41 protein-coding genes (2 of these 41 only partly in view) are annotated in these 57,671 nt (G+C 71.5%); 23 read left to right on the top strand and 18 right to left on the bottom strand.

Annotated elements, in window-relative coordinates; genetic code table 11:
* From ilvD to WMF12_RS28130, 3 genes are all read right to left on the bottom strand, one after another.
* A protein-coding gene (gene ilvD / locus WMF12_RS28140; RefSeq protein ID WP_437850319.1) for a dihydroxy-acid dehydratase crosses the window boundary here: on the bottom strand, nucleotides 1–59 show its beginning. Its footprint begins 1,858 nt before the window's first position; 59 of the gene's 1,917 nt are visible here — the first part of the coding sequence; its start codon is at nucleotides 57–59; its stop codon lies off the left edge, out of view.
* Between the two features lie 215 nt (nucleotides 60–274).
* Complete coding sequence (locus WMF12_RS28135; protein WP_012237958.1) at nucleotides 275–511, bottom strand: hypothetical protein; 237 nt, start codon at nucleotides 509–511, stop codon at nucleotides 275–277.
* A 100-nt stretch (nucleotides 512–611) separates the two neighbouring features.
* Entirely contained in the window at nucleotides 612–1,355 is a 744-nt protein-coding gene (locus tag WMF12_RS28130; RefSeq protein ID WP_437850318.1) for a class I SAM-dependent DNA methyltransferase, read from the bottom strand.
* 1,016 nt (nucleotides 1,356–2,371) lie between these two features.
* Here WMF12_RS28130 and WMF12_RS28125 point away from each other — a divergent pair.
* From WMF12_RS28125 to WMF12_RS28115, 3 genes are all read left to right on the top strand, one after another.
* A complete protein-coding gene (locus WMF12_RS28125; protein WP_437850316.1) occupies nucleotides 2,372–2,887 on the top strand; it encodes a hypothetical protein in 516 nt (171 codons plus the stop codon).
* Between the two features lie 203 nt (nucleotides 2,888–3,090).
* Complete coding sequence (locus WMF12_RS28120; RefSeq protein WP_437850314.1) at nucleotides 3,091–4,935, top strand: type IV pilus twitching motility protein PilT; 1,845 nt, start codon at nucleotides 3,091–3,093, stop codon at nucleotides 4,933–4,935.
* 1 nt (nucleotide 4,936) lies between these two features.
* Nucleotides 4,937–6,007 carry a type IV pilus twitching motility protein PilT gene (locus WMF12_RS28115; RefSeq protein ID WP_437850312.1) on the top strand — a complete coding sequence of 357 codons (1,071 nt, stop codon included), beginning with the start codon at nucleotides 4,937–4,939 and terminating at the stop codon, nucleotides 6,005–6,007.
* Between the two features lie 80 nt (nucleotides 6,008–6,087).
* Here the strand turns inward: WMF12_RS28115 and WMF12_RS28110 are convergent, their stop codons facing one another.
* Nucleotides 6,088–12,108: an AAA family ATPase gene (locus tag WMF12_RS28110; protein ID WP_437850310.1), complete on the bottom strand. Its 6,021-nt coding sequence runs from the start codon at nucleotides 12,106–12,108 to the stop codon at nucleotides 6,088–6,090.
* A 252-nt stretch (nucleotides 12,109–12,360) separates the two neighbouring features.
* Here WMF12_RS28110 and WMF12_RS28105 point away from each other — a divergent pair, with 252 nt between their 5' ends.
* The gene (locus WMF12_RS28105) at nucleotides 12,361–13,176 is read left to right on the top strand and encodes an arylamine N-acetyltransferase family protein (protein WP_437850308.1); all 816 of its coding nucleotides are present in this window, start codon (nucleotides 12,361–12,363) and stop codon (nucleotides 13,174–13,176) included.
* 96 nt (nucleotides 13,177–13,272) lie between these two features.
* Here the strand turns inward: WMF12_RS28105 and WMF12_RS28100 are convergent, their stop codons facing one another.
* Together WMF12_RS28100 and cysS are read right to left on the bottom strand one after the other, a co-directional pair.
* Nucleotides 13,273–15,897 carry a LamG-like jellyroll fold domain-containing protein gene (locus WMF12_RS28100; protein WP_437850307.1) on the bottom strand — a complete coding sequence of 875 codons (2,625 nt, stop codon included), beginning with the start codon at nucleotides 15,895–15,897 and terminating at the stop codon, nucleotides 13,273–13,275.
* An 864-nt stretch (nucleotides 15,898–16,761) separates the two neighbouring features.
* The gene (cysS, locus tag WMF12_RS28095) at nucleotides 16,762–18,300 is read right to left on the bottom strand and encodes a cysteine--tRNA ligase (RefSeq protein WP_437850305.1); all 1,539 of its coding nucleotides are present in this window, start codon (nucleotides 18,298–18,300) and stop codon (nucleotides 16,762–16,764) included.
* Nucleotides 18,301–18,498: 198 nt separating this feature from the next.
* Here cysS and WMF12_RS28090 point away from each other — a divergent pair, with 198 nt between their 5' ends.
* On the top strand, nucleotides 18,499–19,566 hold the full coding sequence (locus tag WMF12_RS28090) for a class I SAM-dependent methyltransferase (protein WP_437850303.1): 1,068 nt from the start codon (nucleotides 18,499–18,501) through the stop codon (nucleotides 19,564–19,566).
* Between the two features lie 44 nt (nucleotides 19,567–19,610).
* On the opposite strand, the gene WMF12_RS28085 is transcribed toward WMF12_RS28090, so the two are convergent.
* The gene (locus WMF12_RS28085) at nucleotides 19,611–21,161 is read right to left on the bottom strand and encodes a serine/threonine-protein kinase (RefSeq protein ID WP_437850301.1); all 1,551 of its coding nucleotides are present in this window, start codon (nucleotides 21,159–21,161) and stop codon (nucleotides 19,611–19,613) included.
* Nucleotides 21,162–21,362: 201 nt separating this feature from the next.
* On the opposite strand from WMF12_RS28085, the gene WMF12_RS28080 reads away from it, so the two are divergent.
* Both WMF12_RS28080 and WMF12_RS28075 read left to right on the top strand, forming a co-directional pair.
* Complete coding sequence (locus WMF12_RS28080) at nucleotides 21,363–25,241, top strand: protein kinase domain-containing protein (RefSeq protein ID WP_437850299.1); 3,879 nt, start codon at nucleotides 21,363–21,365, stop codon at nucleotides 25,239–25,241.
* A 202-nt stretch (nucleotides 25,242–25,443) separates the two neighbouring features.
* Nucleotides 25,444–26,367, top strand: a complete 924-nt coding sequence (locus WMF12_RS28075) for a hypothetical protein (RefSeq protein WP_437850297.1) — start codon at nucleotides 25,444–25,446, stop codon at nucleotides 26,365–26,367.
* A gap of 51 nt (nucleotides 26,368–26,418) precedes the next feature.
* On the opposite strand, the gene WMF12_RS28070 is transcribed toward WMF12_RS28075, so the two are convergent.
* From WMF12_RS28070 to WMF12_RS28050, 5 genes are all read right to left on the bottom strand, one after another.
* The gene (locus WMF12_RS28070) at nucleotides 26,419–28,503 is read right to left on the bottom strand and encodes a protein kinase domain-containing protein (RefSeq protein ID WP_437850295.1); all 2,085 of its coding nucleotides are present in this window, start codon (nucleotides 28,501–28,503) and stop codon (nucleotides 26,419–26,421) included.
* A 111-nt stretch (nucleotides 28,504–28,614) separates the two neighbouring features.
* Entirely contained in the window at nucleotides 28,615–29,253 is a 639-nt protein-coding gene (locus tag WMF12_RS28065) for a hypothetical protein (protein ID WP_437739768.1), read from the bottom strand.
* 26 nt (nucleotides 29,254–29,279) lie between these two features.
* Nucleotides 29,280–29,801 carry a hypothetical protein gene (locus WMF12_RS28060; protein ID WP_437739767.1) on the bottom strand — a complete coding sequence of 174 codons (522 nt, stop codon included), beginning with the start codon at nucleotides 29,799–29,801 and terminating at the stop codon, nucleotides 29,280–29,282.
* 82 nt (nucleotides 29,802–29,883) lie between these two features.
* On the bottom strand, nucleotides 29,884–30,972 hold the full coding sequence (locus tag WMF12_RS28055; protein ID WP_437850294.1) for a fibrinogen-like YCDxxxxGGGW domain-containing protein: 1,089 nt from the start codon (nucleotides 30,970–30,972) through the stop codon (nucleotides 29,884–29,886).
* Between the two features lie 120 nt (nucleotides 30,973–31,092).
* Nucleotides 31,093–32,271, bottom strand: a complete 1,179-nt coding sequence (locus tag WMF12_RS28050; RefSeq protein ID WP_437850293.1) for a PAS domain-containing protein — start codon at nucleotides 32,269–32,271, stop codon at nucleotides 31,093–31,095.
* 357 nt (nucleotides 32,272–32,628) lie between these two features.
* Here WMF12_RS28050 and WMF12_RS28045 point away from each other — a divergent pair, with 357 nt between their 5' ends.
* The 8 genes from WMF12_RS28045 to WMF12_RS28010 all read left to right on the top strand — a co-directional run bounded on the left by WMF12_RS28045 (nucleotide 32,629) and on the right by WMF12_RS28010 (nucleotide 42,364).
* A complete protein-coding gene (locus tag WMF12_RS28045; protein WP_437850292.1) occupies nucleotides 32,629–33,528 on the top strand; it encodes a 1,4-dihydroxy-2-naphthoyl-CoA synthase in 900 nt (299 codons plus the stop codon).
* A gap of 196 nt (nucleotides 33,529–33,724) precedes the next feature.
* On the top strand, nucleotides 33,725–35,671 hold the full coding sequence (locus tag WMF12_RS28040) for a glycoside hydrolase family 9 protein (RefSeq protein ID WP_437850291.1): 1,947 nt from the start codon (nucleotides 33,725–33,727) through the stop codon (nucleotides 35,669–35,671).
* A 243-nt stretch (nucleotides 35,672–35,914) separates the two neighbouring features.
* Nucleotides 35,915–37,828 (top strand): DEAD/DEAH box helicase, encoded by a 1,914-nt coding sequence (locus tag WMF12_RS28035; RefSeq protein ID WP_437850290.1) that lies wholly within the window; start codon nucleotides 35,915–35,917, stop codon nucleotides 37,826–37,828.
* A 102-nt stretch (nucleotides 37,829–37,930) separates the two neighbouring features.
* Nucleotides 37,931–38,332 carry a DUF4398 domain-containing protein gene (locus WMF12_RS28030; RefSeq protein ID WP_437739762.1) on the top strand — a complete coding sequence of 134 codons (402 nt, stop codon included), beginning with the start codon at nucleotides 37,931–37,933 and terminating at the stop codon, nucleotides 38,330–38,332.
* Between the two features lie 17 nt (nucleotides 38,333–38,349).
* Nucleotides 38,350–39,321 (top strand): OmpA family protein, encoded by a 972-nt coding sequence (locus WMF12_RS28025; RefSeq protein ID WP_437850289.1) that lies wholly within the window; start codon nucleotides 38,350–38,352, stop codon nucleotides 39,319–39,321.
* Nucleotides 39,322–39,374: 53 nt separating this feature from the next.
* Nucleotides 39,375–40,217, top strand: a complete 843-nt coding sequence (locus WMF12_RS28020; RefSeq protein WP_437850288.1) for a CPBP family glutamic-type intramembrane protease — start codon at nucleotides 39,375–39,377, stop codon at nucleotides 40,215–40,217.
* A gap of 103 nt (nucleotides 40,218–40,320) precedes the next feature.
* A complete protein-coding gene (locus tag WMF12_RS28015) occupies nucleotides 40,321–41,655 on the top strand; it encodes a B12-binding domain-containing radical SAM protein (protein WP_437850287.1) in 1,335 nt (444 codons plus the stop codon).
* On the top strand, nucleotides 41,642–42,364 hold the full coding sequence (locus WMF12_RS28010) for a hypothetical protein (protein WP_437850286.1): 723 nt from the start codon (nucleotides 41,642–41,644) through the stop codon (nucleotides 42,362–42,364). The genes WMF12_RS28015 and WMF12_RS28010 overlap by 14 nt, the downstream gene beginning before the upstream one ends.
* 54 nt (nucleotides 42,365–42,418) lie before the next feature.
* Here the strand turns inward: WMF12_RS28010 and WMF12_RS28005 are convergent, their stop codons facing one another.
* Nucleotides 42,419–42,955: an SDR family oxidoreductase gene (locus tag WMF12_RS28005; protein ID WP_437850285.1), complete on the bottom strand. Its 537-nt coding sequence runs from the start codon at nucleotides 42,953–42,955 to the stop codon at nucleotides 42,419–42,421.
* 9 nt (nucleotides 42,956–42,964) lie between these two features.
* On the opposite strand from WMF12_RS28005, the gene WMF12_RS28000 reads away from it, so the two are divergent.
* Complete coding sequence (locus WMF12_RS28000; protein ID WP_437850284.1) at nucleotides 42,965–43,450, top strand: CPBP family glutamic-type intramembrane protease; 486 nt, start codon at nucleotides 42,965–42,967, stop codon at nucleotides 43,448–43,450.
* 249 nt (nucleotides 43,451–43,699) lie between these two features.
* Nucleotides 43,700–46,102: a PAS domain S-box protein gene (locus WMF12_RS27995; protein ID WP_437850283.1), complete on the top strand. Its 2,403-nt coding sequence runs from the start codon at nucleotides 43,700–43,702 to the stop codon at nucleotides 46,100–46,102.
* A gap of 37 nt (nucleotides 46,103–46,139) precedes the next feature.
* Here WMF12_RS27995 and WMF12_RS27990 read toward each other — a convergent pair whose 3' ends face one another.
* A complete protein-coding gene (locus WMF12_RS27990) occupies nucleotides 46,140–46,901 on the bottom strand; it encodes an SDR family oxidoreductase (RefSeq protein WP_437850282.1) in 762 nt (253 codons plus the stop codon).
* A 291-nt stretch (nucleotides 46,902–47,192) separates the two neighbouring features.
* Between WMF12_RS27990 and WMF12_RS27985 the strand changes: the two genes are divergently transcribed.
* Nucleotides 47,193–47,390: a hypothetical protein gene (locus tag WMF12_RS27985; RefSeq protein WP_437739757.1), complete on the top strand. Its 198-nt coding sequence runs from the start codon at nucleotides 47,193–47,195 to the stop codon at nucleotides 47,388–47,390.
* A gap of 58 nt (nucleotides 47,391–47,448) precedes the next feature.
* Here the strand turns inward: WMF12_RS27985 and WMF12_RS27980 are convergent, their stop codons facing one another.
* Nucleotides 47,449–48,699 (bottom strand): SLC13 family permease, encoded by a 1,251-nt coding sequence (locus WMF12_RS27980; RefSeq protein ID WP_437850281.1) that lies wholly within the window; start codon nucleotides 48,697–48,699, stop codon nucleotides 47,449–47,451.
* A gap of 54 nt (nucleotides 48,700–48,753) precedes the next feature.
* Here WMF12_RS27980 and WMF12_RS27975 point away from each other — a divergent pair, with 54 nt between their 5' ends.
* Both WMF12_RS27975 and holA read left to right on the top strand, forming a co-directional pair.
* A complete protein-coding gene (locus WMF12_RS27975) occupies nucleotides 48,754–49,296 on the top strand; it encodes a hypothetical protein (protein WP_437850280.1) in 543 nt (180 codons plus the stop codon).
* Between the two features lie 91 nt (nucleotides 49,297–49,387).
* Entirely contained in the window at nucleotides 49,388–50,464 is a 1,077-nt protein-coding gene (holA, locus tag WMF12_RS27970; RefSeq protein WP_437850279.1) for a DNA polymerase III subunit delta, read from the top strand.
* Nucleotides 50,465–50,705: 241 nt separating this feature from the next.
* On the opposite strand, the gene WMF12_RS27965 is transcribed toward holA, so the two are convergent.
* From WMF12_RS27965 to WMF12_RS27955, 3 genes are all read right to left on the bottom strand, one after another.
* Nucleotides 50,706–51,473 carry a hypothetical protein gene (locus WMF12_RS27965; protein WP_437850278.1) on the bottom strand — a complete coding sequence of 256 codons (768 nt, stop codon included), beginning with the start codon at nucleotides 51,471–51,473 and terminating at the stop codon, nucleotides 50,706–50,708.
* Nucleotides 51,474–51,731: 258 nt separating this feature from the next.
* On the bottom strand, nucleotides 51,732–52,715 hold the full coding sequence (locus tag WMF12_RS27960; protein WP_437850277.1) for a hypothetical protein: 984 nt from the start codon (nucleotides 52,713–52,715) through the stop codon (nucleotides 51,732–51,734).
* A 1-nt stretch (nucleotide 52,716) separates the two neighbouring features.
* On the bottom strand, nucleotides 52,717–54,477 hold the full coding sequence (locus WMF12_RS27955) for a MutS-related protein (RefSeq protein WP_437850276.1): 1,761 nt from the start codon (nucleotides 54,475–54,477) through the stop codon (nucleotides 52,717–52,719).
* Between the two features lie 121 nt (nucleotides 54,478–54,598).
* Between WMF12_RS27955 and WMF12_RS27950 the strand changes: the two genes are divergently transcribed.
* From WMF12_RS27950 to WMF12_RS27940, 3 genes are all read left to right on the top strand, one after another.
* A complete protein-coding gene (locus tag WMF12_RS27950) occupies nucleotides 54,599–55,990 on the top strand; it encodes a cytochrome P450 (protein WP_437850275.1) in 1,392 nt (463 codons plus the stop codon).
* A gap of 213 nt (nucleotides 55,991–56,203) precedes the next feature.
* Complete coding sequence (locus WMF12_RS27945) at nucleotides 56,204–56,689, top strand: sugar dehydrogenase complex small subunit (RefSeq protein WP_437850274.1); 486 nt, start codon at nucleotides 56,204–56,206, stop codon at nucleotides 56,687–56,689.
* Between the two features lie 40 nt (nucleotides 56,690–56,729).
* On the top strand, nucleotides 56,730–57,671 hold the 5' portion of the coding sequence (locus tag WMF12_RS27940; RefSeq protein WP_437850273.1) for a GMC family oxidoreductase. The gene runs 672 nt beyond the window's last position; 942 of the gene's 1,614 nt are visible here — the first part of the coding sequence; its start codon is at nucleotides 56,730–56,732; its stop codon lies beyond the right edge, outside the window.

Here is a 57,671-nt window from a genome sequence, read left to right as displayed (position 1 = left end):
GCGCGCGCCCCTGCCATGTTGCGCCCCTGGGTGGATGTACGACTGCGGTATCCGGCCATGCCAGGAACCTACTCCGTTCCGGCCTTCGCGCCTAGCCGGCAGGCGGGGCCGGCGCCAGGGTACCGCCGCGCCCGCTGCGTCCACCGCCGCGCGCTGCGTGCGCTGCGTCCACAGCCGGCGAGGTCGTTCGAGCGGCCAAGGCGGCGCGCACCAGGTCTCTCGGGGCCTGGGCCGCGACTCAGGGCGTCACCGCAGCCCGGGGCCGGCCCTTCGATCATCGGCCTCGTGGCTTGGACCACCGATCCACGGCGACCATCGCGGCGCCCAGCCCGTCGATGTAGGTGCCGTGCCGGAACGTCGCGCGCTTGAGCGCCACGACCAGCGTGGCCAGGAGCTGGCGCGCCTCGTCTCGTTCTCGCCGCAGGTCCTGGACCTCATCCCGCGACGGCCGGTTGACGACCGCAGCTTGCCCGGCGTCGTTCGTGCCTGTCTGACTCGCTCTCTCGGACATGGGTCTCATCCTCCCATATCAAGTTAGCGCCGCGTCGCCCGCGCCATCAACCTCCATAGGAGGTATTTGAATCGGTGTTCGTATCCCGGCCCACGTCAGCTCAGGAGCGCGCGACGAGGGTGACGAGGCCGCGCGCGATCTCGCGATGGATGACGCGGAGTCCGGCCGCGTCGAGCCTGTCGCAGACCCAATCGGGGGCGAGGCGCAGCTTGCGATAGAAGCTCGCTGACAGCGTCCACCGGCCGTCCTCTCGGCCGCGCGTGTGAACGAGGTCGTGCACCTTGACGGTCTCGGGTTCGTACTCGAGGAAACAGGTCATGATCACATCCGCGGAGTCGTGGACTGGGATGAACCGGTCGGCGCCTCCGAGCTCGCGGGTGAGGTCACGGAACGTGAGCGCGAGATGGCCGCCGGGCGCGAGTCGCCGGGCGCAGCCGGCGAACATCCGCTCCACGTCCGACTTGCTGCCGAGGTGGGGGAGCGTGTCGCCCATGCACACGGCGAGCGCGCAGGGGGGCCCCGAGCGCTCCAGCGCGTCGAGGAGATCCCCTCTCACGATCTCGACGGCGAGCGGCCCGCGGCGCGCCTCGAGCTCGGCGAGCAGCCTGTCCGACGTGTCCACGGCGGTTACCCTGAACCCGAGCTGGGCCAGCGCGAGGGACTGAAAGCCGGAGCCGCACCCGAGGTCGATGGCCTCGGGCGAGCCGCCGGACGAGCCTTCAGGGCGCAGGCCGAGGCGCTCGAACAGCGCCCGCTGCTCGGCGACCTTGGCGTCGTACTCCCCGAACATCCTTGAATAGTGCTCGGCGAGGAGCTTGTCGTAGTGATCGGCGACCGTGGGCATGGGCTCTGTTCCTCCGCGGCCATCCTACAGCGGCAGGTCCCGCCGGCGCACGCCTGCGCCGGCACGCATCACGCATCACGCATCACGCATCACGCATGGGACGCACGGGCGCACGCCTGCGCCGGCACGCGTCACACATGCACGCACGGGGGCTCACCAGAATCGACTGCGTCCGAAAATTTCTGCTCTGCTTTGACGAAGACATGATATCTTGGTTGAAACGCGACTCTTACTCCGACATCGATTTTCGGGTCGGCGGTGTTGGAAGGCACCGGGAAGATTCCCGGAGCGAGGTTGGAGAGGGAGAGATCGCGTTGCTGTGCGCAGCTGGTTTCGTCGGACGGGTGGGAATGAGGTACGGCGGGCTTGGACCGAGCCAGCCTGTCGCTCGCGCGGGTGTTTCGCTCTTCGAGAGCGCGCCTCGCGAAGCGCGCTGATGGACCCGTCGGAGAACCAGCGAGGCGAGCCGGAGAGCCCAGGCAGGCGGTCACGCCGGGCGACCAGGCAGCCGGAACGACGGGCGAGCCAGAACGACAGGCAAGCCAGATGACCAGGTGAGCTCGGGCGAGCCGCGCCGCACTCCTCGTGCGCCGCGCAGCCGGAGCCCGGTCGGCCTCGCCGACGCGGCCAGCACCTGAATCTGAGCGAGGCGCGCCCAAGCGCTCAGGGCGGAGAGAAGCTGACGAGCGGCTGACGAGCTGCCGACGATGAAGGTGAAGCTGCGCGGCGCGCGGGAGAGAGCACAGCCGGGCGCCGGTGATACGGGCCGCGCCGGGGTCACCCGCGATGATGACGGATGTGAACGTGAGTGTGAATGAGCGTGAATGAGCGTGAATGAGCGTGAATGAGCGTGTGACGAACGGCTCATGACCGCAAACCCCGTCGAGATCGAGAAATGAGTTGCGGAAGGTGTCAGTCTGCGTCACGATGAGAAGTTTTGTGACTGCGGTGTTTGCGATCTTGCGGAGTTCACGCGGGTCGTGGGATCACGTCGAAGTAGCGAAGGAGCGTGGTGCATGAAGACGGTTGGTGATTGGCTCTCCAGGTGCTCGCGATCGCTCGTCGCCGCGGGCGCGGCCGCGCTCCTCTCCGCCACGCCGACCGCGGCCTCGGCAGAGCACCCCGCCACGCCGCGGCAGGCTGCACCGACGGTAGCCGGCGCGGAGAGCGCGCCTACGGCAGAGCCCGCCTCGGCCCCCGGCGCGGGCGAGTGGGACACCTTCTCCGTGGAGGTCTATGGCAGGCTGGTCTCGCGCGCGGGAAAGGTCGCGACGCTGCTGCCGCTCGTCTCCACGACCGAGAAGCCGGTCGCCGCGGGGACCAAGGCGGTGCTCTTCCGCAAGGTCGAGGACCCCGACGGGCCGAGATCCACGAAATGGGTCGAGATCGCCAGGGTGACCATGAAGAAGATCGAGTCGACCGGCAACATGCAGCTCACCATCGACTCGGAGCCGCAGGCGCCGCCCGGCGAGAAGGGCAAGACGCCTGGCCACTTCGTGAAGGGCGCTCGGCTCAAGCTCGCGATCCAGTAGCCCGGCGCCGCGCGCGGCGGAGCACGCCGCGGGCGTGAGCCGGGTCGCACCGCTCCGAGGAGGACCGCGCGGTCGCCGCGAGCGGGGACGGTGGGAGGGAGTCCGCGCGGGGGCCGCGGCCGAATGTCGCCGCCGTCGCACGACATTTTGGAACGCGGCGCCTCATCGTTGATAGAGTCGGCTTGCAGAGACGAGCGACGACGATGAACGCCCTTCGATCCTGGCTCTCGCAACTGAACCGCCCCGAGGTGACGGAGTTCGCCGTGGCCACCGGGCGCATGCCCAGCGTCAAGGTCTCGGGCGCCTTCCAGGCCGTCGATCCCGGCGCCCTCACCACGGAGGACATCCTCATGCTCCTCAGCGCGCTCGGCGGCGGCCGCCACATCGAGGCCCTCGGCGCGAAGCCGTCGCAGTGGCACATCCGCATCGAGGGCATCGGCGCCATCTCGGTCGTCGCCGCGCGCCAGGGCGACCTCGTGCACGCCCGCATGACGCGGATGCAGTCGTCCGGCGCGTCGGGGACCGCGGCCGCCGCGCCTCCCGCGCGCCCTTCGCAGCAGCTCTCCATGCGGGAGCACCTCACGCCCGAGGAGGGGCAGCGCCCACCGCCGCGCGAGCAGGACGCGAAGCGCACGAGCTCCTCGGAGGTCGCGCTCGACCTCCGCTCTCCGCCGCCGCCTGCAGAGCCCCGCGCCAGCCGGCCCTCGGTGGCCCGCTTCGAGGCGCGCGCCGACGATGCGCCGGCCGCCGAGCGCGCCGCGCCGGCCGCCCGCCCGTCGGCGCCGTCCCCGGAGCCCCGCGCCGCCGGGCGCGCGGCCGCGGCGGGGGGGCGCGCGCGGCCCTCCTCCGCCGAGGTGCCGGCCGCCGCCCTCGACGGGCTGCTCGCCATGGCGCGCGATCAGGGCGCGAGCGATCTGCACCTCGTCGCCGGCCGCCCGCCGCTCCTGCGCGTGGCGGGCGAGCTGATGCCGCACGGCGAGCCGCTCGACCCGGCGGCCGTCGAGTCCCTCCTCTTGCCGCGCGTCCCGGCGCGCCTCTCGCAGGTGCTCGAGGTCGAGGGCTCCTGCGATTTCGCCCTGGAGCTCGGCGCGCTCGGCCGCTTCCGGGTGAACATCTCGCGCCACCGGCAGGGGTACAAGGGCTCGTTCCGGCTGATAGCGCGCACCATCCCGACCCTCGCGTCGCTCGGCCTGCCCGACGCCATCGGGCTCGCCACCCGCCACCACCAGGGCCTCATCGTGATCACCGGGCCGACGGGCCACGGCAAGACCACGACGCTCACCGCGATCGTCGACATCCTGAACCGCGAGACCAGCCATCACATCATCACGGTCGAGGATCCCGTCGAGTTCGTCCATGCGCGCGGCAAGGCGATGATCAGCCAGCGCGAGGTCGGCACGCACACCCGCTCCTTCGAGAACGCCCTCAAGGCCTCGCTGCGCGAGGATCCCGACGTCATCGTCGTCGGCGAGCTCAGGGACACGGCGACGGTCCGCATGGCGCTGGCCGCGAGCGAGACTGGCCACCTCGTCCTCGGCACCATGAACACCCCGAGCGCGGCGAAGACCATCGATCGGCTGATAGATCTCTTCCCGCCCGGCGATCAGCAGCAGGTGCGCGTCACCCTCGCGGGCGGCCTCCGGCTCATCGTCAGCCAGCGGCTCCTGCCGAGCGAGGGCGGCAGGCGCATGGTCGCCGCCGCCGAGGTCCTGCCCGGCTCCGTCCCGCTCTGGAACCTCATCCGCGACTCCAAGACGTTCCAGATACCGAGCCTCCAGCAGCGAGGGAAGGGCCTCGGGATCATCCGCCTGGACGACTCGCTGGCCGAGCTCGTCCGCGCCGGCAAGACCACGCTCGAGGCCGCGCTCAAGGTGGCGGAGGCCCCCGACGAGCTCGAGGCCGTCCTCGCCGGCAGGCGGCAGCCCATGCTCACGCCGGACAGGAGGCCGCCCGCCCCCGCGCCCGACGCGTCCAAGTCCGCGCCCATCGAGGCGGGCAAGGGCCTCTTCGAGCGCGCGGGCGCGCTCTTCGGAAAGAAGGGAGCGTAACGTGGCCCGGATCGACCGCCTCTTCGACGAGCTGCTCTCGAGGAAGGGCAGCGACCTGCACCTCGGCATCGGCTATCCGCCGCTCGTGCGCACCCGAGGCGAGCTCATCGCCCTGCGCGACACGCCCCTCGACACGGCCGAGATGGAGGCGCTCCTCTTCGAGATCACGACCCCCGAGGAGACGCGGCGGATCGTCGACGAGCTCGATCTCGACTTCGCCTATTCCTACGCGGACAGGGCCCGTTTCCGCGCGAACTACTTCTACAAGACCACCGGGCTCGCGGCCGTCTTCCGCACCATCCCGAGCAAGATCCTCTCGCTCGACGATCTCGGCTGCCCCGAGATCGCCCGCCGGCTGTCCGAGCGGACGAGCGGGCTCATCTTGATCACCGGGCCGACCGGCTCCGGTAAGTCCACGACGCTCGCGGCGATGATCGATCACATCAACCGCTCGCGCGCCTGCCATGTCCTCACGATCGAGGATCCGGTCGAGTTCGTGCACAGCCCCATCAAGGCCCAGATCACGCACCGCGAGGTCGGCCCCGACGCGGGCAGCTTCGCGAGCGCGATCCGCAGCGCCGGGCGCGAGGACGCCGACGTGATCCTGATCGGCGAGCTCCGGACCAACGAGACCATGAAGCTCGCCTTGCAGCTCGCGAGCTTCGGTGTCCTCGTCTTCGGCACCGTCCACACGAACAGCGCCGCCGCGACGATCGACCGTATCATCAACGCGTTTCCCGCCGACGAGCAGCTCCAGGTCCGCGGCATGCTCGCCGAGAGCCTCGCCGCGATCATCGCCCAGCAGCTGCTCCGCACGAAGGACGGCACGAGCCGCGTCGCCGCCCACGAGATCCTCGTCGGCTCGAGCGCGCTCTCCGCGATGATCCGCGAGGGCAAGACGTTCCAGATCACGAACCTGATGCAGGCGGGCCGCTCCGCCGGCATGCAGACGATGGACATGGCGCTGGAGCGGCTCGTCAAGAAGGACACCATCTCGGTCCAGGCGGCGCTGGAGAAGGCGATCGACAAGGACAGCTTCCAGAAGCTCTTCCCCGACGCGCAGGGGGCGTGACGCAGAATCGAGCCGCGGAGGCGGAAGGGGGAGAGCGAATCGCTCGTCGTCTTCTCTGGGCGTCCTGGCGCTCTGTCTCGCTAGGACGCGACACCCCCGCTCCTCGGCGGGCCTCCCGAGGCAGATGACGGTGCGACGTTCCGCGGCAGATCCACGGTGAAGCAGGCGCCCTTGCCCTTCTCGCTCGACACCTGGAGCGTGCCCCCGTGGGCCCGGACGATCTCGTTCGCGATGTAGAGCCCGAGCCCGAGCCCGCCGTAGGACCTCGACGAGACCGCCCGCTCGAACCGCTTGAAGATGCGCTCCATGTCCTCCGGCGCGATGCCGGGCCCGTGATCGCGCACGACGACCCGCGCCGTGTCGCCGCGCTCGGCGACGGTCACCTCGATGGGCCCGCCCTTGCCGAACTTGATCGCGTTGTTGAGCAGGCTCCTCAGGACCTGCGCGACGCGGAGCCGATCGAAGCGGCCGAGCACCGGGCGCCCCGCCGCGATCTCGATCCGGCAGCCCGCACGCGACGAGGGCTCGCGGAGCTCGCTCACGACGTCGCAGGTCAGCGCGGAGAGGTCGACCTCCGAGAGATCGAGGTCGAGCTCATGGCGCGCAATCTGGTTCACGTCGAGGAGGCTCTCGATGAGCCGCTCGATCCGCTCGACCTGCCCGAGGCTCACCGCGACCATGCGCTCGAGCGAGGGGTTCACGATCTCGGTCGTCAGCTTCTTCTGCATCAGCGCGAGCTTCAGCCTGAGCGGCGTGAGCGGCGTGCGGAGCTCGTGGGACGCGACGGCGAGGAACTCCTCGCGGATCTGGACGGCCTGCTGCGCCTCGCGGTAAAGGCGCGCGTTGTCGAGCGCCATCGCGGCCCTGCGCGCGAGCTCCTCGACGAGCGGCGCGTCGGCCCCGGTATAACGCGGCGTCGCTCCGGTCCGCATCAGCGAGAGCACGCCGAGGCAGCGGCCGCGCGTCACGAGCGGCGCGTTCATGTACGCCGCGGGCGCGAGCTCGAAGAGCGCCTCGGGGCGCGCTGCGCCCGCGGCCCAGCGCCGCATCAGGCCGTCGCTCACGCGGCAGAGCTCGGCACGATCCGCGCCGAGGACACGGTGGGGATCCCCGGGCGCGCCCGGGGACGCGGCGGCGTCCCCGGAGGGCGCGGTGAGCTCGCGCAGGCGCGCGGCCTTGGCCGGGGAGTCCGCCGCGACGGCCGCCTGCTGGAGCGCGCCCGCGTCGTCGAGCACGTAGAGCGCTGCGCCCTCGGCGAGCTCGGGCACCGCGACCCCCGCGATCGCGTCCAGCGTCGCCTCGTAGCCGAGATCGGCCGCGAGCCGCCTGCTCGCCTCCGCCAGGAAGCGCTCGGCCATCTCCGCCCGCTTGCGCTCGGTGATGTCCGTCGAGATGCCGCAGACGGCATAGATGGCTCCAGCAGCGTCGTGCAGGGTGAACTTGAGGGACAGGTACGTGCGCGGCTCGTCGTCCACGAGCACGACCTCTTCCAGGTCCAGCGGGCTGTCCGCCTCGATCACCTTGCGGTCGTAGGCGGCGAACGCGTCCGCCATCTCCGGCGGGAAGAGCTCGTGATCTCTCTTGCCGATCACCTGCTCTCTCGACAGATGGACGAACTGCTCGTACCGCCGGTTGATCAGGAGCAGTCGGCCCTCCAGATCCTTGACGTAGATGGCGGCCGGCGAGCTGTCGACGATGCTCTGGAGCAACGCCTCGCTCTTCTTCAGCGCCGCGTAGAGCGACGCGTTCTCGAGCGAGATGGCGGCCTGCGACGCGAGCAGATCGAGCACCGCGAGCGTGTCCTCGGTGAACGCGCCGCGCATCGCGGCGTTCTCCAGGTAGAGGATCGCGTCGACCCCGGGGCGCCGCGCGATCGGCATGCACAGGACCGATCTCGGCCGGGCCAGCGCGATGTACTCGTCCGCCGAGAACCGCGTCTCCGCCGCGTCGTCGAGGATAACCGGCTCGCCCGTCCGGACGACGTAGTTGACGACCGACAGCGGCAGCGCGGCGGAGGACGCGGGCGCGCGCGCCTCGCCGGCGAGCGACTCCACGAACGGCTTTCCTCCCTCGATCCTCGCCCTCGCCCGGATCGACGCGGCGCCGCGGCGAGCCTCCAGCAGGTAGCCCTTCTGCGCGCCCGCGTGCGCAAGGACGACCCTCAGCAGCGCCTCTTCGAGCCGGGGCATCAGGATCTCGCCCGAGAGGCTCTGAGACGCCCTCACGATCGCCAGCCGATCGAGCTCCTCGACCGGCATCGTGACCGTGCTCGTCGCGGCGAGCGGGCGCGCCGCGAGGTGCGGAAAGAGCCTGTCGAGCTGCTTCACCTTCCCGTCGGCGCCCCAGCGGGCGTAGCTGCCGCGGGCCGCGCGGAGGTAGGCGTCGGCGATCAGGTCGAAGCCGCGATCGCGGTAAAAGGCGGCGGCGAGCTCCTGGGCCAGCGCCTCGCCATGGACGAATCCGCTCGCGCGCGCGGCCCGGATGGCCTGCTCGTAGAGGCGCATCGCGGAGAGCTCGTCGCCCGCGATGCGCGCGATCTCGGCCGACACGAGCGCGTGGCGGTCTGCCTGGTTCGCGGGCTGGACCTCCGCCCAGCGGCGGAGATCCGCCTCGTGTGCCCTCAGGGCAGGGAGGAGGTCTCTTCGCTGCTCCTCTGGCAGGGCGCGGGCATGGCACGAGAGCGCGAGCGCGGCGACGTAGGCTTGAGTGCTGATGTGGAACTGGTCTGTCACGGCGCCGAGCAGCTCGCCCGCCTCGCGCGCCGCGGCCACAGCCTCGCCATGGCGACCGAACAGGAGCGCCGCATGGGCGCTGCAGAGGCGGTCGTGGAAGCGCGTGATCCGCGCCGCAGCCTCGCGCGGCGGTTCCACGGCGTTCCCGGCGTCCTCGCGCGCCCGGCCCGGATCGCGCCCGCGCAGGTGCTGCACGAACCGGTGCACGACGGCCAGGGAGTCGTGGACGACGTCGTACCGGGCCCGGCCCGTGAAGTCCATGCGCCGCTCGGCTTCGGCGGCGACGTCCGCCAGGGGATCGCCCGAGGCGAGGCGCAGCGTCAGCATCTGAAAGGAGCAGTACGCCGCGTAGATCAGCGCGCCAGTCTCGATGGCCTCGTCAAAGGCTTTGTGAAAGAGGCCGACCACGTCCCGCAGGGGGCGGATCCATGGGTCGATGAAGGTGGTGATCATGTGGAGGATCTGCGCCCGGCTCCCGGTCCGGCAGCAGATCTCGAGCAGCGCGCGGGCGAGCTCCCCGAACCGGTAGCTCTCCCGGTAAAGGTCGAGGACGCGGCCGATGGTCCCGCCGAACGCGACGTATCCAGGCGGAGAAGCGTCCGAGTTGCCCGCGCGGAGGCTGAGCCGGACCATGTGGCACGCGATGAGGCTGTAGAGGCGCGGGTCCGTGAAATAGGCTGACGGGAGCGCCGTCGATAGGGTCGTCATCACGGCCAGCATGTCCGGATCGACCATGCGCGGCAGGCTGACGAGCTCCTCGATGCGGCGGTCGCACACCTCGTCCCAGACCTCGCGCGCCGCGCGCTCCACCGCGTCGCGCGTCGGGTGGAGCGGGATGTCGACGTCGAAGCGGCGCACGCAGGAGAGGGCGCTCTGCGCCGCTCGCTCGAAATCGGCGCGGGTCGTGTGGAGAACGATCTCGATGCCGTGGACCTCCGCAAGCTCGAGCCGGCCCCGAGCGCGCTGCAGGAGCACGTCGACGAGCCGTTCGGAGGCGGCGAAGTCGCCGCTCAGGAAGGCGCAGCGCGCGCCCTCGCAGTGGAGATCGAACGCGAGCGCGCGCTCCTTGTCCCAGGCGTCGTCCCCGAGCAGCGCCATGCCCGCCGCGAGGTAGCTGGCCGCGGCTGCGTAGGCTGCAGAGGCCTTGGCTCGCCGGCCCGCCATCAGGTTGAGCCAGGCGATCCGGTCCTTCTCGTGCCGGTCGGTCACGAGGGCAGCGCCCAGGTTGAGGTGGCCGGCGATCTCGAAGACGCGCGCCTCGGCCGCGTCCGAAGGCGCGTGGGCGGCGAGCAGCCGCCCGATGCGGAGGTGCACCGCCCCCAGCTCCGCCTCCGGAATGAGCGCGTGAGCCGCCTGCTGGACACGGTCGTGGAGGAACCGGTACGTATCGCCGGACCTGAGGAGCAGCCCCTCGCGCACGAGCTCCCGGTGGTCCTCGTGAATGGCGTCCTCGGACCGATCGCGGATGACGGCGAGGGTGCCGGCATCGACGGTATTCCCCACGCAGGCGGCCAGCGTGAGCGCCTTCTGGGCCGACGGGGAGAGGCGCTTGATCTTCGCGATCATGAGATCGACCACGTTGTCGGCGAGGCCCTTGCCGTGGATCGCGTCGATGTCCCACCTGAAGGCGCCTGCGCGCAGATCGACCTCGAACAGGCCCTCTTTGTGGAGCATGGTCAAGAACTGGGTGGCGAAGAACGGATTGCCGGCGGTCTTCTCGTAGACGAGGCGCGCGAGCGGGGCGGCGTGCTCTCCGCTCGTATGGACCGTATCGGCGACGAGCCGCTGCACATCCCCCTCGGACAGCCGAGCGAGCTCGATCTCGAGGAGCCTGATGCCGGCGCCCCGCGCGCGCTCGAGCATGCACGTCAGCGGGTGGAGCGGGCTCACCTCTTCATCACGGTAGGCGCCGATCGCGAGCAGGCGCTGCGTCTCGGGGTGGGTGGCGAGGTGCTCGAGGAGCGCGAGGCTCGCCGGGTCTGCCCACTGGAGGTCGTCGAGGAAGAGGCAGAGTGGGCGCTCCTCGCGGCAGAAGGCGCCGACGAAGCGCCGGAACACCATCGCGAACCGGTTCTCTGTCTCGGTCAGCGGCAGCTCGGGGACGGGCGGCTGCTTGCCGAGGATGAGCTCCACCTCCGGCAGGACGTCGACGATGAGCTGCGCGTTCTTGCCGAGGGCCGCGGAGAGCCGCCTCCGCCACGCGTCCATGACGGGCTCGCTCCCGCTCAGGATCTCGCGCACGAGCTCGCGGAGCGCCTGGACGATCGTGGCGTAGGGCGCGTGTCGGCGCTGCTGGTCGAATTTGCCCGTCGCGAAGAGGCCCCGCTCCCGGACCGCCTTCCGGCAGAGCTCCTGCACCAGCGACGTCTTGCCGACCCCGGCGTTGCCGGAGATGAGGAGGAGCTCGGGGGCTCCGCGCAGCGCCACGCGCTCGAAGGCGGCGACGAGGGCGCCGAACTCGCGCCCGCGGCCGTAGAGCTCCTTCGGGATCTGGAAGAGACCAGAGAAATCGTGCTCTCCGAGCGGGAATGGGTCGATGCGCGCGCGCGTCGTGAGCCCCTCGAGACATCGCTCGAGATCGAGCGTGAGGCCGCGCGCGCTCTGGTACCGATCCTCGGGGGCCTTGGCGAGGAGCTTCATGACGAGATCGGACACCGGCGAAGGGAGACCCGGGACGAGCTCCGACGGAGGCCTGGGGAGCACCGCGGCGTGACGGTGGACCCACTCCAGGGCATCGCCGGCCGAGAAGGGCAGGACGCCCGTGAGCATCTCGTAGAGCGTGACGCCCAGCGAATAGAGGTCGGTACGGAGATCGACCGCCCGGCTCGTGCGCCCGGTCTGCTCGGGCGCCATGTAGGCGAGGGTCCCCTCGATGACGCTCGGGCTCCGCGCGTCGCCGTGGTCCTCGGGGAGGAGGGAGGCAAGATCGAAGTCCGCGATCTTCACCTCTCCAGACATGGAATCGACGAGGATGTTCTGCGGCTTGATGTCCTTGTGGACGACCCCCTTTGCGTGGATGTCCGCGAGGGCTGTCGAGATGCTGGCGGCGATCGTCAAGAAACGTTTGAGATCCATCGGCGCCCCGAGCTCCCGATCGAGCGAGCGACCCCTGAAGTCTTCCAGGACGAGCGCCGGCCGGCTCCGGTAGGTGGTGAGCTCACAGGGCCTGATCGCGGACCGGCCGCTGAGCCTTCGCCCGATCTCGAGCTCGTGGCGCAGCCGCGCGGCGTCCCGGCCGTCGAGGGGCTCTGCCCGGGGGATCTTGAGCAGGACCGGACAACCGTCCTCGTTCCGGAGGCCGCGATGGACGACGAACCTGGTCCCCTCGCGGAGGATCTCCGTCACGGTATAGCGGTCGGGCGCGGGCATGTCGTTCGACCGGCGGCGACCAGGCCGCGCCGGGCGTGCTGCCCAGTCCGCCGCCGCTCGGGGTTGTGATCATCCCGGCGCTCCACGGACCGACCTTGCGCAGAGAGCCATCGAGCGCTCTCCGCAGCGAAGCCACGGAGCGGCCCAGCGCAGCCTGCATGGGTTCGATGGTCCTGCTCCACCGCCGTCAATGTGCTGACCGGTGCGTTGACGGTCAAGCGAGGGGCCGCGTATCCTCGCTGCACCGATCCAATGCAACCTTCCACACAGGACAGCGCATCGCTCGACCTCGACGCCTATCTCGCCCGCATCGGCTACCGCGGCGCGCTCGCCGCCACGCGGGAGGTCCTCGATGCGCTTCACGCAGCGCACGTCTACTCCATCCCTTTCGAGAACCTCGACGTCCTGCTCGGCCGACCGATCCGCCTCGACCTGGCCAGCGTCCAGGCGAAGCTCGTCAGGGCGCGCCGCGGCGGCTATTGCTTCGAGCACAACACGCTGTTCGCCGCGGTGCTGCGCCGGCTCGGATTCAAGCTCACGACGCTCATCGCGCGGGTGCGGTTCCAGCGCAGCGATACGGGCCCTCGATCTCACATGCTGTCGCTGGTCGAGCTGCCCGAGGGGCCGTTCATCGCGGACGTCGGCTTCGGCGGTCCGGGGCTCTTGCAGCCGCTCCCGCTCGTCGAGGGCGAGGGGCATGCGCGGGTGCTCGACGTGATCGGCTTGCGCCGGGAGGGCTCGTCATGGGTGCTCGCCTCCAGGGCGGGCGAGGCGTGTCAGGACATCTATGCGTTCACGCTCGAGGAGCACCTCCCGATCGACTACGAGGTGGCGAACCATTACACATCCACGCACCCGAACTCGCTGTTCGTGAACAACCTCATCGTGGCGCTCCCGTCGCCGGAAGGCCGGGTGACGCTGCGCAACCGCGAGCTGGGTCGTTGGCGGGTGGACGGCGTCGAGCGCGTCTTGCTGCGCGACGACGCGCTCCTCGACGTCCTGAGAGAGCGCTTTGGGCTGGAGCTCCCGGCCGGAACGCGGCTCTCCTGCGCGGGCCTCGATAGCTGAAGGGACGGCGCGTCCTCCTCGGGGCCTGCTCGGGAGGCCGGGCGGGCGCGGCTCGCCGGCCGCGCCCGCCGCCCCTCGCGCCGGGGCGCTACCGGATCAGTGGACGCGCCCGATGCCGCGGCGGATGAACGCCGAGCGGCTCGCGGCCGCGCCGGCCGCCGCGCCGCCTGTCGGCGCGGCCCTGAGCGCCGCGAAGGTCGGGGCAGGCTCGCAGACCAGCGCCGACAGATCCTGATTCCGGCGCCTCAGATCGTTCAAGGTGCGCGGCTCACCGCTCACCGGGTCACTGACCGTGATCCCCGTCATGAAACCCGACAGCGACGCCTCGTTCCCGAGCGACCTCGGGTTCACGTGCAGGAACCCCGTCCCGGTCTCCTGCGCGCCGTGGCACCCATTGCAGGTGTTGAGCGAGAACTTGTGCCGTGCCTCGTTGTTGAGGATGCCAGGAGCGGTCCAGGCCGTGAGGTTGTTGAACGACGAGCCGCCGAGGAACGGGTTCCCCTGGAACGTGTCGGGCACCGTGTGCTGCTCCGCGATGATCGAGGCCTCGTTCTGGTTCACGAAATCAGCGAGCGTGGGCGATCCGTCGAAGCCGAGATCCGGCGTCAGCTTGACGGTCTCCGGCCGCAGGAAGCCCGTGTCGGGCGAGAGGACGAACTCGCGCAGCTCCCACGGCCCCGCGAGCGCGATCTCGTTCGTGCGGAGCTGCCCGAGCGAGCTCCCGTTCGGCTTGCCGGGCGCGGCGTTCCGGCCTGCGAACCGCGTGGTGATGTCCTGGAGCGCCGCGTTGTAGTCCTCGGACGGGAAGGGCAGGCTGCCGAGGGCGTGCCAGGAGTTCGCCCAGTCGAGCACGTCGGCCTCGGTCGACGCGGGGAGCTTGTACTCCAGGATCACGGTGAACTGCTGCGGGAAGCCCTGGCTGACGACGCCGAACACGAACCTCCCTTCGCCGGCGTGGCCTTCGGCCAGGTTGCGCACGTCGATCCTGTTGACGATGCCGAGCAGCAAGAGCGGCGCCTGCTGCAGGTCGAGCGACCCGTCAGGGCTCCTCGGCCACTCGTCGAACACGACCTGTTGGATCGCCGTGCGCGCCGGCACGGTGAAGCCGTTCACGACCTGATCGGTCAGCCAGGTGCTGAAGAGCTCCTCGACCATGGCCGGCGCGTCGGCGGGCGTGGGCGCCATGTCCTCCATCAGGCGCGCGAACGTCCATGCGCCCGTGCGGGGGTCGCCCGGCGGCCCGTTGAACGTCGTGCGGAGGGGATCCTCGACCACGCTGAGGTCCTTCACGAAGATCTCTCGGCTCGTCCGGACGAAGCACCCCGTCGGCTCGGCCAGCTCGAAGTCGAGGGCCCCGGAGGCGACGACGAACTCGGACGAGTTGAAGTCGATCACGGAGAAGGGGATCACGTGGGTGCCGGGATCCGCGTCCTCGGTGCCGGTGACGGTGACGGGGAACGTCGCCGTGCTCCCGGGCAGGACGCCGGGGAAGAACGAGGGATCGGCGGAGACGTCGATGCCCCCCGAGGGGCTGAAGATGTCGAGGAAGTAGTCGCGGCCCGGGCACGAGCCGACATCGTTGTTGGTGACGGCGATCTGGTACGCCACCGGCGTGTTCGGGGCGACCAGGCCGCTGCTCTCTGGCGTGACGACGGCCGTCGTGGGGCGCCTGAGGCAGGAGAGCTGGGCGATCTCGAAGGCGGTCGTCGGTGAGGCGGAGAGCCAGACCTCGTCGAGCACGCCGGTGAAGCGCTCCTTCTGCACGTTGTTGCCGATACGGATGGGCGCGTCGATGTCGTGGAGCGTGCCTGCCGCGCTGATCTGGCCGACCTGCTCGCCGTTCAGGAAGAGCCGCACGAATGTGCCGTCGTAGATCCCCGCGACGTGGGTCCACACGTTGGCCTGGATGGGGGCGCGGGAGGTGACCGTCCGCCCGTTGGTCAAGGTCACGGTGAACCGCGCCTGGCTGTTCCGGATGTCGAGCGAGAAGCTCGTCTCTCCGCCGCCCTTCTCCTGCACGATGGTCCGCGGCGTCGACCCTGTCACCGCGGTCGGATTGACCCACGCGGCGACGGCGAGGTTCTGTCCGAACGTGAAGCTGGCATCGTCGTCGACCAGGATCTTGTCGTTGTCCTGGTTGAAGGCGACGCCGAGACCGCTGACACCTTGAGCGCACGCCGCGTTGGCCGAGCGGGTGGCCGTGTTGCCGTTGCCCGACGAGTCGAACAGCGCCGTTGTCGCGGCGTTGCAGTCGTCGAGCTGCCAGAAGCCGACGGCCGGCGGCCCCACCGGGGGCGGATCGCCGGGGTCGCCGCCGCCGACGCCTACGCCGCCGCCGACGCCGGTGGTGGTGACCGAGCTGCTGGTGGAGCCGCCGACGCCGGTGGAGCTGGCGACCACGCTGCTGCCGAAGCCGCCGGTGCCGCCGCCGCCGCCGACGCCGGTGGTGGAGGTGGCGACCGCGCTGCTGCCGAAGCCGCCGGTCCCGGTCGCGCCGACGCCGGTGCCGACGCCGACGCTGGTGCCGACGCCGGAGACGGTGCCGCTGACGGCGCTCGACCCGCTGGCCGCCGCTTCGAGAGCTAGTTCTGCGTCGTTGAGTGAACCTTCATCGACGTCATAGCTTCCGCACGCGGCGCCCGAGGCGAGCAGGGCGAGGACCGCGGCCGAGCTGGTTTTGATTGAGAGAGGATGGGCGAAGCCGAAGGAGAGGTTCCGCATCTGCGTTCTCGTTGGGTAAGAGTTGACTGCACGAGCGCCGTCCGGCCGCAGCTCGAGCTACGGCCGGCGACGCGAACAGGCGTCTGTCTGACCCGACCGGGCTGTTCGGGTTTGGGCGCTGGTGCGGAGCACCCGATTGGCAATTGATATGCCCGGTCCCAGATCGTGATTTTCGCCTTGTCGCGGCGAACCCAGCGTGCCCGGGCATGTCGGCGGACTCCGACACTGGCACATCTGGCACACCCATTTTGCGACCCCAGGCGGGTGCTCGAGATCAAACAAGCACGCTTTCGACGCGTCCAAATGGTGCGTTGTGGCGCGCGGCAAAGGGGGACAACAAGGTTCCTCCTCGTCGCCGCACGCCCGTCGCACTTCGTCCCGACCGCAGCACCGCCGTCTCGCGGCCATCCATTGCGCCGCTTCTATATGCCGCGCCGCATCCTCCACGCATCGCGCCGCCGTCTCAATGCATCGCGCCGCGCCGCCGTCGCGTTATGCCGACATCTCTCTATAAGGAGGTGGCCGCGGCCTAATGGGAGGCGGACCGTGATCTATAAGGAGGCGGGCCGCGGACATCCCGTGTTGTGGCGGCTGGAGCGCGCCGCCCTTTGGCGCCGCCGCGTTGTCCGTGGCCGAATCCCGGGCGGCGGCCGTCTCCAGCCTGCGCCCTCCGCCGCGCCGCTCCCGGCAAGTTTCCGCCGCGCGATCCTCTCCGCTCTCTCTCCGAGCTCTGATACATCCGTTAGCGGAGCTCTCCCGCACAGGAGACGGGCCCAGATCGGCGTTTTCGGCGCGGAGGCGTACTCTGGTACGCCGAGCACCGAAAACGTCGAGATGGGCCCGTATCCGAAGCGGGAGAGCTCCTCAGGAGAACGACCAGCGGGGGCCGTGGGGAGTGTCTTCGAGCACGACACCTGCCTCGGTCAGCAGGTTGCGAATGGCGTCCGCCTTGGCGAAGTCCTTCGCCTTCCGAGCCTCCTGGCGCATCGCGATCAGCCGGTCGATCGCGGCGTCACCCCCGCGCCCAGCGGCGCCCTCGGCAGGGGCGAGCGCGTAGTCCGGAACGAGCTCCGGATACAGCGCCGGCTCGGCGATCTCCACCCCGAACACCGCGAGGTGACGCACGATGGCCCGGTAGACCGCGAGCAGCGAGGGGCGGTCCTCACACCGCTCGATCCCCGCCGAATAGAGCGCGCTCACGTAATCGAAAAATGCAGCCACAGCGTTCGGCGTGTTCAGATCGTCGTCCATCGCCTCGATGAAGCGCGCGATGAACCGCTCGGTGAGCTCCCCGAACTGGCCGTGAACGTAGTGGTGGCGCATCCTCGGGAACCGCTCTTCCTCGGGTCGCTGCGATGCGTACGCGCCCGGGGCGAGGGGGGCCTCCGTCGCGCCGCTCAGCTTTTCGGCGAGGACCGTCGCGAGCTTCTTGATGCGCGCATAGCCCTGAGCGGATTGCTGGAGCAGCTCCCAGCCGAACGGGAGCTTGCAACGGTAATGCTGCGTCACGAAGAACCACCGCGCCTCGTCGTGCCCGTGCCTCGACAGGAGCTCCTCGACGGAGATGACGTTCCCGAGGCTCTTCGACATCTTCATGTCCTTGAGATCGAGGTGCTCCGGGTGCAGCCAGTAGCGCACCCAGGGCCGCCCGCAGAGCGGCTCGCTCTGCGCGATCTCGTTCTCGTGATGAGGGAACATGTTGTCGATGCCGCCCCCGTGGACGTCGAAATGGTCGCCCAGGAGCGCCGTGCTCATCGCCGAGCACTCGATGTGCCAGCCGGGGCGTCCGGTCGGCCACCCCTCCTCGCCGGTGCGCCAGCTCGGCTGGCCCGGGCCGGTCGGCTTCCAGAGGCTGAAGTCCGCCGGGTGCCTCTTCCGAGCGAAGTCCTCCTCGACGCGGCCGCTCGCCCCGACCTCCTGCTCGTCGACCTTGCGCCCCGAGAGCTCACCGTAGGACGCCCACGTGCCGACCTCGTAGAAGACCTCGCCGTTGACCGTGTAGGCGTGGCCCTTCTCGATCAGGCGCTTCGCCATGTCGACCTGCTCGTCGACGAAGTCGGTGGCGCGCGTGTAGACGGCGTAGTCCTTGATGTGGAGCTTGCGGCAGTCGCGCCGGAACGCCGCGATGTTCCGCTCGGCGACGTCGACGGCGCCCTCGCGCTCGCTCGCGCGCTGCATGATGCGATCGTCGATGTCCGTGTAGTTGATGATGCTCAGCACGTGATAGCCGCGGTACTCGAGGTAGCGGCGGAAGACGTCCCAGAAGCAGTAGGTGCGCGCATGGCCGATGTGCATCGGAGCGTAGACCGTGAGACCGCACGTGTAGATGCGCACGACCTTCGGCCGGGCGGAGACGAAAGGCTCCTTCTTCCTCGTGAGCGTGTTATGAACCTTGAGCGGCATCGGCCACCTGCGTGAGTGTGCGAGCACCCCCCCGGGACCGCGTACGCTACCCTGGCCCCGCCGCCCGGTCAACGCGGAACCTCGCCGGTTTTCCCTGTGGTTTCGCGGTGTCTCGCATCGTTTCGCCTCGTTTCGCCTCGTCTCGCCTCGTCTCCCCACATCTTGCGGCCGTCCTCCCTCCGGTCTACGCAACCGCGCATGCACATCACTTCAAGGACCTTGCTGTTCGTCCTCGCTGGCGCGCTCTCCGCCTGCGCGGGGAGCCCGCCGCCCGTCGAGAGCGCCCCGCCGCCCCCGCCGCCGGCCCCCGCGCAGGCGCCGCCGGCCGCCGCGCCGGCCGCGCAGCCCGAGGCGGCGACGCCCAAGGCGGACCCGGAAGCCGAGAAGAAGCAGGCGGAGCTCGCCAAGCTCGCCGAGGACACGAAGGCCATGGAGGCCAAGGCCGACAAGGAGGCGGCGCGGTTCGACGACGCGCTCAAGGCCGAGGTCAAGGCGCTCATCGCGGCCAACTACCCGAGCGCGGGCGCCGCGCTGCGGGCGGCGCTCAAAGGGAAGCACCGCGCCCCGGGCAACGCCGAGCGCGACGCCGCCCGGCACCCGGTCGAGAACCTGGAGTTCTTCGGCCTCAAGCAGACGAGCACGGTCATCGAGCTCGGGGCCGGCGAGGGCTGGTACACCGAGCTGCTCGCGCCGGTGCTCGCGAAGAAGGGCAAGCTCATCATCACGGCGTTCGATCCGAACGGCCCCGCGGACTCGCGCAACACGCTCTATGGCAAGCGTGTGAAGCGCATGATCGAGAAGTCGCCCGAGCTGTTCGGCAAGGTCGATGTCGTCGTGATCGATCGCGACAGCCCGAAGCTCGGGATCGAGGGCAAGGCCGACCTCGTCATCGCCATTCGCGAGGCGCACAACTGGCACCGGAACGGCAAGTTCGACGTCTACGTCGCCGAGGCGTTCAAGGCGCTCAAGCCGGGCGGCGTCTTCGGCGTCGTGGCGCACCGGGCGAAGCCCGACGCCAACCCCGATGAGAGCGCGAAGCAGGGATACCTCCCGGAAGCGTGGGTGATCCAGAAGGTCGAGTCGGCGGGCTTCAAGCTCGGCGGCAAGTCCGAGGTCAACGCGAATCCGAAGGACACGAAAGACTACCCGGAAGGGGTCTGGACCTTGCCGCCGAACTTCCGGCTCGGCGACAAGGACCGCGCGCGCTACGCCGCGATCGGCGAGAGCGACCGCATGACCCTCAAGTTCGTCAAGCCCGCCCGCTGACCCATCCTGCGCCCGGCGCTCGCGGCCCCGCGAGCGCCGGGGCGCTACGCGGGGGTTGCGGCGCGGCCCGGCGGCCGCACGAACACGCGGCGCATCGGGATCGTGGCGCCGGCGGCCCCCGAGACCCGGTGGGACAAGAAGGCGACGCCATCGAGCATCGCCGGCGACGCGTACACGCCCGGCTCCGCCGCCTCCGAGAGGCACGAGGAGAGCTCGAGGAGGTTCCCGCCCACCAGGGCGCCGTCCTCGGTGAGCACCACGTCGCCGGCGTGGAGGCAGAAGCGGACGCTGATCCTGGGATCGCGCTGGCCCGGCCCGGCGAGCCGCGTGTGCAGCGCGACGGCGGCCGCGATCGCGCGGTGGCGCGCCTCTTCGGTGCCGCGCTCGCCGCGCCGAAAGGGCGCCGCGAGCAGCGCGCTGGTGCTCGTGATCGCGAGCGGCGAGAACCCCGAGGGCGCGAGGGCGGCCACGGCGTCCGGGACCACGGCCTCGAATTCAGCCAGGAAGGCGTCGGTGGGGGCCTCGAGCGCGTGGCTCTCGGCGAGGACCTCGACGAGCAGCCCGATGGCGAGGCGCCGGATGTGCCCCGCCTCCACCGCGCCGGTCCGCGCGATCCGCGCCGTCGCGGCCCGCACGTCGCCCAGGAACGCGGTGACGTCCGGGTGGCGGCCCGCGGGATCCTTGCTCATGGCCCGCACGACGATATCGTCGAACGCCGGGTCGACCGGCGCGTGCAGGCTCGGGCGGGGCGGCGCCTGGTGCAGGTGCAGGTGGCGCAGCACCGGGTACGTGGTCGCCTGGAACGGCATGGATCCCGCGATCATCGTGTAGAGCAGCGCGCCGAGCGCGTAGACGTCGGTCCGCATGTCGACGGGCCGGTTGAGGAGCTGCTCGGGCGACATGAACGCCGGGGTCCCCACGACGTGCCGTGACGACGTGAGCGAGAGATCCGTCGGGCCGAGCAGCTTCGCGATGCCGAAGTCGAGCAGCACCACCCTGAGCTCCCCGCCGTGCTCGCACAGGATCACGTTCGAGGGCTTCACGTCGCGGTGGATGATCCCGAGCGCGTGGACCGCGGCGAGCGCGCTGCAGAGCGGATCGAGGATCGCGAGCGCCTCGTCCGCCGGGAGCCGGCCGCGCGCGAACAGGTGCTGCTCGAGGCTCTTTCCCTGAAGGAGCTCCATCACATAGTAGGGCCGCCCGTCGTCGAGCCGCCCGACATCGAGGATCTCCACGACGCTCGGGTGCCGGATCCGCCCGATCGCGTCCACCTCGCGCTGGAAGCGGAGCACCACATCGGCGCGCGAGATCAGGTCGGCGTGCATGATCTTGACCGCCGCCGGCGCCCTGCTCGTCGCGTGCACCGCGCGGTGGACGACGCCGAACCCACCCTCGGCGATGACGCCGTCGAGGAGGTACTCGCCTGCCCGCAGCGCCGCGGCGCGCGGGGCGCCGGGACCTGAGCCCTCGCGATCGCGTGTGTCGGGCGTGCGTTGATTCCATGTCTGCGACGCGCCGATCGGCGGCTCGCCCGCGGGGGCGCCGGCCGGCGCCGCGACGGGAGACGGCTCATCGTCTTGGCAGGGGTTCTTCATGGGTGACACCCGCTGACTTCCCACATGACAACTGCTGAGTTCGCGCATTACAGTACGCTTCTCCGGCGTCCAGCGCGACCCTCGGCTGCCCGCAGATCGAGCCCAATCATGCACCGTTGCTCCGTATGTCACGGGCGGCTCGCCGCTGACGCTCCGTGCGTCAGAGATGGCTTTATCCCGCCGCCCGGTGAGCGTGACACCGTGGAGCGCGCGGCGCCCGTGATAGAGGGCTTCTCGCTGCTCGATCCGCTCGGTCACGGCGGCTTCTCCGACGTCTGGGCCGCGCAGCAGGACTGCGATGGAGCGCCGGTCGCCATCAAGGTAGGGAGGCACGCGGCGTGGAACCTGCGCGAGCGGTTCCGGCGGGAGGCCGCGCTGCTCGAGCGCGTCGGCGTGCCGCACGCTCCGCAGCTCGTCGCCTGCGGCGAGCTCCCCGGGGGGCGGCCCTATCTCGTGATGGAGAGGCTCTTCGGCCAGACCCTCGCCGAGGAGCTGGCGGCGCTGCGCGCGCCGCTCGATCCGGAGCTCGCCGCCGGGCGCGCGGACGCGATCCTCGCCGTGATCGAGGCGGCGCACGCGCGCGGCGTCATCCATCGCGATCTCAAGCCGGAGAACCTCTTCCTCCTGGGCTCGAGCGGGCGCGCGGTGCTGCTCGATTTCGGTCTGGCGCGGCTCGCCGAAGGCGGCGAGCCGCCGGCGGTGTCCGCCGGCGTGACGCGCGCCGGCGACATCGTGGGGACGCCGGAGTACATGGCTCCGGAGCAGCTCCGGGGCGACGCCGCGCGGATCGACGCGCGCGCGGACATCTATGCGTTCGGCGTGATCCTGTTCGAGCTGCTCACCCTGCGCCCGCCGTTCGTCGGCGGCGAGACGGCCGTCGAGCACGGCCACCTGGCGCTGCGCCCGCCGCGCCCGAGCGATCTCGTGGACGTGCCCGAGGGGCTGGAGGCGCTGACGCTCGCCTGCCTCGCCAAGGACCCGAGCCGACGTCCGGACAGCGCCGCCGCGCTCCGGCTTACCCTGCACGCCTTGCGCGCGCGGCCTCGCGCCGACTCGATCCCGCCTCCGTCCGCGCCGCGATCGCAGCGGCAGGACGATGGCGCCGCGGCGGCCGTCGCCGAGGGGCGGCAGCCGGTCGCGCTGCTCTTCGCGGAGGGCGGCGCCGGGCCGGTGATCGCGGCGATCGGCGGCCGCCGGGGGTTCGTCGCGCGGCAGCGGGGGCAGCGCTGCCTCGCCGTGTTCTCCGCGAGGGACGTCGACGATCCGGCCCGCGCAGCGCTGGCCGCGGCGCGCGATCTCGCGCTGAGCGGCGGCGTGCGCGTGGCGCTGCACCTCGCCAGCGTGCGCCTGCGCAGGATCGCCGGCGGGCTGCACGCCGCCTACGGCGCGCCGGTCGAGCGCCCCGAGACGTGGTTGCCGGCCGAGCCCTGGGGCGGGCTCGCGATGACCGAGGAGTTCGAGCGCGCGCTGCCCGACGACGAGGTCACCCCCACGCCGCAGGGCGACCCGGAGAGCCTGCGCGAGCCGGCGCTGCTCGGCCGCGACGACGTGCTCTCGGCGCTCGCGGCCAGCGCGACCGACGCCTTCGACGGGACGTGCCCCGGCCTGTTCACGCTCATCGGCGACGCCGGCCTCGGCAAGACGCGCCTCGCGGCCGAGGCGGCCAGCATCGCCGCCGTGCCGGTCCCGGACGTGCGCGTGGTGGCCGCGCGCGCGCTCCACCCCATCCACGGCGGCGCCGCGCAGGCCGTGCGCGCGCTCCTCTGCGTCGCGCTCGACGCGCCGAGGGAGAGCCCCGGAGACCCGCGGCAGTTCTGCGTGGAGCGGCTCGGCGAGACGCTCGGCGGCGCGACGTGGGAGGCCGTCGCCGCGGCGCTCGGCTGGGCCGGGCCCCGCGGGGGGCGCCTGTCCGGGGAGGCCCGCAACGGCCTGATGCTGGCGCTCGCCGAGGCGCTCCGCCGGGGGGCGCGCCGCGGCCCCCTCGCCGTGATCCTCGACGACGCCGACCAGGCGGACGACGTGCTGCTCGACGCGCTCGAGTACGCCACGCTCGACGGCGAGGGCACCCCCCTCTGGGTGGTCGTGACCGCGCGCCCTCGCTTCGAGCAGGCCCGTCCCAGCTGGGGCCAGCGCAACCAGCGCCACACCCGCGTGACGCTCGCGCCCCTCGCGGAGGAGGCGGCGATGGATCTCGCCTCGCGCCTGCTCTTGCCGGCCGAGTACCCGCCGGCGGAGATCCTCCGCCGGCTGGCCGACTGGGCGGGGGGCAACCCGGACTGCCTCCGGCAGATCGTCCGCTCCCTCAAGCGCGCGGGCGCCGTGCGCCGGCGCGCCGGCGGCGGCTCCTACGTGGCGACCGCGGAGGTCGAGGCGCTGCCGCCAGCGCCGGCGTGGCAATGGCTCGCGGCGCAGAGGCTCGACGATCTACCGCCGGAGCTCGCGACGTGCGCCCGGGTCTGCTCGGCGCTCGGCATGTCGTTCGATCGCGCCGAGCTCGAGGCGGTGCTGGACGGCCTGGAGCGCGCGGGCGGCGCAGGAGCGATGGTCGACGCGGGCTACGGGCTCGCGGCCCTGGTCGAGCGGCGGATCCTGCTGCGAGACGGCGAGGGCCGCGGCGGCGGCGAGGACGACCGGCACGCGTTCCAGAACGCGGTCCTCCAGGAGGCGGTCTACGAGATGCTCGACCCGGCGCACCGCGCAGCGATCCACCGGAGCGCCCTCGCGTACTGGCGGGCGCAGGTGGCGGCCGGCTCGACCGACGGCCTCCGCGCGCTCGCGCGCCACGCGGCCGTGTGCGGCGAGCGCGCCGAGGCGGCCGACGCCTACCTCGCGCTCGGCGATCTCGCGTCCGCGCGGCACGACGCCGTCGAGGCGGACCGGCGCTACGACGCCGCGCTCCAGATCGCCGAGCAGGGCGACGCGCCCCGGCGCGCGCGCGCGCTCGCGGGCCGCGGCAGGAGCCGGTACCGGATGTGCCGCGTCCGGGAGGCGCGCAGCGATTTCGGCGACGCGCTCGCGCTGGCCGAGGCGCTCGGCGACGCGCAGGCGAGGGCGGGCCTCCTGCTCGAGGACGCGACCGTGCTCGACTGGGCCTTCGAGTTCGAGGCGTCGGCGCGCCGGGTGGAGGAGGCGCGGCCGCTCATCGACGCGCAGGGCTCTCCCGAGCTCGCGCTGCGCCTCCGGGTCGCCGAGGCCCGCACCTCGTGGCGGCGGGGGAGGACCGAGGAGGCCATCGCGGAGCTCACCGCGTGCGCCGATCGCGCCGCGGCGTCGGGAGACTACGACGCGCGTGTCCCTGCCCTGATCATGCTGTCGTTCCAGCTCGCGAGCGCAGGTCGCCGCGAGGACGCCGAGCGCGCCTCCGAGGACCTGATCGCCCTGGTCACGGCGGCCGGCGATCGATTTCACCTCTGCGGGGCGTACATCAACCGCATCGCGCTGTGGGCCTGGCGGTGGTCGCTGCCGGGCGCGGTCGGCGACCTGCGCCGCGCCGTCGATCTCGCGCGCGAGATCGGCAATCCGTGGCTGGAGAAGATGGCGTCGTACAACGTCGCCGTGCTGCTCCACTGGAGCGACAGGCAGCGCGAGGCGCTCGCGCTCCTGCGGCGCGCCCGGTGGCTGGAAGAGCAGGCCTCCGAGCGCCCGATGCCCCAGACGGCGATGCTGCTCGCGCAGATCCACCTCGCGCTCGACGAGTACGAGCAGGCCAGCCAGCTCGTCCTGTGGATCCAGCGATCCTGCGCCCTCGAGCCGGGCGATCTCACGGAGTACCGCTTGCTCGAGCTCGTGCTCTCGGAGGTCGGGCTCCGGCCGGCGGCACCTCCGTCGTCTCTCGCGTGGGGCGAAGCGATCCGGCTGGTGAAAGACCAGTCGATCGCCGAGCAGACGCTGATGTTCCTTTACTGGCGTGCTCGCATGGCGCTCCGTCGCGGACACCTGCGTGAAGCGGAGGAGGCGCTCGCGAGCGCGCGGGAGCACCGCGGGGAGAGCCCCCTGTGGCTGTCCCGCTTCGTCGAGCTGGAGCGCGCGTTGGCGGAGCGGTCGCGGGCTCCGGACGCTCATCCACCCGTGCCGGACTGATGCGAGCCTGTCGCGATACGGTTGATTCCGTGTCGTACTCGGGCGACTCCGTAGTTTCACACAACCACCGTGTACCGATTTTCAGCATTGCGCGCCTTCCTGGAGGATGGGAGACTGCTAATTTAAGAAAGAGCGATATTGCTGGTCGATGTCTGGTCCTGGCCCGGTGCCTGGCTGCGCGACCACCTCGGAGGAGAGCCGAATGTCATCGATCCGTTTCATTGCGGTTGGTCTCCTTGGCGCCGGTGTGTTCACGGCGGGATGCGCCGCCCCGTCGGACACCGACCCCGACGCCCCGTCCGACACCGACCCCGTCGAGACGGCGGAGCTGCCAATACGGCGCACTGCGGTGCCCATCGGATGTAACGGCCTGCTCCCCAGCGACTTCTGGGCGCCGGCGAACCGCACGGCGTTCCAGGCGCTCGGCAAGGACGCGCTCGCCGACGCCAACGACGTCGTGGTCCCGACGGCGCTGCTCGGCACCTCCGGGGGAAAGAGCGTGCTCGACTACACCGTGCGCTGCGCGCTGTCCTCTGACCAGGTCGTCTACGGTCCGGACCGCCGTGAGTTCTACGGCTCCTTCGGGTTCGCGCCGGAATGGACCGAGCGTGCTCTCACCCCCTCGGAGCAGCGCTGGGTCTCGGCGTGCATCTTCCAGCACCTGAACGGCACCGGTGAGCATGTGGATATCTTGCTGGACGGCAACCACGAGGCCCTCGATGGCCCCCTGGACGAGGAGCCCTTCGCGGATTTCGTCGTCCACGACGCCACGATGTACGGTAACGCGTTCCTTTCAGGGACCATCACCGGGTATGCCTGCATCGATCCCGATCTCACCGGGGAGCTCTCGGCGCTCTCGCTGAGCTGCCCGCTCGATCTCGGCCTCCTCGCGTGGGAGCGGCTCTGCGGCCACGTGCCGACGTGCGGTATCGCCTTCCTCGGTCTCTGCGATCTGACCTGCGTGAAGGGCGCCGCTGGCAACCAGACGTGCTACCCGCTCCCGCTGCTCGGGGCGATCCTGGGGCCGCTGCTGGGGCCGAGCGTCCCCAGCTACTCCGAGACGATCCAGAGCTACGTGCGCGACAGCGATCTCCTGCCGCTCTACAACGGCTGCGGCCTTCTCTGAGCGGCGCCTCCGCGGCGGTGCCCGGCTGAAAGGAGGCGCGCCGCGCGCCGGTCACGTCCCGAGGCGCGTCTTCAGCTGCTGGATCGCGTCGGCGATCGCCTTGTCGTCGCGGAAGCAGCACGGATCGCTCCGCCTGCACCGCGCGCCGTGCAGCACCTGGAGCTCGAAGAGCATGCGCTCGTCCCCCTCGGCCGCGGCGCGGCCGAAGAGCGCCCGCTTGCCGCCGCAGCTGGCCTTGCGGAACGCGAAGAGGACGCGGAGCGCGGGGGTCGCGCGCGCCATCACGTCGGGCCGGGCCAGGATCTCGCTGGCGCGCCGGGCCGCCTTGGTGCCTCCGCGCGCGCGCACGAGGTCGAGCAGCACGTCCAGCCCGCCGCTGCCGAGCCGGTTCGTGAGCAGGTCGAAGACCTCGTCCGCCGCCGGGTTGTCTTCCTCGAACCCGATGCCCGCCACGGTGGAGAGCACCTCTTCGCGCAGGCCCCTGCTCAGGGCGAGCTCCGGATCGGCCTCGGCGAGGGCCAGCAGCGACCGCGCCCCGAGCACCCAGTTCCTGGTCGCCACCGCCCGGCTGAGCTGCGCGCGCGGGCTCGGGGCGCCGCGGGCGTCGTCCTCGGGCGCTGCGCTCGCCGACGCGGGGGGCGGCGCTGACGGCGCCGGCGGGGGCTCGACGGAGGCGACGGCCGACGCCTCCGTGGTCGCCGCGGGTCGCCGGACGACGAGCCAGAGCGCGACGCCGATCGCGAGCGCCGCCAGGGCCGAGAGCGCCGCCGCGAGGGGCACCCAGCGCGCCGAGGCCGTGGGCCCGCGGTGCGCGCGCGCGAGCAAGGTCGCCCGGGGCCCCGGCCAGGCAGACGGCGCCTGCTCCCTGGGCGCCGCCTTCGCAGCCTGCGCGGCGGCCCCGCCCGCCGCGTTGGCTCCGCCCGCCGTGGCCTGGCCCGCCACGGTGCTCGCGCCCGCCGCGTTGGTTGCTCCCGCCGCGTTGGTTGCTCCCGCCATGGCGGCCCCGCTCGCCGCGCTGTTCCCGCCCGACGGGGCCTGCCCGGCCGCGGCGATCCCGCCCCCTGCCGGCGCCGGCGGCGCCGCCGAACGAGCGAGCGCCGCGAGCCCCTCATCAAGCGCCGCGATGGCGTCGGCCGCCGTCTGGAAGCGGAACGCCGGATCGTGTTCCATGAGCCGCATCACGGCCTGCTGGACCTCGTACGGCACCTCCAGATCCGGAGCGCGCACGCGGAGGGCCGGCGGCCCTCCCGGCCCCTGCTGCTTGAGCCGCTCGACCACGTTCTTCGTGTCGAAGGGGTGCTGTCCGGTGAGCATCTCGTAGAGCACGAGCCCGAGCGCGTACAGGTCCGCGCGCGCGTCCACCGCGTCCATCCCGCGCAGCGCCTCCGGCGCGAGGTACGCGAGCGTGCCGAAGACCTCGCCGGCGCTGGTCAGGGCGGGGCTCGGCGTCGCCGTCTTGCGGCTCTGGCTGGACAGGAGATCGACGTTCACCTTCGCGAGCCCGAAATCGATGAGCCTGACCTGATCGTGCGCGTCGAGCAGGACGTTCTGGGGCTTCACGTCGCGGTGGACGATGCCCTTCTCGTGCGCCGCCGCGAGCGCCGACGCGATCTGACGCGCGATGCGGAGCGCCCGCGCGGGCGCGAGCCGTCCCCCCGCGATCGCCTCCTTGAGCGGCGTGCCCTCGACGTACTCGAGGACGAGGAAGAACGACGCGTCGTCCAGCTGACCGAAATCGATGGCGGCGACGACGTTCGGGTGCCGGATGTGCGCTCCCGCGACGGCCTCGCGCTCGAACCGCACCACGAGCTCCGGCATCCGCCGGGCCAGGGGCCGGAGCAGCTTGATCGCGACCTGCTTGCGGAGGTGCACCTGCTCGCCGCGGTAGACGGCGCCCATCCCGCCCTCCCCGATGAGCTCGTGGACGCGGTAGCGCCCCGAGATCAGGCTCCCGATCAGCGGGTCGCCGCCCGCGCTCCCGGCCGCCGCCGCCTCGATCGCCTCGATGTCCTCGGTGAGCGCCGAGCTCGAGAGCTCCTCCATGGGCTGCGCGGCCGGCGCGCCGAGCCTCGGGACCGTGAGGTCCTCGACCAAGGCCGAGCCGAGCGTCTCTTCGGATCGCGGCGTCTCCGGCATGCGGCGCAGGATATCAGGTCGGCCGGCGTCGCGGGGAAGCGGTGAGGAGGCGCTCTACGCGCGGGAGGGGCGCGGGGGCGCGCGACGCGGGCGTCCGCGAGCGCGCGAAATTCACAGGAGGAACGAGACGCCCAGCGAGAACGCGGGGTATCCGAGCCGCATCGTGAGCGTCACCTTCTCCGTGAAGTGGAAGCGCCCGCCGACGAACAGGGCCGGTGCGACCCCGAAGACCCCGTCGCGGCCCACGTCGCCGAGATACAGCGACAGCCCCGGCTCGCCGAAGACCGACCACTTCCGGTGAAGCCAGAAGTTCCACTGCATCACGACCGAGCCGAACACGTAGTCCGAGGGCGCCCCGTACCGGTCGACCTCGGTGCAGATACGCGTGCCCGCGGGCCCGTTCTCGAAGCGGGTGCACTCGCCGCGGTAGTCCGCGTCCCCTCCGTAGTGGATGCCGTCAAGGCCGAAGCCGATCCCGACCGAGTCGTTGATGCGCTTGATGAAGCCGTCGGGCGCGATGTCGATGGTGGCGCGGAGCCCGGCGCCGAGGCCGTTCCCGGCGCCGGGGCCGCCGAGCGGCTCGAACGGCGTGAGGAGGAGGTGCGGCTCCAGCTCGACCTTGTAGTCGGGGCGATCGCCGGGGCGCTTGATCGTCATCTGCGCCTCGCCGACCTCGGTCCACCCGATCGTCAGCGCCGCGAACGAGAGCGCGGCGGCCAAAAGGCGCGGCGCGCGAAGCTGCGATGTCATCGCTCTCTGCATCGGTCTCGGTCTCCTCAGCATCCGCCGCACGAGCGCGAGCCGTTCGGGCACATGACCGCAGCCTCGCCGCCGGGGCAGGTGACGCGGCACTCGCCGCCCACGTTGTCGCAGAACACCTCGCATGAGCCCCGGCACTCGACCTCGCAGGTCGTCACGTTCCGGCAGGTCACGACGCTGCCCGAGCCGACGCTGACGCCGCACCGGCTCGTGTCATGGCACTCGTACCGGCAGTCGCGATCGCAGATGGCCCCGCACGCCGCCGTGTTATGGCAGTTGAGGTCGCAGTCGTCCCCGCAGGAGGCCGAGCACTCGTCGACATCGAAGCACTCGAACGAGCACCCGTGCTCGCAGACGGCGCCGCAGCGATTCATCTGGAAGCAGCGCTGGTCGCAATCGTCACCGTCGCAGCCCAGGTAACACTCGTCACCCTGGGAGCACTCGCACGCGTCGCCCTCCACGCAGCCGCCGCTGTTCCAGCAGCTCGCCAGGCAGAGGCTCGCGAAGAGCGTCAAAAAAGTCAGTGCATAGAAGCGCATGGCCGGGCGAGCATACCCGACCCTCCCGAAAATTGTCACGAAATCCGCGGAGCTACGCGCGGAGGTACGCCTGACGCCCGGCTCACCACCGTGTCCAGCGCGAGATTCGCCGCACCCGGGTAGAGCGCGTATTGTCGTTCGCGAGCCCGACCCGGTTCGCGACGTACGTGCTCAGGTGGGGGCCCCAGCCGCCGTCGTCGTGGGGCTCGTCCGCGTCCGCGCCGAGGTTGTAGTGCCAGCACTGCGCGTAGTGCTGCGTGACGTTCTGAGACGCGATCGCGCAGTTCCCCGGGTCGGGATCACCGTCGTAGTCGTGCGACGACCACCCCGAGAGGAAATGGGAGAAGAAGACGTCGGCGTCCCCGGAGACGTGCAGGGGGCGGAGGAGCTTCATGGTGGTCGTGTCGATGCCCTCGGCGGTCGCGCGCATGACCTGCGCGACGGTGCCCTTGATATCCGCGATCTCGTCGCGGTACTCCCGGCCGACGAGGTAGAGGGAGCCCCTGTAGAAGTTCCGCTCGAGCGCCGGCTCGCCCTTGGTCCCGAGCCGCTGGGCATACGGGATGTCCCAGAACGACAGCGTCGCTCCCTCCGCCGAACCGACGCTGTTGTAGACGAGCGCCCACCCTCCTCCGTCCGTCTCCAGATCGCACACCACGGGGAACTCCGGATCTCCCCCGGCCCCGTCCAGATCGAGCGAAACCACGCCGCTCGGCGCGCCGCGGGGGACGTCGGCGCACCGGGCGTAGGCGCACCCCGCGTTGACCGCGCCGTCGCAGTCCTCGTCCTCGGCGGTGTCGCAGCGCTCGGCGGCGGGCAGCACCTCTCCGGCGCACGGGCCGTACCCGTTCCCTTCGTCGTCGCAGATCTTCACGCCGGCGCGGCAGGCTCCGCGGTTCAACGTGTCCGGCGGCCCACCGTAACAGGCCTCCTGGCGACCGGGCTCGCACCCGGCCCCGCCGCTCGAGGCCGAGCCGCCGCCGGCGCTCGAGGCAGAGCCGCCCTCGCCGGCGCTCCCGGCCGAGCCGCCGCTCGAGGCCGAGGCGCTCCCGCCGCCTCCGGCGCCGTCGTCTCCGAACCTCCGCACCCTGGTCGAGCAGGCCGACACGGCGGTGAGCAACGCGATGGCCGCGCAGCAGGCTCCTGCGACCGAACCTTGGCCGAGCGACATGCGACCTCCGGGGACACGAACACACGCCACGCGGCCTTATACACCAGCCCCCCCGGCGCGCGCATCCGCCCCGCGCGGTCGGCTGCTCCGCCGCTGCGCGCCGGCACGTTTCCGACGCTTTTATTGGGCGAGGGCCCGTGGCGCGCCCTGGTCGCTTTGCAGCGCAAAGGCGATGGCGCTCTGGAGCGTGCTCTTGGTCAGGAGGCCCCCCAGGTCGAGCGAGAGCCCGACGAGCGTCTGCGCCACCGCTGGCCGGATGCCGGTCAGGATCGTCCTTGCGCCGAGCAGCTGCAGCGCCTTCGCGGTGTCGACGAGGCCGGCGGCGACCCGCGTGTCGATTTCCTTGAGCCCTGTCACGTCGAGGATGACCGCCTGAGCCTGGGTGGACTGGACTCCAGCGAGCGCGGCCGACATCACCTGATCGATCCGCTCCGAGTCCATCTGGCCCACGAGGGGCATGACCATGATGCGATCGGTGATCGGGATGAGCGGCGTCGACATCGCCTGCATCGTGTCGCGGAGCCGCGCGAGCGTTCGCTCGAGCCTGTCGAGCAGCTCCCTGTACGGCGTGACGTCGTGGGCGGTGCCATAGACGAGGCGGCGCGACGGCTCCTCGGCCGCGTCCAGGTGAGCGGTCCACGCGAGCCACCTGTAGGAGCCGTCCTTGCACGCGTACCGGTTGTCGAACTTGATGGTCGTGTGGCCCTGGAAGAGCGCGGCGGCCTCGGCGAGCGTGGCCTCGCGGTCGTCGGGGTGGACGAACTCGATGAACGGCTTCGCGATCATCTCCGAGGGGGACCAGCCGAGGGTGCGCTCCCAGGCCGGGTTGGCGTGGCGGAAGTACCCCTCTGCGTCCAGGGTCACGAGCAGGCCCACGGACACCCGGAACAGCTTCTCGTAGACCGTGGTCAGCTCCATCGCCTGCGTGAGCTGCGCCGTCCGCTCCCGGTCGCTCGTCAGGTCGAGCGCCGTGGCGACCATGAGGCGTTCGGAGGGCGCTTCGGCCATGTCCACTCGGGCGGTCCAGCCGAGCCACCGGTACGAGCCGTCCTTGCACACATACCGGTTGTCGAACCGGCCGTTCGCGCGACCCTGGAAGAGGGCGGTGGCCTCGGCGAGCGTGGCCTCGCGGTCGTCGGGGTGGACGAGCTCGATGTAGGGCCTGGCCCTGAGCTCGTCGAAGGACCAGCCGAGGGTCTGCTCCCAGGCAGAGCTCAGATCATGGAAGTAGCCACGCGCGTCCGCGGTGGCGAGGAGTCCTGACGAGACCTGGAAAAGTCGTTCATAGCTCAAGCCCATGTCGTCTCCCGCGCGGGCAGGCAGAGCGCGCCCGCCGTCGAGGCCGCCCGCCATCAGCGATTCTCCTGTCCGAACGCCGGCGAGCGCCTCGCGCGCCGCCTGGCCAGAGCGCGCGCGCGCAATCCCCAGGCGGCGCGACGTCGACCTCCCCGCGCGTCGAAGCCTGCTTGTCCACGAGAACGGCTTATGTGTCAAGGGTATCGGGAGGCTCGTTAGCGGGCGTGCTGGGCCGGCTGCGCCAGAAGGGACGCCCGGGTCTGGCGAACACGCGCGCGCCCGGAGGTCGCCACTGTCATGTCGCCGAGGTTGCCAGCCCACGATGAGGCGAGTACGGTCCGCGCCCCAAAGGAGTGGGCCATGACCGTCTCTGCGATTTTCAACCCGGCGCGCTGGCGTGAGGTCGATGGGTTCTCGTTCGAGGATCTCACCTATCACCGCGCCGTGGACCAGGGCACCGTCCGCATCGCGTTCAACCGACCCGAGGTCCGCAACGCGTTTCGTCCCCGCACCGTCGATGAGCTGTACACCGCGCTCGAGCACGCGCGCACGACCTCGGACGTGGGTTGTGTGCTGATCACCGGCAACGGACCTTCGCCGAAGGACGGCGGCTGGGCGTTCTGCTCCGGCGGCGATCAGCGCATCCGCGGGAAGGACGGGTACAAATACGAGGGTGAGAGCGCGGGGCAGGCCGACCCGGCGCGGCTCGGCCGGCTCCACATCCTGGAGGTGCAGCGGCTCATCCGGTTCATGCCCAAGGTCGTCATCGCGGTGGTGCCCGGCTGGGCGGCGGGCGGCGGCCACAGCCTCCACGTGGTCTGCGACATGACGCTGGCGAGCCGCGAGCACGCGATGTTCAAGCAGACGGACCCTGACGTCGCGAGCTTCGACAGCGGGTATGGCTCGGCGCTGCTCGCGCGGCAGGTCGGGCAGAAGAAGGCGCGGGAGATCTTCTTCCTCGGGCTCGATTACACGGCGGAGCAGGCGGCGGCGATGGGGATGGTCAACGCCGTCGTCCCTCACGCGGAGCTCGAGGAGGAGGCGCTGCGGTGGGGCGCGATCATCAACTCGAAGAGCCCGACCGCGATGCGGATGCTGAAGTACGGCTTCAACCTGCCTGACGAGGGGCTCGTCGGACAGCAGCTCTTCGCCGGCGAGGCGACGCGGCTCGCCTACGGCACGGAGGAGGCGAAGGAGGGGCGAGACGCTTTCCTGGAGAAGCGTCGTCCGGACTTCAGCCGTTATCCCTGGCACTACTGACGACGACGTTCCGCCCACGCCACGCCCAGAGCGCACAATCGCGCTTGACACCGACATCCACTTCATCGATGGTGGCGGCGCTGTAAGATTCCGCGTGTGCCGTCTGGTCGCGCGGCTTCAACTTCACCTGGAGATACGCATCATGCTTTGTTCTTTTGCTGCGAAGTCGGCTCGTCGGGACCGTTCCTGGCTGTGGTTGGGAGGGTCTCTTCTTCTGGCGCTCGCGGGCGGTCTCACCGCTGTTGGCTGTGGCGGCGATAGCCCCTCGGACGGCGCGGGCGGCGCGGGGGCTTCCGGCGGCGCGGGCGGCGCGGGGGCTTCCGGCGGCACGGGGGGTTCCGGCGGCACGGGCGGCACGGGCGGCACGGGCGGCACGGGCGGCGAGGTGCCGATCGAGACGGTACCGCCGTCGGGCACCGAGCTGATCCGCGTCAACCAAGTCGGGTACCTGCCGGCCGCCGCCAAGGTCGCCACGGTCGTCGCCGCGGCCGACAAGCCGCATGCGTGGGAGCTCGTCGATGCCGGCGGCTCGGTGGTCGACAGCGGAGCGACCCGGGTCGTCGGCGACGACGCGAGCTCCGGCGAGCACGTGCACACCATCGACTTCAGCGGCTTCACCACCTCCGGCGAGGGGTACACCCTCCGTGTCGGGGAAGTGTCGAGCCACCCGTTCGACGTGGGCCCGACCATCTACTCTCAGATGAAGTACGACGCGCTCGCGTACTTCTATCACAACCGCTCCGGCATCGAGATCCTGGAGCAGTACGTCGGCCCGGACCACGCGCGCCCGGCGGGGCACCTGCCGGACGAGGCCCCTTGCGGCGCGGATCTCGGCTGCTCGTATACGCTCGATGTCACCGGCGGGTGGTACGACGCCGGCGATCACGGCAAGTACGTGGTCAACGGCGGTATCTCCGCCTGGACGTTGCTGAACCAGTACGAGCGCTTCGTCGCGCTCGGGTCCACGGCGGACGACTTCGGCGACGGCAAGCTGAAGATCCCCGAGAACGCGAACCAGATCCCCGACCTCCTCGACGAGGCCCGGTGGGAGATCGAGTTCATGCTCGCGATGCAGGTGCCGGAAGGCGAGGCCAGCGCGGGCATGGTGCACCACAAGATTCACGACCTGGAGTGGACCGGCCTGCCGATGCCGCCGCACGAGGATCCGCAGCCGCGCTTCCTGCGCCCGGTCAGCACGGCGGCGACGCTCAACCTGGCCGCCACCGCGGCCCAGGCCGCGCGCATCTGGCGCGAGCTCGATCCCACGTTCTCGGCCCAGTGCCTCGAGGCAGCGACGCGGGCGTGGACCGCGGCGAAGGCGAACCCGAAGGTCGTCCCGGACGAGAGCGGCGTCGTGGGCGGCGGCGGCTATGGGGACGCCGAGCTGAGCGACGAGTTCTACTGGGCGGCCGCCGAGCTCTTCCTCACCACGGAGGACGCCGCGTATCAAACCGAGCTCGCGGCGTCGCCTTACAGCCAGGAGCTCGGCGGCGTGGACGGCACGTTCAGCGCCATGACGTGGGGGCAGGTTGACGGGCTGGGCGCGATCTCGCTCGCCGTGGTCGAGGCTCAGCACGCCGCGGCGGAGCGTGAGGCGGCCCGGACCAAGCTGATCGCCATCGCCGACAAGTACCTCGAGGTCATCGGGGCGGAGGGGTACCGGGTGCCCTTCAAGGCGAACGAGAGAGGGTATCCCTGGGGCTCCAACTCCTTCGTGCTCAACAACATGCTGGTCCTGGCGCTGGCCCACGACTTCACCGGCGCGCAAAAGTACTTCGACGGCGTGGCGTCGGGCGCGGATTACCTCCTCGGGCGCAACCCGATGGACAAGTCCTATGTCTCCGGCTACGGCGAGAACCCGCTCGAGAACCCGCATCATCGCTTCTGGGCGCACCAGCTGGACGCGTCGTTCCCGTCCGCTCCGCCCGGCGCGGTCTCCGGTGGGCCGAACTCCGGGCTGGAGGATCCGGTGGCGAAAGAGGCGCTCGACGCGACGGAGGACCGCGCGAAGTGCGTCCCGCAGAAGTGCTACATCGACCACATCGAGGCGTGGTCGGCGAACGAGATCACGATCAACTGGAACAGCCCGCTCGCGTGGACCGTGGCCTGGCTGGACGAGAAGGCCAAGGCGAGCGCCCAGTGATCCGGAACGCGGTGGTGGGGCACGTTGACTGAGGGTGGGGGCTTTTGAGCCGCCAAGGACGCCAAGGACGCCAAGAAAATCTCAATAATATTGGCGTCTTCTGGCGCCTTGGCGGTTCCATCATCCCGGCAGGGCGGGGGGAGTTCTCCCGCCGCCCCGAGCGCCGCGCGGCCGCGCCGCGCCACGCCGGATGAGCGATTGGCCGCGACAACCGTCCAGCTTCTGCTAGGTTGCGCGGCTTTCATGAATCCAGACTCATCGCTCGACGCCTTGCCCGCGCCGCTCGCGGGCGCCCTCGCCCGCCGCGGCTTCACCTCCCTCACCTCCGTCCAACAGGCTGTCCTCGCCCCTGAGCTCGCCGGGCGGGACCTTCGTGTCTCGTCGCAGACCGGCTCCGGAAAGACCGTGGCCATCGGCCTCGCGCTCGCCCCCCGCCTCGAGCGCGCCCTCGCCGACCGCGCCGCCGCGGCCGCGCCCGACGGCGCGCCCCGGACTGCGGCGGCTCCGGCCGCGGTGATCATCGCGCCGACGCGCGAGCTCGCCGCGCAGATCGCCGGCGAGCTCAGCTGGCTTCTCTCGCCCCTCGGCGCGCGCGTCGCGTGCGTCACCGGCGGCACGAGCTTCGGCGCAGAGGCGCGCTCGTTGCGGCGCGACCCCCTGGTCATCGCCGGGACGCCCGGCCGCCTGCTCGATCACCTGGACCGCGGGACCCTCGACCCGCGCGGCGTCCTCGCCCTCGTGCTCGACGAGGCGGACCAGATGCTCGACCTCGGCTTCCGCGACGACCTCGAGGCGATCGTCGGCAAGATGCCCGAGGAGCGCCAGACCCACCTCGTGTCGGCCACCTTCTCCCGCGAGGTCCGCGCGCTCGCCGATCGCTTCCAGCGCGACGCGGTGAGCGTCGAGGGCACGCGCCCAGGCGCCGCGAACGGCGACATCGCCCACGTCGCCCACCTCGTGCTGCCGGCGGAGCGCGACGCGGCGGTCGTGAACCTGCTGCTCCTCGCGCCCGGCGAGCGCACGCTCGTCTTCGTGCGCACCCGCGAGGGCGCCGCCGAGCTCGCCGACAAGCTCACCGCGCTCGGCCTGCCCGCGCGCGCCCTGAGCGGCGACCTCGAGCAGCGCGAGCGGACCCGTACGCTCGACGCGTTTCGCTCGGGCGCCGTCACGACCCTCGTCGCGACCGACGTGGCCGCGCGCGGCATCGACGTCCCCGAGGTCGGGCGCGTCATCCACGCCGATCCCCCGGGCGATCCGGAGATCTTCACGCACCGGAGCGGCCGCACCGGCCGGGCGGGCCGCAAGGGGACGAGCGTGCTGCTCGTCGCGCCGTTCGCGCGAGAGCACGCGCTGAGGCTGCTCCGGCGCGCGCGCGTCGAGGCCACGTTCCGGCCGGCGCCGTCGCCGGACGACGTGCTCCGCGCCGCCGACGAGCGGCTCGCCGCCGAGCTCGCCGCGGCGCGCCGGGAGGGCGCGGCTGCGGACGACGCGGTCGCGGGCGATGCCGTCGCGGTTGGCGCGGCCGCGGTCGACGCGAACGTGCGCGGCCCGCGCGAGGCGTCCGGCCCCGCGCCCGAGGCGCGGCACAGGCAGCTCGCCGCCCGCCTGCTCGCGGACATGGACGCGACCGAGCTCGTCGCGGCCCTCCTCGTGCGGGCGAAGCACACCGGCCCCTGCGCTCCGCAGCCCGTCACCGCCGTCGCGCCGCCCCGCTCCGAGCCGCCTCCGTCGCGCGCCCGGCCGCCGGCGCCGCCCTGGTCCGGGGCGCCGTCGCGCGCCCGGTCCTCCGCGCCGCCCTGGTCCGGGGCGCCGTCGCGCGCCCGGCCCTCCACGCCGTCCTGGTCCGAGGCGCCGTCGCGCGCTCGCCCCGCCGCTCGTCAAGGCAACGGGGAGCAGCCCCCGCGCCTCCCCTTCGTGCCCTTCCAGGTCAACTGGGGGGAGCGCCACGGCGCCGACCCCCGGCGTCTGCTCGCCCTCGTGTGCCGCCGCGGCGGCGTGTCGAGCCAGCAGATCGGCGCGATCCGCATCGGCTCCACCGCGTCCGTCGTCGAGGTGGCGTCCCCCGCCGCGCCCGAGTTCGCGCGCGCGGTCAACCAGCCCGACGCGCGTGACGCGCGGATCCGCATCGTCCGCGCGAGCTCGATGCGCGTCGAGTAGCGCCTGTCCTGGCGCGGCGGACCGAGGCAGACGGCCGAGATCGCTCGCAACGGCAGGGGTTTCCTGATTTCTCGGAGACCTCGGGTGTTGTACAACGGCCGGGTGAACCGAAGCCCGAACAACAAGCCACCCCTACGCCGCCTCGCGAGCCCGGCCGCGGTGCTCGCTGCAGTGCTCGGTCTTGCGCTCGCTGCGTGCGGCGGCACCGTGCCTCCGCCGAACGACCAGCTCGCCTCGTCCCAGGCCGCCATCCGCGCGGCCGACGAGATGGGCGCCGGGTCCGACCCGCAGGCCACCCTCCACCTGAAGCTCGCGCGCGAGCAGCTCGAGAAGGCCAAGCAGCAGATGCAGGCCGAGGACAACGAGTCTGCCACGCGCCTCCTCCAGCGCGCCGAGGCCGACGCCGAGCTCGCGCTGGCGCTCGCGAAGGCGCGCTCCACGCAGGCCGAGGCGCAGGAGGCGCTGAAGCAGGTCGAGAAAATGAAGCAGGCGGGGGTCAAGTGAAGCGAGAGGTGATGGTGATGGCATCTCTGGTGAAGAACCCGTCCTGGCCTGCCCGGTCTCTCGCCCTGTGCGCCGCGCTCTACGCGGCGTCGGGGTGCGGCGCGGCGGTCCCGCCGAAGGAGCTCGTCGACGCCCGCGCGAGCTACAGGCGCGCGGCGGAAGGCGCCGCCTCGCGCCTCGCGCCCGCCCAGCTCGACACGGCGAAGCAGGCGCTCTCCCGCGCCGAGGGGGCGTTCGGCGAGGACGCCGAGGCCCCGCAGACGCGCGATCTCGCGTACATCGCCGACCGCAAGGCCCAGGAGGCCGAGGCGGCGGCGGCGCTGCTGCAGGCGCAGCGCGACAAGGCCGCGGCCGAGGACGCCTTCAAGGACCTCTCGCAGCAGCAGCTCGCCAGCGCGAGGGAGGCGCTGCACAGCGGTCAGCAGCAGATCGAGCGGGAGCGGCACGCGCGCGCCCAGGCCGAGACCGCGCAGCAGCAGGCCGAGAGCGCGCGGCTGCAGGCCGAGAGCGCGCGCACCGCGGCCGAGAAGGCCCGCCAGGAGGCCGAGGCGGCGCGGCGGGAGGCCGAGCGCGTCGCGAACGCGGCGCTCGCGAGCCTCAAGGAGATCGCCGCGGTGAAGGAGGAGAAGCGCGGCGTGGTCATCACGCTCTCCGGCGCGGTGCTCTTCGCCTCGGGCAAGTCCGAGCTCCTGCCGATCGCCAAGGAGAAGCTCAGCCAGGTCGCGGCCACGCTGAAGGACCAGGGGTCGCCGCCCATCAGGATCGAGGGGCACACCGACTCGACCGGCTCCGCCCAGGCGAACCGCAAGCTCTCGCTGGAGCGCGCCGACGCCGTGAAGGCCCACCTCATCACGGCGGGGCTGCCCGGGGACAAGATCGCGACCGTCGGCCACGGGCCGGACCGCCCCGTGGCGGAGAACACGAGCACCGAGGGCCGGGCCAACAACCGGCGCGTCGAGATCATCGTCAATCCCACGACCCAGCAGTAGAGGCGCCTGCCCCACGGTTGTGCCGGGGGCGCCGGCGGTGATAAGCACGGCGCGTGATCGGACGCTTTTTCCGCCGGATCTGGCAGGAGTACGTCATCGACCTGCGCGACCGGCTCGACGCCGAGGCGGCGCACCACCGGGCCACCACGCCCGCGGGCGAGGTCACCCGCCGGATGGTGTGTGTGTTCCTTACCGTCATCGGGGTGCTCATCTTCGTCCGGTTCGCTGGCAACGAGAACGACACCCGCTGGATGGTCGACGGCCTGCGCGCCGTGGGCCTCGACGGCGCCGCGGCGAGGCTCCACGAGGCGCTGAACACGTCGCCGGATCGCCGCTTTCACCAGCGTATCGTCTGGGCGCTCGGCCGCCTCGTCGGTTATCTGATACCGACCCTCGTCGTCGCGAAGCTCGTGCTGCGGGCGCCGATCCGGAGCTTCGGCCTGCGCGTCCGCGGGACGGCGCGGCACCTGCCCGTCTATGGCTTCCTCTTCGCCGTCATGGCGCCGTTCCTCTTCGGCGCGTCGCTCTCGCCGGCCTTCCAGGCGAAGTATCCCTATTACAAGCTCGCGCCGGGCGAGGGCCTGTGGCCCTGGCTCTGGGCGTGGGAGGCGCTCTATGCCGCGCAGTTCGTTGCGCTCGAGTTCTTCTACCGCGGCTTCTTCCTCCACGGGATCCGCCGCGCGCTCGGCTATTCCTCGATCTTCGCCATGATGGTGCCTTACGCGATGATCCATTTCGGCAAGCCGCTGCCCGAGGCGCTCGGCTCGGTGCTCGCCGGGTTCATCCTCGGCACGGTGAGCCTGAAGAGCGACTCCATCTGGGGCGGCTGCGCCATCCACATCGTCGTCGCGACGTCGATGGACCTGCTCTCCCTGTGGCATCAAGGGCGTCTATGACGACGCGCGGCCGCTGCCTCATTCATTTCCCGCCGGGAAGGACCACGATATGCCTCCTGCGACGACGATGGGGCGAAGGTCGCGACGCGCGCTTCTGCTCGCGATGAGCGGCGTCCGGGTCAAGGACGAGGAGCTCGCGCGCCTGGGGCTGACGCTGCCGGGCTTCGTCGAGCGCAGCGAGGTCATCGCGTCGCTGCCGAGCCTGGGGCTGCTCACGATCGCCGCGCACACGCCCGAGGGCTGGGAGGTGGAGTACGGCGAGCTCGACGCCATCGCCGACGCGGACGTCGCGCGCATCGTGGACGGCCGGTACGATATCGTCGCCATCTCGTCGCTCGCGGCGCGCGCGCTCGACGCCTACGCGCTCGCCGACCGGCTGCGCGCCGAGGGCGTCACCGTGGTCCTCGGCGGCCTGCACGCCTCCGCGCTCCCCGACGAGGCGGCGCAGCACGCCGATTCGGTCGTCCAGGGCGAGGGGGAGCTGCTCTGGCCGGCGCTGCTCCAGGAGCTCGACGAGGGCCGGCTGCGCCCGCTGTACAGCGCCCGGAGCGGCGCGTGGCCCGCGTTTCAGATCGAGGGCGCGCGGGTGCCGCGTTATGACCTGCTCGACGTCGCTCGGTACAATCGGTTCACGCTCCAGGCCACGCGCGGCTGCCCGCTCGCCTGCACTTTCTGCGCCGCCTCGCGGCTCATCAGCCCCTACAAGCGCAAACCTGTCCCGCTCATCCGCCGCGAACTCGACGCCATCATCGAGGTGTGGCCGCAGCCGTTCATCGAGCTCGCGGACGACAACACGTTCGTGCAGAAGCCCTGGGCGCGGGAGCTCGCGCGGCTCTTCGTCGAGTACAACGCGCGGCGAACGCGCCCGATCGCGTGGTTCACCGAGACGGACATCTCGGTCGCCGACGATCCAGAGCTCCTCGATCTGCTCGCCGAGTCCAACTGCGCCGAGCTGCTCATCGGCCTCGAGTCGGTCAATCCGACCGCGCTCCGGGCCGCGGAGCCGCGGGGGTTCAAGGCCGCGGAGCGGGCCCGCTACGTCGACTCGGTCGGCCGCATCCAGGAGCGTGGGATCCCGGTGAACGGCTGCTTCGTGCTCGGCTTCGACGAGGACGATGACGGCGTCTTCGAGCGCACGCTCGCGTTCGCCCGGGAGTGCGATCTCGCCGAGGTGCAGATCACGGTGCTCACGCCGTTCCCGGGCACCGCGCTCCACCGCGCGCTCGAGGTGCAGGGGCGGCTGCTCCGCCCCGTGTTCTGGGACGCGTGCACGCTGTTCGACGTGACCTTCAGGCCAGCGCGCATGAGCGTGGAGGCGCTCGAGCAAGGGTTCCGCTGGCTGATGAGCGAGCTCTACAGTCCGGGGGAGACCGCGCGCCGGCGCAGCCGGTTTCGCCGCGCCACACGCGCCCGCAGGGGACGGCATGCACGATCGTGATCGACCGTCGTTCGCCCGCGCCGCGGGGCGGCTGCTCACCTTCCGGCTCTCGCGCGACGACCTCGCGCGCCTCGACGGGCGGCACCTCGCGCTCGGCCTGGCCTGCACCTGGCTCGTCGGCGTCGGGCGGTACTGGGACGATCCGGTCGCCAGCGCCTGGCGCAAGACGGGCCTTGGCTCGGTCGTCTATGCCATCCTCCTGAGCGCGTTTCTCTGGATCGTCGTGGCGCCGCTCAGGCGCCCGGACGAGCAGCGGCTCTCCTACGCGAAGCTCCTGACCGTCATCACGATGACGGCGCCCCCGGCGGCGCTCTATGCGATCCCGGTCGAGCGCTTCACCGCCATGCCCGTGGCAATCCAGATCAACCTCGGGTTTCTTTCGGTCGTCGCTGGCTGGCGCGTCGCGCTGCTCGTTCACTACCTCTCGCGCGGCGTGGGGTTGCGCTGGCCCGCGGTGATCACCGCGACGCTCCTGCCCCTCGCGCTGATCGTGACGGGGCTCACGTATTTCAACCTGGCCACCGGCGTGATCGAGATCATGGGAGGGCTGCGCGATCGCGCCAAGAGCCCGGACGACGGCGTCAACGGCGTGCTTCTGGTGCTCGCGCTGCTCTCGCACCTCGCGGTGGGTCCGCTCCTGGTCGTCTACGGGGTGCTCGTCGTGAAGGCGCGGTGGTGGCGCGGCGGAGCGGGCCGCCGGGATCGCTGACCCGATCCACGAGACAGGGGACGCGCGGGTCCTGCTCTCCCTCCCTGGAGGCGGTCAGGCCAGGGTCCTGCCGCCGTTCACGGACAGCTTCTGGCCCGTGATGAACTCGGCGGCGTCGGACGCGAGGAAGGCGACGGCCTCGCCGATGTCGTCCGGCGTGCCCATGCGCCGGAGCGGGTTGCTCGCCCGGTAGGCCTCGATGGCCTCGGCGCTCGCGCCCTCCTGGATGTGGCGCTCGACGACGACCCAGCCGGGGGACACCTGGTTGACGGTGATCCCGTGCGGACCGAGCTCCATCGCCCACGAGCGCGTGAGGCCGAGCTGCGCGCCCTTCGCCGAGACGTAGCTGGAGAACTCGGGGACGCCCTGCTCGAAGACCTCGGACCCGATGTTGATGATCCGCCCCGACCGGCGCTCCTTCATCCCCGGGACCACCGCCTTCGCGAGGAGGACCGGGCTCTTCACGAAGAACTCGAGCTGGTCGAGGCAGTGCTTCCAGGTCAGGTCCTCCAGCTTGACGAACGGCTGCGGGCCCGTCGCGTTGAGCACGAGCACCTCGATGGGGCCGAGGCGGGCCTGCACCTCGCCCACGAGGCGGTCGTGCTGCGGGCGCCGATCCGGAGCTTCGGCCTGCGCGTCCGCGGGACGGCGCGGCACCTGCCCGTCTATGGCTTCCTCTTCGCCGTCATGGCGCCGTTCCTCTTCGCCGCGTCGCTCTCGCCGGCCTTCCAGGCGAAGTATCCCTATTACAAGCTCGCGCTGGGCGAGGGCCTGTGGCCCTGGCTCTGGGCGTGGGAAGCCCTCTACGCCGCCCAGTTCATGGCGCTCGAGTTCTTCTACCGCGGCTTCTTCCTCCACGGGATCCGCCGCGCGCTCGGCTACTCCTCGATCTTCGCCATGATGGTGCCTTACGCGATGATCCATTTCGGCAAGCCGTTGCCCGAGGCGCTCGGCTCGGTGCTCGCCGGGTTCATCCTCGGCACGGTGAGCCTGAAGAGCGACTCCATCTGGGGCGGGTGCGCCATCCACATCGTCGTCGCGACGTCGATGGACCTCCTCTCCTTGGCCCACCGCGGGCTTCTCTAGTTCCGCCCGCCCGAAGTCCGGCCAGGGTCGGACGCAAAGCCTGAGCGCGCCGGGGGACCGCTCGCCGGACTCGCGCAGCGTCCGCCGCCGCGCGTGGCCCTCGGTCCGAGCCCTGCATCACCATCCGGGATGTGCGTCCCCGGTACGCGCCCGGGCAGACGAGCTCAACCTGAGTCATGGGTTCGCCAGGGGCAGCGTCATCCGAGGCGAACCATCGGACTCCGCGCAACGCTGTGATAGGAGGATCTGATGAAGTACCGCTGGGCGGCGGAGCCCTGGCATGGTGCGCCGCGCGGCGTGGCCGTGACAGCCGCCTGCGCGATCGGGATCGGCTCCGCGGCTCTGCTGGGGTGGTCGATGGGCGTGACCCCGCTTGTCTCGGTCGGGGATGGTCTGCCGAGCATGGTGCCGAATGCCGCGGTCGCCTTCATCCTCTCCGGCGCCGCGCTCTGGATCCTGGGCGGGGAGGGGCGTCCGGCGCTGCTGCGCCGGTTCGGGCGGCTCTGCGCCGCCGCCGTCGTCGCGTTCGGCGTCGGCGTCCTCGCGGAGTATGCCTTCGGCTGGGATCTCGGCATCGACACGCTGCTCTTCCCGAACACCGTCGATTTCCCGGTCCCGTTTCCCGGGAGGCCCCCGCCGAACACCCTTCTCTGTTTCATCCTGATCGGCGCGGGGCTCTTGATGCTCCGCACGGATACGCGACGTGGCCGGCCGATCGCGGAGCTGCTCGTGCTGCCGGCCGCGGCCCTCGTGCTGAGCGCGCTGACCGCGTACGTGTTCGGCGACGGCTATTTTTACGGGCTGCTGCTCCTGGTTCCGTTCACGGGCATGCCGCTCCACGGGGGGATCGCCCTGCTCGCGCTGTGCGCCGGGATCCTCGCGGCGCGGCCCGATCACGGGGCGATGGCCACGCTCAGGTCGAGCGCGCCGGGCAGCATCCTGCTGCGGCGCCTGCTGCCGTGCGTGCTCGCGCTCCCCCTCGTCCTCGGCCGTCTCTTCCTGGCGGGCATGGCGACGGGTGCATACACGCTGGCGGCGGCGTTCTCGCTCGTCTCGGTCGTCACGACGCTGCTCCTCGGGATCGTGGTCTGGATGAGCGCGGTGCGCCTGAACCTGCTCGACGAGGCGCGGTGTCGGGCAGAGGCGGCGCGCGCGTTCCTCGCGACGCTCACCCACTCCTCGGACGACGCCATCATCGGCGGCGACCCTGACGGGATCATCCAGAGCTGGAACCCGGCCGCGGAGCGCCTCTATGGATATGCCGCCGAGGAGGTGATCGGGCGGCCTGTGGCGATGCTCTCTCCCCCCGAGCGCGCTGGCGAGGCGGAGGAGAGCGTCACGCGCCTCCGTCGTGGCGAGCGCGGCGAGCATTTCGAGACGGTGGGCCGGGCCAAGGGCGGGAGGAGGCTCGAGCTCGAAATGACGATTTCCTCGATTTTCGATGAGGCGGGCCGGCTCGTCGGCTTCTCGAGGATTTGCCGTGACATCGCGCGGCGCAAGGCGATGGAGGCCGAGCTCGCGAGCGCTCATGAAGCGGAGCAGCGCCACCGGAACGCCGAGGCGAGAGAGCGGCGGCGGCTCCAGGCCGTCATCGAGCAGATGCCCGAGGCGGTGATGCTGATCGACGCCGACGCGCAGCTCACCATGCTCAACCGGGTCGCGGCCGACTACCTCTGTGAGTCGGCCGAGGTGCTCGACCCCCGTGGCCGCCGGGCGCGCTTCGACGTGCGGAGTCCGTCGGGCGAGCCGGTGCCGTGGGACGAGCTACCGATCATCCGGGCCCTGCGCCGCGGGGAGATCGTGACGAGCGTCGAGGTGCTGTTCCGGCGCGCGGACGGCGCGCTCGTCCCGGGGCTCGTCAACGCTGCACCGGTGCGGTCGGACGACGGCGAGATCCATGGCGTCGTCGCCGTCTTCCAGGACATCACGTCGCTCAAGGAGATGCAGCGGCAGCGTGAGGAGTGGACCGGCGTGATCGCGCACGACCTCCGCCAGCCCATCCAGAGCATCGCGACGGCGAGCGAGCTGCTGCGCGTCCGGCTGGGCGGTGAGGTGCCCCCCGACAGCGAGAAGCAACTCGCGAGGATCGCCGTGTCCGTCGACCGCATGAGCCGGATGGCCGAGGATCTCCTGGACGCGACGCGCATCGAGGTGCAGGCGCTCAAGCTTGAGCCTCGCGCCGTGGCTCTGCGCGCGCAGCTCGTGGAGATCGTCGAGAAGGCGGCCGGCATGACGGCTGGCCACACCGTGCGCGTGGAGATCAAGGACGAGCTTCTGCCCGTGTGGGCGGACGCGGGCCGCCTCGAGCAGATCGTCACGAACCTGCTCTCGAACGCCGCGAAATACGGGGAGCGCGGGCGAGAGATCGTCGTCGCCGTCCGGGCCTCCGGGGGGGCGGCGCAGATCGAGGTGAAAAATTGGGGGCCCGGCATCCCGCCGGCGTCGCTGCCGCTTTTATTCAAGCGCTTCACGCGCACGCCCGAGGGCGAGGCGCGCCGCGTGCGTGGGGTCGGCCTCGGGCTCTACATCACGAAGGGTCTGGTCGAGGCCCACGGAGGGACGATCTCCGTCGAGAGCTCCCCCGGCGCGACGACGACGTTCCGCTTCACGCTGCCGTTCGCTGCCGAGGCGGCGTGCAGCAGGGAGGTCTGAGATCAGCAGGAGCCTCGTCTCGGTCTCCAGGAGCAGCTCAGGCCAGGGTCCTGCCGCCGTTCACGGACAGCTTCTGGCCCGTGATGAACTCGGCGGCGTCGGACGCGAGGAAGGCGACGGCCTCGCCGATGTCGTCCGGCGTGCCCATGCGCCGGAGCGGGTTGCTCGCCCGGTAGGCCTCGATGGCCTCGGCGCTCGCGCCCTCCTGGATGTGGCGCTCGACGACGACCCAGCCGGGGGACACCTGGTTGACGGTGATCCCGTGCGGACCGAGCTCCATCGCCCACGAGCGCGTGAGGCCGAGCTGCGCGCCCTTCGCCGAGACGTAGCTGGAGAACTCGGGGACGCCCTGCTCGAAGACCTCGGACCCGACGTTGATGATCCGCCCCGACCGGCGCTCCTTCATCCCCGGGACCACCGCCTTCGCGAGGAGGACCGGGCTCTTCACGAAGAACTCGAGCTGGTCGAGGCAGTGCTTCCAGGTCAGGTCCTCCAGCTTGACGAACGGCTGCGGGCCCGTCGCGTTGAGCACGAGCACCTCGATGGGGCCGAGGCGGGCCTGCACCTCGCCCACGAGGCGGGCGACGTCCTGCTCGTCGCGCACGTCGGCCCGGAACGCCTCAGCCTCGCCGCCGCCCTGGCGGATGTCCTCGACCACGCGCGCCGCCTGCTCGCCGCTGCCGAAGTAGTTGACCGCCACCCGCGCGCCCGAGGCCGCGAGCTTGCGGGCGATGGCCGCCCCGAGGCCGCGGGAAGCGCCGGTGACCAGGGCGACTCGTTTGGATAGTTGGTGCGCCATTCAGGCTTCTCCAGGAGATGGGTGACCGCGGTTCGCTCGCCGCTGCGAAGGAGATCGGCCGCACAGGCGCGCCTCCAGGGGCGTCCCTGCCGCGCGGGCGCGGACCGCTCGCCGCGCGGCAGAGGCCGACAGAGGGTCGAGGTCGGCCACCCCCAGCTGTAAACGAGCGCGATCCAGCGATACAAGATTTTTCCGCGTTGAAGCCTGATAAGGGGTCTTTCCAGCAGCACAGTTGAAGTTTTTCAATTCAATCGCTGCTGGGCCCACCGGGGATGGTGTACGCTGGGCCACATGAACAAGCGTGCGATCCGGCAAGCCTTGCGGCTCCTGGTGATGCTCGCCATGGGGCCTGTGTTCTGTGCGGCCGTCGGGATCACGGTGATCCACGCGTGGCTCGACGTGCGGCGCAGGCCGCCGGGGCGGCGCCCTTTCGCGCGCGCTGGGGTGCGGCATCGCCGCCTGCGCCTGCGCGAGCAGGCGCCGCTGTGATCGGCGCGGCGCCTGCTCTGCGTGGCGGCGTGGCGAGGTCGCGCCGTGGCGGCGCGGCTCAGCGTACGAGGAGGAGCCAGGCCAGCGCCGCGGCGGTCGAGGCGAGCGTCACCGGGACACCCACCCTGGCGTAAGCGCGGAAGCCGATCTCGCGCTCGGCGCCCACCGTCTCCACCACGATGATGTTGGCCACCGAGCCCAGCAGCGTGAGGTTGCCCGCGAGCGTGGACACCAGCGCCGTCGTGATCCACGCGAGGTGCGGATCGGGCTGGCTGCGGATGTACGAGTCCGCCAGGAGGATGAAGGGGACGTTCGAGACGATCTGGCACCCGACGAGCATCGCGATGCTCAGCCCGAGCAGGCCCATCGTCGGCCCGGCGGGGAGGAAGGGGCTGGCCGCGCGCAGCGCCTGCTCGGGCATGCCGGTCTTCTGGAGGCCCGCCACGACGATGAAGAGGGCCCCGAAGAAGACGAGCACGGTCCACGACACCCGCTCGAACAGGACGTTCGCGTCGCGCCGGTGAAGCAGGATGACCGCGGTCGCGCCGCCAATCGCCGTCCACGCCAGGTTCGCGCCGAGCACGAACAGCGCCGACACGACCACGATGCAGGCGAGCGGCGCCAGGGCGCTCGGCCGGGCGCCTCCCGTCGGCGCGGGCTCGGGCGCGGGCTCGGGCGCGGGCGTCCGCACCGAGATGCGGCGCCGGAGCAGCAGGTGCAGCGTCACGGCCGTGACGGCGAGCCCGATCAGCGCGGCGGGGCCCGCCTCCAGCAGGTACGTGCGGTACGAGATGCCGGAGAGGTGGCCCACGAGCATGTTCTGCGGGTTGCCGGCGAGCGTGAGCGCGCTGCCGGCGTTGGCGCCCATCGCGAGCGCGAGGAGGTACGGCGCCCGCTCGAGCCCCGCGCGCCGGGCGGTCCGGTCGACGAGCGGCGCAAGCATCACGCAGACCGAGTCGTTCAGCAGCACCGCGGAGGCGAGCCCGGAGCCCACCGTGACGAGGTAGAGCAGGCGGACCGGCGACAGGTCCCGCTGCGCGACCCACGCGGCGGCGCGCTCGAACACCCCCGCGGCGTCGAGCGACGCCGCGAGCAGCATCATGCCGAGCAGGAGGCCGATGGTGTTCGGCTCGACCGCCGAGAACGCCTCGCGCGGGTCCAGGCCGGCGCCCGGGTGGATCGCGCTCAGGAAGACCATGGCGCACGCGCCCGCGAGCGCGCCGGCCGGGCGTCCGATGGGCAGGATCGACAGGCGCCGCGCCGCGATGAGCATGTACGTCACGGCGAATACGAGCAGGACGGACCACACGGCGCGGATCTAGAGTGGTCGGGGGGGATCCTGTCAAACTGGGAATGCCAAGGCATGGGCAGGCAGCTCTCGACCCCCACCGCGATCCTCCTCGGCAGCGCCATGATCGCCGCCGCGGTCTACCTCGGCCTTCGCCACGGCCCAGCCGGCGTCCCCACGGACCCGCGCCCCGCCGGGGGAGCGCCCTCGCCGCCTGCCGATGCGGCGTCCGCCGCGGGGTCGGCGGCTCGGGCGCCTGGAGCGGGCGCGCCGGCGCGCCCGCTCCAGGCGCCCGCGCCGGCGCCGCGGCCCGCGCCGAGCGTGCCGCGCGACGAGGTCGCGACGCAGGCCGCGCGGGCGCTCGAGGCGCACCGGCCGGCCCTGATCGAGCGCTGCTACAAGCCGGCGGTCGCGGCGCAGCCGGCGCCGCGCGGGGTGAAGTACGTCTTCAATCTCACGTTCGACGCGCAGGGCCGGCAGCTCGCGCGCGGCATCATCGAGGATCGCGAGGCGTCGCGCCCCGAGGTCACGGCCTGCCTGGTCGACGCGCTCCCGCCGGTCGCCGTCGCGCCGCCAGGGGCGAACGTGCGCGTCGACGTCCCGTTCTCGCTGCCGTGATCGAGGGGAGGGCCGGGCTCGCGGGCTCGCCGGCGCCGGGGGCGAGCGCGGCGCCCTTGACGCACCTGCCTGAACGCCCGATGCCGGAGCGGTGACGCCCGACCAAGCCTTGAAGGAAGCGGCCACCGGCGCCCTCCGCCCCGTCTACCTCGTGCTGGGGGAGGAGCGCTGGCTCGTCGATCGCGTGGTGAGCGCGATCCGGGAAGCGGCGGCCAAGGGGGGCATCGCCGGCTTCAACGAGGACAAGTTCACCGCGGGCGACGCGCCTATCGAGTCGATCCTCGGCGCCGCCCGCATGCTCCCGATGATGGGCCCGCGCCGCTTCGTGCTCGTCCGCGGCGTCGATCGCTGGGAGAAGAAGGACGAGGGCGACGACGGCGAGGGGGACGACGACCGCGGCGCGAGCGGCGCGGGCGGTAAACGGGGCGTGTCGAAGCAGCTGAGCCCGCTCGACGCGCTCGCGGAGTACACCAAGGCGCCGTCGCCGAGCGCCGTCCTCGTGCTCGTCGCGACGAAGCTCCACGGCCAGCGCCGCCTCGTGACCGCCGCCAAGAAGGGCGATTTCCTCGTCGGGTGCGAGCCCCTGAACCGCCGCGCCTTGCCCGGCTTCATCGCGACCGTCGCCCGCGAGAAGGGCAACCCGATCGCGCCCGACGTGGCCGATCAGCTCGCCGAGCTCGCCGGGCCCGAGCTCGGCTACGTGGTCGACGCGCTCGAGCGGCTCTCGCTGTACGTCGGGCCGAAGCAGCCGATCACCGAGGACGCGATCGCCCAGGTGGTCATCCGCGTGCGGCAGAGCACCGTCTGGGAGCTGATCGACGCGCTCGGGAAGCGGCGCCTCGACCGCGCGCTCGCGGCGCTCGCCGACGCCTACGATCCGCGCGACGGCGGGCTGCGGCTGCTCGGGGCGGTCTCCTGGTCGGTGCGGCAGATGGTGAAGTTCGAGTCGGCGCTCGCCGGGGGCGCGAGCCAGGCCGAGGCCGCCCAGCGCGCGGGCGTGGCCCCCTTCAAGGCGAACGACGTGGCGCAGTCGGTCCGCCAGCTCCCGAAGGGCGCGCTCGCCGGCTGGATGCGCGTGCTCGCGGAGACGGATCTCGCGCTGAAGAGCAGCCGCCGCCCGGCGCAGGCGGTGCTGGAGGCGATGCTGATGGAGATGTGCGCGCGCTGAGCGCGAGGCCGCGCCCGGGGGGGAGGCGCCGCGCGCGGCCGGCGTGCGAGGGGCTCGGCGCTCTGCTGACCCTCTATTTGCATCAGCAACCTGCCCGCGTCCCGTCGGCGAAGGCGCGCTTGAGCGACGGCCGCACCAAGCCGTCCTGTTGTATCGCGACGCGCTCCTCTGCGAGCGCTCGGTCGGGTGAGCTCGAGGAGCTGCCGGCGCTGCAGGTCCACGATGTCCACCGAAGCGCGTCTCACGAGATGCGACCGTCGGAGAACGCAATGCGGAGGATCTTCGGTCGCTCGGGCAGTTCCACCCGCCAACAGGCGCCGTCGCGCTCTACCGTGACCTCTTCTGGCTTGGGTTCGTAGCTCCGAGTCAGGTCGCGTCCGCGCTGGTGCGCCCCTTCGCGATCGACGGGTCCAGGAACTCCATAAGAGCCAAGCCTCCGAAGGTAGTCTGCCAGTTCGGGATCGTTGGCTCGTCGTGCAAGCGATTCGTACCCGGCGAGCCGCGTGACCACGTCCGGAAAAGCGTCGCGACCTGCGGCCGTGGCGGCGGTGTTGCGCGCCCAGCAACGGACGAGCCCGAGGACGTACTCTCGCTTCGGGCAAGCGGGCTCTCGGGCGACCTCGAGCAACCCCGGAACGAAGTCTTCGGTCATGAGCGCCAGATCTTCGTCCTCGCTGCTGATGAGCCACCCGTTCGTGTACGCCCAAAGTCGAAGCGCTGCTTGGCTCCAACATTCGGGGAATCCGTGGGCCCAGTCGGCAAGGTCTACCCGGCAAAGCTCATCCCACAGTCGACCGAATGCCGGGCTGAAGTCGTCGGGGGTGGGGGAACCCGTCGTGCTCTGCCAAGCGGACGGCGTGACCTCACCTGCTTCGAGGGCTTCGCGCAAGACTTGGGTCACCCGCGCGCTCGACGGGTCGGAAGCGAGGCTCTGTCGCAAGCGTTCGATGTCGAATCCTTGCGGCTCCGCGAACGGGGCCAACCTTCGAAGCGCTTCCTCCAGGGTCATCGAGGGGTCATCGTACAGCCTACCGGTGCCAACTCGAACCACGGCGTAGCGCCGCTTGCGGCGCCGGGAGATCGTTTCGTGAGCGGATGAGCTTTTCCTCGCCGAAGCCGCATGGGGCGCTGAGCGCGGCGGACCTCGAGCCGACGACCCCGCAGTGAGCGACCGAGATCGTGGTCGCCTCGACGTGTACCGCTAACTTTGCAGGCGGTGAGCGGGCCGGAGCTCGGTGACCGCCTCGCGCTCCGAGGATCGAAGCGCTCACTCCTCGACGCTGCGCCGCACCGCGAAGGCGAGGCCGCAGCCCTCGATCTGCTCGCGATGGAGCACGCCCATCGGCGAGAGCCCTTGCTCGTCGACCCGCCGGCCCACGCGCAGGAGGACCTTCTTCGCCGCGAGATCCACGAGCGAGACGCGCGCCGAGCTCGCGGACGTTTTGAGCTCGGCCGGGCTGTCGGCCACGATGATCAGCAACTCCGCGCCGGCCGCCTTCCTCGCCAGCTCGATCGGGGATTGATCCAGCTCCTTGCGGTGCCTCTTCACCGCCGCGACGTCGCGGGCCGCGCGCACCGAGCCCTCGAACGCGGGGCCGAGCACCGCGAGGCCGAGCCGCGCCTCGGCGAGCCGGCGGACGTTCGCTGTCTCCTCGTCGACCCTTGTCCCGCCGAAATACACGCCTCGCACCTTCGTGAGCAGATCGCGCTCCGAGGGCGAGGGCGGAGGCTTCAGGAGGCACAGGAGGAACGCATCCTTGTCGGATCCGCGCGCGGCGTCGTCGAGCCTGCGAGCGTCGCGCAGCTCGGCGCGAGGAGCGCGCACGTACACCGCGGGCCGGCGGAGCAGGGCGTCGAGGGCCCCTGGAGCGCGGAGCGAAGGGTCGACGACATCGGCGGGGTCCCCGTCGCTCGCGGCCTCGCCGATCCAGCGATCCGTCGCCTCGACGAAGCCCTCGTGGCCCGCCGGGAACCCCGCGCGGCGCTCGTCGAGCGCGGCCAGCAGGGCGCGCCGCTCGGCCTCGACGGCGCGGCGATCCTGGACGTACATCGCGATCGCGAGGAGGACGATGGCCGCCGCCGCCAGCAGCGTGAGCCGCCGCGCGCGCCCGAGCCGCTTGTCGCTCGCGAACGTCCCCTTGATCCCGGCGCGAGCCGCGTGATGGCGCGCGCGCGCCCGGTGGCTGGCGGCCCGCTCCACGCGCGCGCGGAGCGCGGGGTTCATCCGCTCCGTCGTGAGGAACGTTGCCACGTCAGCTCTCCCGACCCACGACGGACAGCGCTCGGGAGGCGGGCTGGTTGCGATCGATGTTGCGATCGATGAGGCCCTCGAGCTCGCCGCGGGTCACGCCGAGCCGAGCCGCGGCCTGGGCCGCGAGCGAGGTCGCGGCCACGCCGTCGACGAACTGGTACGTGGGCTTCTGCGCCGCGTCGAGCTCCACCTGGACGAACCGGAGGTTCCTTATCGCCTTCTCCCGCTCGAGCCGCGCCGCGAACGTCAGGAAATGCGTGGTGATGAACGCCTGCGGGCGGAGCTTCTCGAGCAGCGTGACGACGAGCTCGAAGATTTCCTCGCCCTCGGACGGGTTCGTCCCCGAGCAGAGCTCGTCGAGGATCACCATCGCTCCCGGGCCGAGCTCCTCGAAGAGCGCCCGGATCCGGAGGAGCTCCATGCCGAGCCGCCCCTCGCTCTGATCGAACTTCGTCTCCTGGATGAGCGACACCACGAGCCCCGGGACGCGGGCGACGCTCGCCCTGCGCGCCGGCACGAACATGCCTGCCTGCGCGAGGAGCTGCGTCAGCGCCACCGACTGGAGCAGGCGCGTCTTTCCGCCCGAGTTCGGCCCCGTGACAAGGAGCGTCGTGTCGGCCCGATCGGTCACGACGTCGCACGGCACCGCCTTGCCTCCGCCGGCGACGAGGAGCGGATTGAAGAGGCCGAGGAGCGCGCGCTCGCCCTCCGCGGCGGACCGGAGCTCCGGCAGGCAGACCTCGAGCCCCGCCGCTTCGGCGAGATCCCGGAAGCCGAGCGCTCCCAGGTAGACCTCCATCTCTCCGACGAGCGGGACCAGCTTGACGACCTGATCCTCGACGCCCTCGAACACCGCGTCGACGAGCCTCGCCATGACCTCTCCGTCGCCAAAGCTGTACCCGCGGAAGAACATCTCGAGCTTCGCGAGCCAGCGCCGCACCGGCGACAGCACGAACGGGTTCTCCTGCCGCTCCCGGACGGTCACGACGTCGAAGCCTCGGATGCGGCCGTCGGCGCCGACGCGGATGTCCAGGCGGAGCGTCGCGAGGTGCTCGTCGTAATCGAGGAGATCCGCCATCGATCGATATCCCTCGGTCGCCTGCACCGCCTGGCCGAAGTCGCGCAGCCGGGCGAGGCCCGATCGCGCGCCCTCGAACGACCCGCTCATCAGGTCGAAGACCTCTTTGACGATCGCGAGCACGTCGAGCTGCCGCCGCGTCGGATCGAACTTCTTCCCTGCCACCGCGCCCTCGAGCGCGCCTCGCATCCGGCACGAGGCCGTGTAGAGCCTCTCGAGCTGCGTGCGAAACGTGGGTGAGCCCGAGAGCTCGTGGAGGATCCCCCTCCGGAGCTCGGTCACGCGCGTGTCGCTCGGGGGCCGGGAGAGGACGCGGAGGATGAACCCTCGGTTGACGACGGCCTCGTGCCCCCCGACGCGGACGCGGAAGCACCGGGCCACGAGCTCCTCCAGGAACAGGTCCGGCGCGAAGCTCTTCGGATCCCACGTGGAGGGCCCGATGGGCGCCCGATCGAGCGCCTGGCTGAAGAGCCCGCCGGAGACGCCGCTGGTGAACGCGAACGAGAGGGACTGTCGCAGCTCGTCGAGATCGGTCCGCGCGGGCGGGTCCACGAAGAGCAGGCTGGGGATCTTGTCCGTGGACGGGAGGGCGGGCGCGTGGGGCACCTCGGGCGCGTAGGGCCTACCGGGCTCGGGCGGGCGGGCAATGCTCTCGGTGGGGACCTGCGCGCGGATCGGGTGCATGAGCAGACGACCCGCGCCCGCGGGAAAAGTTCCCCGTCTCCCGCGAAAACCCGCGTTTCCCCCGGTGCCGCCGTGGGACCGCCTTCGCGACCGCGCTGATGTACCCTCGGGCGAGCCGCCCATGACGACCGCAGCCCCCTCACCGCCCGCTCGCCCCGTTTCCGAGATCCCTGTTGCTCCCTCGATCCCGCTGCTCGGCAGCCTACCGTGGATGGCGATCGACGCCGCGGGCTTCCTGGAGCGCGTCGCCATCGAGAAGGGGCCGATCGCCCGGATCCCGTTCGGGGCCGCGGGCATGGTGATGCTCACCCACCCGGACGACGCTCGCTACGTGCTCCACGATGCGGCCAGGAAGTACTTGCGCGGCGACAAGTCGAGGGAGACCGTACAGCCCGTCTTCGGCAACGGCCTGGCGATCAGCGATCCGCCGTTCTGGCTACGGCAGCGGCGCATCATGCAGCCGAGCTTCTCTCGCGCGCGGATCGCCAGGATGACGGCGGCGATGAACGCGGTGGCCGAGCGCCACCTCGCGCGCCTCACCGATGGCCAGGAGCTCCACGCCCACGATCTCATGCTCGGCATCACGCGCGACGTCATCGTGGAGACGATGTTCTCGCAGCAGCTCCCGTCGGACATCGCCACGCTCGACGGCGCGCTCGCGGAGATCGACCGCTACATCAAGATCCGGATGCTGCTCCCCTTCAGGGTGCCGCTGTCCTGGCCGCTGCCCTTCAACGTGCGCATCCGGGAGGCGACCGCGGCGTTCGACCGGGTGGTGTACGGCATCATCGACCGGCGCGAGCAGGGCGGAGAGCGGCCGGGGGACCTGCTCGACGCGCTCCTCGACGCGCGCGACGAGGAGACCGGCGAGCGCATGTCGCGGAAGGAGCTGCGCGACGAGGTGCTGCACATCTTCTTCGCCGGGCACGAGACCACGGCGAACGCGCTGACGTGGGCGACGGTCCTGTTCACCTTGCACCCGCACGAATGGGAGCGGGTGAGAGGCGAGGTGGACAGCGTGCTCGGAGGTCGCGCGCCCGAGGCGGAGGACGTGCCCAGGCTGACGCGGACGGCCATGGTCCTGCGCGAGACGCTGCGGCTCTACCCGCCGGCCTGGATGATCGTCCGCGAGGCGGTCGAGGACGACGAGATCCGCGGTTATGCCATCCCGCGCGGAACGTCGGTCCTGATCTCCCCCTTCGCGATGCACCGCCACCCGTCGTTCTGGCCCGAGCCGCGCCGCTTCGATCCGGAACGCTTCGCGGGCGACCCGGCGACGACGGGCGCCGGCAAGAACTGGGCATACATGCCGTTCGGGGGCGGGCCGCACGTATGCATTGGCAACCACTTCGGGCTGACGGAGATGGCGATCGTGCTGGCGCGGCTCGCGCAGCGGGGGAGGCTCGTCGCGCTGCGGCCAAAGGAAGCGCGACCGCGCGGCACGACCGCGCTCGGGCCGTCTGGCCGGGTGCCGGCGCGATTCGAGGCGCGGAGCGCCGCGGGCGGGCATTGAAGCCGATCGACCACGACGGACGGGGAGCGGTCGAGGAGAAACGGTCAAGCAGAGGATGGATGAGAGCGAACCTCGTGGCTCAGGGGAGATCGTGATTGACGCCGGGCACCCCGTCCCTCATCTCACCATGGCCTGCGCCACGAGCCTCCTCGTGGCAACAGCAGCAGCCAGCTGCTCAATCCGGGGCGGATCCCCCAGAGAGGCAGACTCCGCATGGGCCGGCGCCGTTTCGCCCTCTTCCTCTGCGCGCTCCTCGCCGCGGCCGCCGGCCTTGCAAGGCACGTGGTCCGCGGCCGGGCCGCCACGCCGCTCGACCGGTTCCTCGCCTTGTCCACGGTGCTCACCGGGGTTGGCGACCTCGCCCGGGACCACGCGCAGATCTACCTCGACTGCCTGCTCGCACGTCCGGAGCAGGCCGCGGCGCTCGCGGACCTCTATACCAGGGCGGGGCTCGTCGGCGACGCTCCGGCGTGCCCCCTCGATGACCTGACCGCGCGAGGCGTCTTCGCGGACGCGCGCCTGCGGGCGCTCGCGGACGAGATCCTCCTGTTCTGGTACACGGGCCAGTACGACGCGGCCGACGGGCGCGCGCTGGCGACCTACGAGGGCTCGCTCGCGTGGAGATCGCTCCCTTACACCAGCGCACCGGGCATCTGCGGCGGGGCGATGGGGTCCTGGGGAGAGCCGCCCGCGGGGTGAGGCGGCGGGGCGCGCTGCCACCGCCCGGACGGAGCTCGGTATGGGGGACAGGCTGCAAGCGGATGTGGTCATCGTGGGCGCGGGCATCGCGGGGACGCTGGCCGGCTACCGGCTCGCGAAGGCGGGCGCCAGGGTGCTCGTGCTGGAGTCGGGGCCGCGGGTCGACCGCGACAAGGCCGCCAGCGCCTACCGGAGCGCCGTGGTCAAGACGCTGGACGCCCCCTTTCCTCGCTCCATGGCCGCGCCTGCGCCCAGCGAGAGCGCTCCCGGCGGGTACTACGTGCAGGAGGGCCCGGACCTCTTCAAGAGCACGTACCTCCGCGTCGTCGGCGGGACGACCTGGCACTGGCTCGGGACCGCGCTCCGCTTCCTCCCCGACGATCTCCGGATGAAGACGCTTTATGGAGTCGGCGTCGACTGGCCCATCGGGTACGACGTGCTCGAACCCTGGTACGTCGAGAGCGAGATCGAGATGGGCGTGGCCGGCGATGACAGCCTCGGCTCGCCGCGCAGCACGCCTTATCCCATGGCGCCCATCCCCCACAGCTACTCGGATCTGCGCATCGCCGACAGGATCTCGGCCCTCGGCTATCCGGTGACCGCGACGGCACAGGCGCGCAATAGCGCCGCGTACGACGGCCGGCCCGCGTGCTGTGGCAGCAAATCCTGCATCCCCATCTGCCCGATCGCGGCTCGCTATGACGCCTCGGTGCACGTGAAGAAGGCCGAGCTCGCCGGCGTGCGGATCGTGGAAGAGGCCATCGCCACGGCCGTCGGCATCGGCCCTGACGGGCGTGTGTCGCGTGTCCTGTTCAAGCGCCCGGACGGCACCGATCACGAGGCCTCGGGCAAGGTCTATATCGTGGCGGCGCACGGGATCGAGACGCCCAAGCTGCTCCTGATGTCCCGGGCCGACGCGCTGCCGGACGGGGTCGCGAACAGGAGCGGCCAGGTCGGGCGCAACCTCATGGATCACCCCATC

The organism is Sorangium sp. So ce363, assembly GCF_051520435.1.
Taxonomy (GTDB): Bacteria; Myxococcota_A; Polyangia; order Polyangiales; family Polyangiaceae; genus Sorangium; species Sorangium cellulosum_B.
This window is presented reverse-complemented; position numbering and strand designations above follow the sequence as displayed.

Coding starts and splice junctions, on each gene's coding strand:
- WMF12_RS28060 (WP_437739767.1), bottom strand. CDS start 29,801: ATGCGCTTCTATGCACTGACTTTTTTGACGCTCTTCGCGAGCCTCTGC.
- WMF12_RS28075 (WP_437850297.1), top strand. CDS start 25,444: ATGTCATCGATCCGTTTCATTGCGGTTGGTCTCCTTGGCGCCGGTGTG.
- WMF12_RS27955 (WP_437850276.1), bottom strand. CDS start 54,477: ATGCACCCGATCCGCGCGCAGGTCCCCACCGAGAGCATTGCCCGCCCG.
- WMF12_RS28120 (WP_437850314.1), top strand. CDS start 3,091: ATGAACGCCCTTCGATCCTGGCTCTCGCAACTGAACCGCCCCGAGGTG.
- WMF12_RS28130 (WP_437850318.1), bottom strand. CDS start 1,355: ATGCCCACGGTCGCCGATCACTACGACAAGCTCCTCGCCGAGCACTAT.
- WMF12_RS28100 (WP_437850307.1), bottom strand. CDS start 15,897: ATGCGGAACCTCTCCTTCGGCTTCGCCCATCCTCTCTCAATCAAAACC.
- WMF12_RS28050 (WP_437850293.1), bottom strand. CDS start 32,271: ATGGGCTTGAGCTATGAACGACTTTTCCAGGTCTCGTCAGGACTCCTC.
- WMF12_RS28135 (WP_012237958.1), bottom strand. CDS start 511: ATGTCCGAGAGAGCGAGTCAGACAGGCACGAACGACGCCGGGCAAGCT.
- WMF12_RS27990 (WP_437850282.1), bottom strand. CDS start 46,901: ATGGCGCACCAACTATCCAAACGAGTCGCCCTGGTCACCGGCGCTTCC.
- WMF12_RS27975 (WP_437850280.1), top strand. CDS start 48,754: ATGGGCAGGCAGCTCTCGACCCCCACCGCGATCCTCCTCGGCAGCGCC.
- WMF12_RS28035 (WP_437850290.1), top strand. CDS start 35,915: ATGAATCCAGACTCATCGCTCGACGCCTTGCCCGCGCCGCTCGCGGGC.
- WMF12_RS28045 (WP_437850292.1), top strand. CDS start 32,629: ATGACCGTCTCTGCGATTTTCAACCCGGCGCGCTGGCGTGAGGTCGAT.
- WMF12_RS28105 (WP_437850308.1), top strand. CDS start 12,361: ATGCAACCTTCCACACAGGACAGCGCATCGCTCGACCTCGACGCCTAT.
- WMF12_RS28015 (WP_437850287.1), top strand. CDS start 40,321: ATGAGCGGCGTCCGGGTCAAGGACGAGGAGCTCGCGCGCCTGGGGCTG.
- cysS (WP_437850305.1), bottom strand. CDS start 18,300: ATGCCGCTCAAGGTTCATAACACGCTCACGAGGAAGAAGGAGCCTTTC.
- WMF12_RS28125 (WP_437850316.1), top strand. CDS start 2,372: ATGAAGACGGTTGGTGATTGGCTCTCCAGGTGCTCGCGATCGCTCGTC.
- WMF12_RS28010 (WP_437850286.1), top strand. CDS start 41,642: ATGCACGATCGTGATCGACCGTCGTTCGCCCGCGCCGCGGGGCGGCTG.
- WMF12_RS27985 (WP_437739757.1), top strand. CDS start 47,193: ATGAACAAGCGTGCGATCCGGCAAGCCTTGCGGCTCCTGGTGATGCTC.
- WMF12_RS28085 (WP_437850301.1), bottom strand. CDS start 21,161: ATGAAGAACCCCTGCCAAGACGATGAGCCGTCTCCCGTCGCGGCGCCG.
- WMF12_RS27945 (WP_437850274.1), top strand. CDS start 56,204: ATGGGCCGGCGCCGTTTCGCCCTCTTCCTCTGCGCGCTCCTCGCCGCG.
- WMF12_RS28090 (WP_437850303.1), top strand. CDS start 18,499: ATGCACATCACTTCAAGGACCTTGCTGTTCGTCCTCGCTGGCGCGCTC.
- WMF12_RS28065 (WP_437739768.1), bottom strand. CDS start 29,253: ATGACATCGCAGCTTCGCGCGCCGCGCCTTTTGGCCGCCGCGCTCTCG.
- WMF12_RS28070 (WP_437850295.1), bottom strand. CDS start 28,503: ATGCCGGAGACGCCGCGATCCGAAGAGACGCTCGGCTCGGCCTTGGTC.
- WMF12_RS28110 (WP_437850310.1), bottom strand. CDS start 12,108: ATGCCCGCGCCCGACCGCTATACCGTGACGGAGATCCTCCGCGAGGGG.
- WMF12_RS27965 (WP_437850278.1), bottom strand. CDS start 51,473: ATGACCCTGGAGGAAGCGCTTCGAAGGTTGGCCCCGTTCGCGGAGCCG.
- WMF12_RS28025 (WP_437850289.1), top strand. CDS start 38,350: ATGGCATCTCTGGTGAAGAACCCGTCCTGGCCTGCCCGGTCTCTCGCC.
- WMF12_RS27950 (WP_437850275.1), top strand. CDS start 54,599: ATGACGACCGCAGCCCCCTCACCGCCCGCTCGCCCCGTTTCCGAGATC.
- WMF12_RS28055 (WP_437850294.1), bottom strand. CDS start 30,972: ATGTCGCTCGGCCAAGGTTCGGTCGCAGGAGCCTGCTGCGCGGCCATC.
- WMF12_RS27995 (WP_437850283.1), top strand. CDS start 43,700: ATGAAGTACCGCTGGGCGGCGGAGCCCTGGCATGGTGCGCCGCGCGGC.